45 protein-coding genes (2 of these 45 cut by a window edge) are annotated in these 57671 nt (G+C 72.9%); 20 read left to right on the forward strand and 25 right to left on the reverse strand.

Annotation, left to right across the window (positions count from 1 at the left end; genetic code table 11):
* The 7 genes from AB0G15_RS13235 to AB0G15_RS13265 all read left to right on the forward strand — a co-directional run.
* Positions 1-690: the end of a tetratricopeptide repeat protein gene (locus AB0G15_RS13235; RefSeq protein WP_362838404.1), read on the forward strand. 1353 nt of this gene lie to the left of the window's left edge; only the last 690 of its 2043 coding nucleotides appear in the window; its start codon lies beyond the left edge, outside the window; its stop codon occupies positions 688-690.
* A gap of 379 nt (positions 691-1069) precedes the next feature.
* Positions 1070-3436, forward strand: coding sequence for an AAA family ATPase (locus AB0G15_RS13240; protein ID WP_362838407.1), 2367 nt, complete (start codon positions 1070-1072; stop codon positions 3434-3436).
* 247 nt (positions 3437-3683) lie between these two features.
* A complete protein-coding gene (locus tag AB0G15_RS13245) occupies positions 3684-4667 on the forward strand; it encodes an ABC transporter permease (RefSeq protein ID WP_362682028.1) in 984 nt (327 codons plus the stop codon).
* 7 nt (positions 4668-4674) lie between these two features.
* On the forward strand, positions 4675-5583 hold the full coding sequence (locus AB0G15_RS13250) for an ABC transporter permease (protein ID WP_362838409.1): 909 nt from the start codon (positions 4675-4677) through the stop codon (positions 5581-5583).
* 39 nt (positions 5584-5622) lie between these two features.
* A complete protein-coding gene (locus tag AB0G15_RS13255; RefSeq protein WP_362838520.1) occupies positions 5623-7791 on the forward strand; it encodes an ABC transporter ATP-binding protein in 2169 nt (722 codons plus the stop codon).
* A gap of 164 nt (positions 7792-7955) precedes the next feature.
* Complete coding sequence (locus tag AB0G15_RS13260) at positions 7956-9671, forward strand: ABC transporter family substrate-binding protein (RefSeq protein WP_362838412.1); 1716 nt, start codon at positions 7956-7958, stop codon at positions 9669-9671.
* A 55-nt stretch (positions 9672-9726) separates the two neighbouring features.
* The gene (locus tag AB0G15_RS13265) at positions 9727-10815 is read left to right on the forward strand and encodes a crosslink repair DNA glycosylase YcaQ family protein (RefSeq protein ID WP_362838415.1); all 1089 of its coding nucleotides are present in this window, start codon (positions 9727-9729) and stop codon (positions 10813-10815) included.
* A 119-nt stretch (positions 10816-10934) separates the two neighbouring features.
* Here AB0G15_RS13265 and AB0G15_RS13270 read toward each other — a convergent pair whose 3' ends face one another.
* The 5 genes from AB0G15_RS13270 to AB0G15_RS13290 form a co-directional block, all read right to left on the reverse strand.
* Positions 10935-11954 (reverse strand): biotin-dependent carboxyltransferase family protein, encoded by a 1020-nt coding sequence (locus AB0G15_RS13270; protein WP_362838417.1) that lies wholly within the window; start codon positions 11952-11954, stop codon positions 10935-10937.
* On the reverse strand, positions 11951-12577 hold the full coding sequence (locus AB0G15_RS13275; protein WP_362838419.1) for an allophanate hydrolase subunit 1: 627 nt from the start codon (positions 12575-12577) through the stop codon (positions 11951-11953). The genes AB0G15_RS13270 and AB0G15_RS13275 overlap by 4 nt, the downstream gene beginning before the upstream one ends.
* Complete coding sequence (locus tag AB0G15_RS13280; protein ID WP_362838422.1) at positions 12574-13329, reverse strand: 5-oxoprolinase subunit PxpA; 756 nt, start codon at positions 13327-13329, stop codon at positions 12574-12576. The genes AB0G15_RS13275 and AB0G15_RS13280 overlap by 4 nt, the downstream gene beginning before the upstream one ends.
* Positions 13330-13336: 7 nt before the next feature.
* Entirely contained in the window at positions 13337-14848 is a 1512-nt protein-coding gene (locus AB0G15_RS13285; RefSeq protein ID WP_362838523.1) for a hypothetical protein, read from the reverse strand.
* A 203-nt stretch (positions 14849-15051) separates the two neighbouring features.
* Positions 15052-15240: a hypothetical protein gene (locus AB0G15_RS13290; protein WP_362838526.1), complete on the reverse strand. Its 189-nt coding sequence runs from the start codon at positions 15238-15240 to the stop codon at positions 15052-15054.
* Between the two features lie 656 nt (positions 15241-15896).
* On the opposite strand from AB0G15_RS13290, the gene AB0G15_RS13295 reads away from it, so the two are divergent.
* The 3 genes from AB0G15_RS13295 (at position 15897) to AB0G15_RS13305 (ending at position 20953) form a co-directional block, all read left to right on the forward strand.
* Positions 15897-17990 (forward strand): SpoIIE family protein phosphatase, encoded by a 2094-nt coding sequence (locus AB0G15_RS13295; RefSeq protein WP_362838424.1) that lies wholly within the window; start codon positions 15897-15899, stop codon positions 17988-17990.
* Between the two features lie 244 nt (positions 17991-18234).
* Entirely contained in the window at positions 18235-19878 is a 1644-nt protein-coding gene (locus AB0G15_RS13300; RefSeq protein ID WP_362838427.1) for an RNA polymerase sigma factor, read from the forward strand.
* 109 nt (positions 19879-19987) lie between these two features.
* Complete coding sequence (locus AB0G15_RS13305) at positions 19988-20953, forward strand: hypothetical protein (RefSeq protein ID WP_362838430.1); 966 nt, start codon at positions 19988-19990, stop codon at positions 20951-20953.
* 113 nt (positions 20954-21066) lie between these two features.
* Here the strand turns inward: AB0G15_RS13305 and AB0G15_RS13310 are convergent, their stop codons facing one another.
* Positions 21067-21807 carry a peroxide stress protein YaaA gene (locus tag AB0G15_RS13310; protein ID WP_362838432.1) on the reverse strand — a complete coding sequence of 247 codons (741 nt, stop codon included), beginning with the start codon at positions 21805-21807 and terminating at the stop codon, positions 21067-21069.
* 46 nt (positions 21808-21853) lie between these two features.
* Between AB0G15_RS13310 and AB0G15_RS13315 the strand changes: the two genes are divergently transcribed.
* Positions 21854-22612: a GNAT family N-acetyltransferase gene (locus AB0G15_RS13315; RefSeq protein WP_362838435.1), complete on the forward strand. Its 759-nt coding sequence runs from the start codon at positions 21854-21856 to the stop codon at positions 22610-22612.
* Between the two features lie 17 nt (positions 22613-22629).
* Here the strand turns inward: AB0G15_RS13315 and AB0G15_RS13320 are convergent, their stop codons facing one another.
* Positions 22630-22860: a hypothetical protein gene (locus AB0G15_RS13320; RefSeq protein WP_030920243.1), complete on the reverse strand. Its 231-nt coding sequence runs from the start codon at positions 22858-22860 to the stop codon at positions 22630-22632.
* 240 nt (positions 22861-23100) lie between these two features.
* Between AB0G15_RS13320 and AB0G15_RS13325 the strand changes: the two genes are divergently transcribed.
* Positions 23101-25173: a DNA topoisomerase IV subunit B gene (locus tag AB0G15_RS13325; protein ID WP_362681992.1), complete on the forward strand. Its 2073-nt coding sequence runs from the start codon at positions 23101-23103 to the stop codon at positions 25171-25173.
* 233 nt (positions 25174-25406) lie between these two features.
* On the opposite strand, the gene AB0G15_RS13330 is transcribed toward AB0G15_RS13325, so the two are convergent.
* Entirely contained in the window at positions 25407-25901 is a 495-nt protein-coding gene (locus tag AB0G15_RS13330; protein ID WP_362838437.1) for a carbonic anhydrase, read from the reverse strand.
* Positions 25902-26067: 166 nt separating this feature from the next.
* Between AB0G15_RS13330 and AB0G15_RS13335 the strand changes: the two genes are divergently transcribed.
* Together AB0G15_RS13335 and AB0G15_RS13340 are read left to right on the forward strand one after the other, a co-directional pair.
* Positions 26068-26385: a hypothetical protein gene (locus AB0G15_RS13335; RefSeq protein WP_362681985.1), complete on the forward strand. Its 318-nt coding sequence runs from the start codon at positions 26068-26070 to the stop codon at positions 26383-26385.
* Positions 26386-26544: 159 nt separating this feature from the next.
* A complete protein-coding gene (locus AB0G15_RS13340; protein WP_362838440.1) occupies positions 26545-26910 on the forward strand; it encodes a VOC family protein in 366 nt (121 codons plus the stop codon).
* Positions 26911-27208: 298 nt separating this feature from the next.
* Here AB0G15_RS13340 and AB0G15_RS13345 read toward each other — a convergent pair whose 3' ends face one another.
* Both AB0G15_RS13345 and AB0G15_RS13350 read right to left on the reverse strand, forming a co-directional pair.
* Complete coding sequence (locus AB0G15_RS13345) at positions 27209-29704, reverse strand: DNA topoisomerase IV subunit A (RefSeq protein ID WP_362681979.1); 2496 nt, start codon at positions 29702-29704, stop codon at positions 27209-27211.
* Between the two features lie 227 nt (positions 29705-29931).
* The gene (locus tag AB0G15_RS13350) at positions 29932-30546 is read right to left on the reverse strand and encodes a GNAT family N-acetyltransferase (protein ID WP_362838443.1); all 615 of its coding nucleotides are present in this window, start codon (positions 30544-30546) and stop codon (positions 29932-29934) included.
* Positions 30547-30901: 355 nt separating this feature from the next.
* On the opposite strand from AB0G15_RS13350, the gene AB0G15_RS13355 reads away from it, so the two are divergent.
* Positions 30902-32971 carry a RecQ family ATP-dependent DNA helicase gene (locus tag AB0G15_RS13355; RefSeq protein ID WP_362838528.1) on the forward strand — a complete coding sequence of 690 codons (2070 nt, stop codon included), beginning with the start codon at positions 30902-30904 and terminating at the stop codon, positions 32969-32971.
* 38 nt (positions 32972-33009) lie between these two features.
* Here AB0G15_RS13355 and AB0G15_RS13360 read toward each other — a convergent pair whose 3' ends face one another.
* Positions 33010-35835 (reverse strand): ABC transporter substrate-binding protein, encoded by a 2826-nt coding sequence (locus tag AB0G15_RS13360; RefSeq protein ID WP_362838445.1) that lies wholly within the window; start codon positions 35833-35835, stop codon positions 33010-33012.
* A 96-nt stretch (positions 35836-35931) separates the two neighbouring features.
* On the reverse strand, positions 35932-36825 hold the full coding sequence (locus tag AB0G15_RS13365) for a sugar kinase (protein ID WP_362838447.1): 894 nt from the start codon (positions 36823-36825) through the stop codon (positions 35932-35934).
* Positions 36826-37009: 184 nt separating this feature from the next.
* Here AB0G15_RS13365 and AB0G15_RS13370 point away from each other — a divergent pair, with 184 nt between their 5' ends.
* On the forward strand, positions 37010-39655 hold the full coding sequence (locus tag AB0G15_RS13370; protein WP_362838449.1) for a bifunctional GNAT family N-acetyltransferase/acetate--CoA ligase family protein: 2646 nt from the start codon (positions 37010-37012) through the stop codon (positions 39653-39655).
* A 113-nt stretch (positions 39656-39768) separates the two neighbouring features.
* On the opposite strand, the gene AB0G15_RS13375 is transcribed toward AB0G15_RS13370, so the two are convergent.
* Positions 39769-40302, reverse strand: a complete 534-nt coding sequence (locus tag AB0G15_RS13375; RefSeq protein ID WP_362838451.1) for a hypothetical protein — start codon at positions 40300-40302, stop codon at positions 39769-39771.
* Positions 40303-40789: 487 nt separating this feature from the next.
* Between AB0G15_RS13375 and AB0G15_RS13380 the strand changes: the two genes are divergently transcribed.
* Genes AB0G15_RS13380 through AB0G15_RS13390 form a run of 3 tightly spaced genes read left to right on the forward strand, consistent with a single transcriptional unit; the run spans position 40790 to position 43349 of the window.
* A complete protein-coding gene (locus AB0G15_RS13380; protein WP_344918415.1) occupies positions 40790-41380 on the forward strand; it encodes a DUF5998 family protein in 591 nt (196 codons plus the stop codon).
* Between the two features lie 8 nt (positions 41381-41388).
* Positions 41389-42516, forward strand: coding sequence for a nucleotide pyrophosphatase/phosphodiesterase family protein (locus AB0G15_RS13385; RefSeq protein WP_362838454.1), 1128 nt, complete (start codon positions 41389-41391; stop codon positions 42514-42516).
* Complete coding sequence (locus tag AB0G15_RS13390) at positions 42513-43349, forward strand: sulfurtransferase (RefSeq protein ID WP_362838457.1); 837 nt, start codon at positions 42513-42515, stop codon at positions 43347-43349. The genes AB0G15_RS13385 and AB0G15_RS13390 overlap by 4 nt, the downstream gene beginning before the upstream one ends.
* On the opposite strand, the gene AB0G15_RS13395 is transcribed toward AB0G15_RS13390, so the two are convergent.
* The 4 genes from AB0G15_RS13395 to AB0G15_RS13410 all read right to left on the reverse strand — a co-directional run bounded on the left by AB0G15_RS13395 (position 43289) and on the right by AB0G15_RS13410 (position 48103).
* A complete protein-coding gene (locus AB0G15_RS13395) occupies positions 43289-45940 on the reverse strand; it encodes a CHAT domain-containing tetratricopeptide repeat protein (RefSeq protein ID WP_362838460.1) in 2652 nt (883 codons plus the stop codon). The two genes, AB0G15_RS13390 and AB0G15_RS13395, sit on opposite strands and share 61 nt — an antisense overlap.
* On the reverse strand, positions 45941-46405 hold the full coding sequence (locus AB0G15_RS13400; RefSeq protein WP_362838463.1) for a hypothetical protein: 465 nt from the start codon (positions 46403-46405) through the stop codon (positions 45941-45943). It abuts the gene before it with no gap.
* Entirely contained in the window at positions 46402-46974 is a 573-nt protein-coding gene (locus tag AB0G15_RS13405; protein ID WP_362838465.1) for a sigma-70 family RNA polymerase sigma factor, read from the reverse strand. Before AB0G15_RS13405 ends, AB0G15_RS13400 begins: the two co-directional genes overlap by 4 nt.
* Before the next feature lie 61 nt (positions 46975-47035).
* Entirely contained in the window at positions 47036-48103 is a 1068-nt protein-coding gene (locus AB0G15_RS13410) for a S8/S53 family peptidase (RefSeq protein ID WP_362838467.1), read from the reverse strand.
* A 208-nt stretch (positions 48104-48311) separates the two neighbouring features.
* Between AB0G15_RS13410 and AB0G15_RS13415 the strand changes: the two genes are divergently transcribed.
* Positions 48312-48806: a DUF3145 domain-containing protein gene (locus tag AB0G15_RS13415; protein WP_344747901.1), complete on the forward strand. Its 495-nt coding sequence runs from the start codon at positions 48312-48314 to the stop codon at positions 48804-48806.
* A 362-nt stretch (positions 48807-49168) separates the two neighbouring features.
* Here AB0G15_RS13415 and AB0G15_RS13420 read toward each other — a convergent pair whose 3' ends face one another.
* The 8 genes from AB0G15_RS13420 to AB0G15_RS13455 form a co-directional block, all read right to left on the reverse strand.
* Complete coding sequence (locus AB0G15_RS13420) at positions 49169-50590, reverse strand: carboxyl transferase domain-containing protein (protein WP_362838470.1); 1422 nt, start codon at positions 50588-50590, stop codon at positions 49169-49171.
* Positions 50591-50947: 357 nt separating this feature from the next.
* Entirely contained in the window at positions 50948-52180 is a 1233-nt protein-coding gene (gene fabF / locus AB0G15_RS13425) for a beta-ketoacyl-ACP synthase II (protein ID WP_362838474.1), read from the reverse strand.
* Between the two features lie 57 nt (positions 52181-52237).
* Positions 52238-52477 carry an acyl carrier protein gene (locus AB0G15_RS13430; RefSeq protein ID WP_350945978.1) on the reverse strand — a complete coding sequence of 80 codons (240 nt, stop codon included), beginning with the start codon at positions 52475-52477 and terminating at the stop codon, positions 52238-52240.
* 79 nt (positions 52478-52556) lie between these two features.
* Positions 52557-53513 carry a beta-ketoacyl-ACP synthase III gene (locus AB0G15_RS13435; RefSeq protein ID WP_362681935.1) on the reverse strand — a complete coding sequence of 319 codons (957 nt, stop codon included), beginning with the start codon at positions 53511-53513 and terminating at the stop codon, positions 52557-52559.
* A gap of 7 nt (positions 53514-53520) precedes the next feature.
* Complete coding sequence (locus AB0G15_RS13440) at positions 53521-54432, reverse strand: ACP S-malonyltransferase (protein WP_362838477.1); 912 nt, start codon at positions 54430-54432, stop codon at positions 53521-53523.
* A 117-nt stretch (positions 54433-54549) separates the two neighbouring features.
* Complete coding sequence (locus AB0G15_RS13445) at positions 54550-55659, reverse strand: helix-turn-helix domain-containing protein (RefSeq protein WP_362838531.1); 1110 nt, start codon at positions 55657-55659, stop codon at positions 54550-54552.
* 421 nt (positions 55660-56080) lie between these two features.
* Positions 56081-56563 carry a DUF350 domain-containing protein gene (locus AB0G15_RS13450; RefSeq protein WP_362681929.1) on the reverse strand — a complete coding sequence of 161 codons (483 nt, stop codon included), beginning with the start codon at positions 56561-56563 and terminating at the stop codon, positions 56081-56083.
* A gap of 22 nt (positions 56564-56585) precedes the next feature.
* Positions 56586-57671, reverse strand: the 3' portion of a protein-coding gene (locus tag AB0G15_RS13455) for a glutathionylspermidine synthase family protein (RefSeq protein ID WP_362838479.1). Its footprint extends 75 nt past the window's final position; 1086 of the gene's 1161 nt are visible here — the last part of the coding sequence; its start codon lies off the right edge, out of view — the gene reads right to left on this strand; it ends in the stop codon at positions 56586-56588.

Genomic DNA, 57671 nt, shown 5'->3' on the forward strand with positions numbered 1-57671 from the left:
GCGCTCGTCGTGCCGCTCGCGCTCGGCTGGGCCCGCGGCCGGGCCGGCACGGCCCCCGGCCTCGCCCGCGCGCTGGCCTCGGACCGCGGGCTGGCGGCGGCGCTGGCCCTGCCCGCCTCGGCGTCGTTCCTGCTCGGCCTGGCCGGAGCGGCACCGGCCCTCGGCCTCGCCACGGTGGGGGAGTGGGCCTGGCGGGCCGGGATCGCGCTGCTGATCGTGCCGATGGCGATATTCGCCGCGAGGTCGGTACGGGCGTGGTGGCGGGGCGCGCCGGGGCCGTGGCGGGCCTCGCTGGTCATGTGCGACGGCTGCGGGAGCCGCCTTCCCGGCGACGCCGGGCCGCCGGTGGGGCTCAGCGGGGAGGTGCGCGCGGCCTTCACCTACGCGCGGGGAGTGGTGCTCGCCTACGCCGACCCCAGCGGCCCGCGCGCGCTCGCCGTCGGCGCGGTCAGCTCGGTCGGCCCGAGCGGCGAGCTGCGCCTGATCGCCGCCTCCGACGCCTGGGAGGCCGCCGAGCGCGACCCCAGGGTGGCGGTCTTCGTCGCCGATCCGCTGGACCGCCGCTTCTGGGCCGAGGTACGCGGCATCGCCATCGGTGACACCGAGGCCGACCTGCTGAGGATCACTCCCAAGGAGGTCGTGGTCGGCGAGTATCCCGGCCGCCACCAGGGCCGGGCCCACCGCGGCTGAACCGCCTCCCGGAGCGCCGGGTCCACCGCGGCCGAACCGCCCTCCCGGAGAGTCAGGCCGCCTTGCCGGGCGGTGACATTTCCCTGCCCGTCTTCCGGCGCGTCCCCCGGCGCGGACGGGCGACGGCCGGCGGCCGGGACCGGCCCGCACCACCCGCCGGGAACGCGGGCGCGGGCCGCCGCGCGCGGGGCGCGGCGGCGGCACAGGGAAGCGTGAGGCCGGAGGGGCGGCGCGGGGCGAGCTTGCTGCCTCGGACGTTGGTTTCATCCGTTCTCATCCGGATATCTGATCGTGCCCGCACGACGGCGTGGCGTGACCCTCAGGCACGCGCAAACGTCCCCTTGTTGCGGTATAACCGGGGGCGGACCGGGGAGGCGTGATGCGGGAATCCAGCAGGGCCCGTCCGGCGGGGCGCGCGGCGGCACGGGATCTGTTCGAGCAGGTGCGGCTGGGCTACTTCCGGCTCTCGCCGCCCCTGCGCAGGCTGATCTACGTCGCGGTGCTGGCCGGGGCGGTCGGGCTGGCGCTGGGACTCGGCTGGCCGATCCTCAACACGATCTTCGTCACGCTGACGCTGCTCGGCTTCGCGGCGCTGACCCTGAGCTTCCCCCGCGCGGCCGCCACCCTGCTCGTGGTGCTCGGCTGGCTGGCGGGAAACCTGATCTTCCAGACCGTCGTCTTCGGCCTGAACTCGCCGATCCCGACGGCGCTGATGCTTCTCGGCCCCCTGGTCGCCGGAGCCGCCCACCTCATCCGCTGGGTCCCCCCGTGGATGACCACGGTCATGGCGCTGGTGCCCGCCGGGCTGACGGCCGTCCTGCTCGGCGCGGTCGTCCCCGGGGTCGGGGCGTATCCGGCCATCTGGGCCGCGTACGCCGTGGCGGCCGGGGTGCTGGTCCACCGGTTCCTGCAGGCCCGCCGGGCGCGGGTCGGGCTGGAGGCGGGGGAGCGGCACCAGGCCGGGCTCCGGGTCCGCGAGGGCGGCCACCTCCCCCCCGCCCAGGGGACCGGCGAGCGGGACGCGCCGCCGCCCATCTCGGTGGAGGAGGCACTCGGCGAGCTGGACGCCATGATCGGTCTCGCCCCGGTGAAGGAGCAGGTCCGTTCGATCGCCGCCTCGATCGAGGCGGCCAGGCTGCGCAAGGAGGCCGGATACTCCACCGAGCCGCCGATGCGGCACTTCGTGTTCGTCGGCCCGCCGGGCACCGGCAAGACCAGCGTGGCCAGGACCGTCGCGAAGATCTTCTATGCCTTCGGCCTGCTGGAGACCCCCTACGTGGTGGAGGCCCAGCGGGCCGACCTGGTGGGGGAGTTTCTCGGGGCCACCGCGATCAAGACGAACGAGCTGGTCGACCGGGCGCTCGGCGGGGTGCTCTTCGTCGACGAGGCCTACAGCCTGATCAACTCCGGTGACGGCCAGCCCGACAGGTTCGGCGCGGAGGCCGTGCAGACGCTTCTCAAGCGGGCCGAGGACGATCGCGACCGGCTGATCGTGATCCTGGCCGGATACGAGAAGGAGATGGCCACCTTCCTGGCGTCCAACCCCGGCCTGTCCAGCCGGTTCTCCAGCAGGGTCCGCTTCCCCAGCTACGCCCCCGAGGAGCTGCTCCAGATCACCGAGCTGCTGCAGCGGCGCCGGGGCGACCGGATGGCGCCCGAGGCCGCGCCCGCCCTGCTCGCCCGTTTCGAGGACATCCACCGGCGCGCGATCGTCGACGACCTGGGCAACGCCCGGTTCGTCCGCAGCCTCGTGGAGGCCGTCGCGCAGGCCAGGGACGTGCGCGTGGTGGGGGCGGGCGGCGCGCCCACCACAGAGGACCTGGTCACGACGGTCGAGAGCGACGTCGTCAAGGCCTTCGGCGAGCTCACCGCCCGCTACCGGGGCTACCAGGTCGCCCCCTCCCTTGAGGAGGCGCTGGCCGACCTCGACCGCATGGCGGGCCTGGAGCCGGTCAAGCGGCAGGTGCACGCGATCACCGCGCAGCTCAGGGTGGCGAAGATGCGCCAGGAGCGAGGGCTGCCGACACCGTCGCAGATGCGGCACTTCGTCTTCGCCGGGCCGCCCGGCACCGGCAAGACCACCGTGGCCCGGATCCTGGGCCGCATCTTCGCCGCGCTGGGCCTGCTCGCCCAGCCCGACGTGGTGGAGGCCCAGCGGGCCGACCTGGTCGGCCAGCACCTCGGCGCCACCGCGATCAAGACGAACGAGCTGGTCGACCGGGCGCTCGGCGGGGTGCTCTTCGTCGACGAGGCGTACGGCCTGGTCAACTCCGGCTACAGCGGGGGCGACGCCTTCGGCGCGGAGGCCGTGCAGACGCTGCTCAAGCGGGCCGAGGACGACCGCGACCGGCTGGTGATCATCCTGGCCGGGTACGAGCGGGAGATGAACGCCTTCCTGTCGTCCAACCCGGGCCTGGGCAGCAGGTTCAACCAGCGGGTGCAGTTTCCCTCGTACTCCCCGGGGGAGCTCACCGAGATCGCCGTGCTGCTCGCCGACGAGTCGGGCGACAGGTTCGACGACGCCGCCCGCCGCGACCTGGCCGAGGTCTTCACCTGGGTCTGCGACGAGGGCCTGATCGACGGGCTCGGCAACGGCAGGTTCGCGCGCTCGCTCTTCGAGCGCGCCGCGATGCGCAGGGACGTCCGCCTGGCCGCCCTCGGCGGCGCCACCGCCAGCGCCGCCGACCTGACCACCATCACCAGCGCCGACCTGCGCGCCGCCGTGGACGAACTCGCCGGGAAGTGACCCGGTCCTCCGGGAGGTGACTCCGGCTCCTCGGGGGGTGACTCCGGCTCTCCGGGAGGTGGCCCCGGATCCGCCTGGCTGCGCTCCCGACCCGCCCGGCCTCTCCACGGTTCCGGCCGGCTGACCCGAGGGCCCGGCGACGCCATCTCTCACCGAGATCCCTCCGATTCGGTACGCTATGCAGCCCACCGGTCGCCGAGTGTAGCAAGATGGTCACCGACAGCGGCGGGGCTCCGGAGGAGGAAAGATGGCGGGATTCCTTGCCCGCAGGCTGCTCAACTACCTGGTGCTGATCGTCGTGGCCACCAGCCTGGCCTACATGCTGGCCGCCTCCGCCCTCAACCCGCGCTCCAACTACGAGGGCCGCAACCCCCCGATCCCCCCGGCCGTCGTCGACGCGCGCCTCACCGACCTCAACCTGAACGACCGCACCCCGCTGTTCGAGCGCTACCTGACCTGGGCGGGCGGCCTCGCGCGCGGCGACTTCGGCAAGACGGTGGCCGGAGGCTCGGTCGGCGACGACCTCGGGCGCCGGATCGGCGTCACGCTGCGCCTGATCACGATCGGGCTGATCCTCGGCAGCGTCACCGGCGTGCTCATCGGCGCCTACGCCGCGGTCCGGCAGTACGGCCTCTTCGACCGGTTGTCGACCGGCCTGTCCTTCGTCGTCCTCGCGGTCCCCACGGTGGTGCTGGCCAACATGCTGATCATCGCCGCGATCCGGCTCAACGAGGCGGCCGGCACCCAGATCCTCCTCGTCAGCGGCGAGGCGACCCCCGGCCTGGAGGGAGGGTTCGGCGCCGCCGCGCTCGACCGGATCCGGCACCTGGTCCTGCCCACGCTGTCGCTGTCGCTCGGGCTGGTCGCCGTCTACAGCCGCTACCAGCGCAACATGATGCTCGACGTGCTCGGCGCCGACTTCATCCGCACGGCGATGGCCAAGGGGCTGAGCCGCCGGGCCGCGCTGACCCGGCACGCGCTGCGCACCGCGCTGATCCCGGCGGTCACCTACTTCGCCTTCACCTTCGGGTCGCTGCTGGTCGGCACCACCTTCACCGAGAAGATCTTCGGCTGGCACGGCATGGGGGAGCGGCTGGTCGACTCGATCTCCACCAACGACGTCAACACCGTCGCGGCGATCAGCTGCTTCGCCGCGCTGGCGGTGCTGCTGGCCTCGCTCGCCTCCGACGTGCTGCACGCCGTCCTCGATCCGCGCGTCCGGGTGGGGTGAGCCGGAGATGACCATCGCCGACGAGGAGCTCGCCGAACAGCGGGCGTCCGTCGACAGGATCAAGGCGCCCTCGCGGCTGCGGGTGGTCATGGGCCGCCTCCTGCGCTCGGGCCGGGGCAGGACCGGCTTCGCGCTGCTCGCGCTGATCTTCCTGCTCGCCTTCGCCGGGCCCCACCTCACCCCCTGGACGTACGCCTCGAAGGACTACACGGCCTTCCTCTCGCCGCCCTCCGCCGAGCACTGGTGGGGAACCCTGCAGACCGGCGCCGACGTGTACGCGGTCACGCTGCGCGGCATGCAGAGGTCCCTGATAGTCGGCCTGCTCGCCGCGGTGGTCGGCACCGCGCTCGCGGCCGTGGTGGGCGCCTTCGCCGGATACTTCGGAGGCTGGACCGACCGCGCGCTGACCTGGCTGACCGACCTGCTGCTGGTGCTCCCGGCCTTCCTGATCCTGGCGATCATGTCCCCGCTCTTCACCGGGGGACAGTGGCCGGTGTTCGTGCTGGTGCTGGCGCTCTTCCTCTGGATGGTCACCTCGAAGATCGTCCGGAGCATGACCATCTCGCTCAGGGAGCGGGAGTTCATCCACGCGGCCCGGTTCATGGGCGTGCCCCCGACGAGGATCGTCTTCCGGCACGTGATCCCGAACATGTCCTCGCTGCTGGTCGTCGACGCCACGCTCAACGTCAGTGCCGCGATCCTCACCGAGACGTCCCTGTCCTACTTCGGGTTCGGCATCCAGCCGCCCGACGTCTCGCTGGGCAGCCTCATCGCCGACGGCGCGCAGACGGCTCTCTACGCCCCCTGGACGTTCTGGTTCTGCGCGGGCCTGCTGATCGTCACCGTGCTCGCGGTGAACCTGGTCGGCGACTCGCTGCGCGACGCCTTCGACCCCACGTCCCACCGGGGCGGGTGACCGGTGACGAGCGAGCGGCCCTCGGGCGCGACATCCCGGATCCACGGGGCCGGCGGGCGTGCGGCCGCGCCGGACCCGGTCGCCCCCGTGCTCGAGGTGCGCGACCTCGACGTCACCTTCGGCTCGGGTCCCGGCGCGGTCCGCGCGGTCAGGGGCATGGGGTACGCGGTCCGCCCCGGCGAGGTGCTCGGCGTCGTCGGGGAGTCCGGCTCCGGCAAGTCGGTCACCTCGCTGGCCGTGATGGGCCTGCTTCCGGCGCACGCCCGCGTCACCGGCTCGGTGCGGCTGCTCGGGCAGGAGATCCTGGGCGCCCCGGAGCGGACGCTCACCGCGTTCCGTGGCAAGACCGTCTCGATGGTCTTCCAGGATCCGCTCTCCGCGCTCACCCCCGTCTACCGGGTCGGCGACCAGATCGCCGAGGCGATCCGCGTGCACCAGCGGGTGAGCGCCGGCCAGGCCGCCAGGCGTGCCGTCGAGCTGCTCGACCTGGTCGGCATCCCCAACGCCGCGCAGCGGGCCAGGGCGTTCCCGCACGAGTTCTCCGGCGGCATGCGCCAGCGCGCGGTGATCGCGATGGCGATCGCCAACGACCCCGACGTGATCCTCTGCGACGAGCCGACCACCGCGCTCGACGTGACCATCCAGGCGCAGGTGCTGGAGGTGCTGAAGACGGCGCAGCGCGAGACCGGCGCGGCGATCGTCATCATCACCCACGACCTGGGGGTGGTGGCCGGGTTCGCCGACAGGGTCCTCGTCATGTACGCCGGGCGTCCCGTCGAGGTCGGCTCGGTGGACGAGGTCTACTACCGCAGCCGCATGCCGTACACCATGGGACTGCTCGCCTCGATCCCGCGCCTCGACCGCGGCCGGGAGCAGCCGCTGGTGCCCATCGAGGGCAGCCCGCCGTCACCGGCGGCGCTGCCGCCGGGCTGCCCGTTCGAGCCGCGCTGCCCGATCTCCGTCCCGGAGTGCGCCGAGGCCGAGCCGGAACCGGAGCCGGTGGGCTCGCCCGGTCACCTGGCGGCGTGCCTGCGCTCCGGAGAGATCGAGGCGGCGGGCTGGTCACCCGCCCAGGTCTACGGCGTACGCGCTCCCGCGGCAGGTCTCACCCGGCGCCCCGCCGGCCCGGCCACCCCGGTCACCGCGGCCATCCCGGCGGGCTCGGTCGCTCCCGCCGTCGAGGAGCCGCCACGCCCGCGTGACGAGCGCGACGTGGTCCTGGCGGTCGAGGACCTGGTCAAGCACTACCCGCTGGTCAAGGGGGCGCTCCTGCGGCGGCGGGTCGGCACGGTCCGCGCGGTGGACGGCGTCGGCTTCGACGTCCGCGAGGGCGAGACGCTCGGCCTGGTGGGCGAGTCGGGCTGCGGCAAGACGACCACCCTGATGGAGATCCTGGAGCTGGCCGCGCCGCAGCGCGGCAGGATCGTGGTGCTGGGCCGCGACACCTCGCGGATGGGCGCCCGCGACCGGATGGCCGTGCGGCGCGACATGCAGGTCGTCTTCCAGGATCCGCTGGCCTCGCTCGATCCGAGGATGACCGTCTACGACATCCTCGCCGAGCCGCTGCGCGCGCACGGCCGCCGGGACCCGGGACCGAGGATCGGCGAGCTGCTCGGCCTGGTCGGGCTGGAGCCCGGCCACGCCGCCCGCTATCCACAGGACTTCTCCGGGGGCCAGCGCCAGCGCGTCGGCATCGCCCGCGCCCTCGCCCTGGAGCCCCGGCTGGTCGTGCTGGACGAGCCGGTCTCGGCACTCGACGTGTCCATCCAGGCGGGGGTGCTCAACCTGCTGGAGGAGCTGCGGGCCCGCCTGGGCCTGTCGTACCTGTTCGTGGCGCACGACCTGGCCGTGGTCCGGCACATCGCCGACCGGGTCGCGGTCATGTATCTGGGGAGGATCGCCGAGATCGGCCGGGCCGGCGGGGTCTACGACACCCCGATGCACCCCTACACGCGGGCCCTGCTGTCGGCGATCCCGCTGCCGGACCCGGTGCTGGAACGCTCCAGGAGGCGCGTCCTGCTAGAAGGGGACCTGCCCAGCCCGGCCGACCCCCCCTCGGGGTGCCGCTTCCGCACGCGCTGCCCCCTGTTCAGGGCGCTCGACGAGACCGTCAGGCTGCGCTGCGTGGACGAGGAGCCCCAGGTGCGGCAGCTGGGGGACGACCACGGCGTCGCGTGTCACTTCGCCGAGAGGATCGACGCCGTATGACCCGGTCGCGCGCCCGTTCACGCACCCGTCCACCAACCGGTCGCGCGCCCGGTCACACCCTGCCGGATGCCCGTCCGCACGCCGGGACCGGGCAGGTCGCCCGTCATTCGCACGCGCACCCGCGCCCGTCCGCACGCCCGTTCGTATGCCCCGGGAGGAACACCGTGATAGCAATCCGGCGCGTGGGCGCGCTCGCCGTCGCGCTGGCCGTGGCCCTGGCCGTCGTGCCGGGTCTCGCCGGATGCGGGAGCGGGGCAGGGGGCGGGGGGACGCCGGGCGGTCCCGCCTCGGAGGTCAAGGCCTACGACATCAACCCGGTCGCCCGCGACCGGGTCGCGGACGGGGGCGTGCTCCGCTGGGGACTCAACGAGTATCCGTCCAACTGGAACCTCAACCACATCGACGGCAACCTGGCGACGGTCAAGAGGGTCATGGACGCCCTCATGCCCTCCCCCTTCCGCTCCGACGCCAAGGGGAAGATCTCCCCGAACACCGACTACCTGTCCGAGGGCAGGGTCACCGCGCGCGAGCCCGAACAGGTCGTCACGCTGACCCTCAACCCGCGCGCCAGATGGTCCGACGGCACCCCGATCACCTGGGAGGACTACCGCGCCCAGTGGCAGGCGCTGAACGGCCGCGACGCCGGCTACCGGGTGGCGAGCACCACCGGTTACCGGGACATCGAGAAGGTCGTCAGGGGCAGGGACGACCACCAGGTCGTGGTGACCTTCGCCAAGCCCTTCGGCGACTGGCAGTCGCTGTTCGCGCCGCTGTACCCCCGGAGCACCAACGCCACCCCGGAGGCGTTCAACAACGCCTGGCTGAACCGCGTCCCGGTCACCGCGGGCCCGTTCGCGTTCGCCGCGTTCGACCCCACCGCCAAGACCGTCACCCTCGCGAGGGACGACCGCTGGTGGGGCGACCGGGCCAAGCTGGACCGGATCATCTACCGGTCCCTGGAGAGCGACGCGCTGGTCGGCGCCTTCAGCAACGGCGAGCTCGACACCTTCGACGTCGGCCCGTCCGCGCCCGACTACGCGCGGGCCAGGAGCACCCCGGACGCGATCGTGCGGCAGGCGGCCGGACCCGACTTCCGGCACATCACGATGAACGGCGAGAGCGCCGTCCTGTCCGACCCGAAGGTCCGCCGGGCCGTCGCGATGGGCATCAACCGCCAGGCCATCGCGCAGTCGGACCTCCAGGGCCTCGACTGGCCGATCGTCCTGCTCAACAACCACTTCTTCATGAACACCCAGGAGGGCTACCAGGACAACGCCGGTGAGATCGGGACGTACGACCCCGTCAGGGCCGGGCAGGAGCTGGACGCTGCGGGCTGGAAACTGCAAGGGCAGACCCGCAGGAAGGACGGCAGGGAGTTGAACCTGCGCTTCGTCCTGCCGGCCGGCCTGCAGGTCGCCAAATCCGAGGCCGAGCTCGTCCAGGACATGCTCGGCCGGATCGGTGTCGGGGTCACCCTGCAGTCGGTGCCCGGGGACGACTACTTCACTAAATACGTAATCCCTGGCAATTACGACATCACCGCGTTCGCGTACGTGGGCACGCCGTTTCCCGTCTCCAGCTCCTACGGCCAGTACGCCGACGCCGTCAGGCGTCCCGACGGCACCAGGCAGTGGAACGCCAACCTCGGCCGTATCGGCTCCCCGCGGATCGACGCCGCGATGAACAAGGCGACCGCCGACCTCGACGACGGCAGGGCCATCGCCGACACCAACGCGGCGGACAAGCTCATCTGGCAGGCGGTCAACGTGGTGACGCTCTACCAGCGGCCGCAGAACGTCGCGGTCAAGAGCAACCTCGCCAACTTCGGCGCCCGCGGCTTCCACGACCTGCGCTACCAGGACATCGGCTTCGTCCGATAGGTCCCCGATCCCCGGTGGGCCGCGTTCTGTCGGGGACGCGGTGTAGAAGTCGGTCATGGCTATCTCGGTGACCTGGCCCCAGGTGCTCGCCTGGCGGCTGAGGCGGCAGTTCGTCGACCCGGCCGACGGACCCGACGCGGTGTCCGTGGTGCGGAGACTCAGCGGGGTGCAGGCGCAGGTGGCCTCCTCCGCCGCCCTGGCGGTGGCCGTGCGGAGCGCGCGGCCGGATCCCGGGGAGATCGACCGTGCGCTGTGGCGAGACCGCAGCCTGGTCAAGACCTGGATGGCGCGCGGCACGCTGCACCTCGTCCCGGCCGACGAGCTGGCCTCCTACGCGGCCGTCCTCGGCTCGTTCCGCACCTGGGACAAGGGCTCCTGGCAGCGCGGCCACGGCGTCACCGCCGCCGAGGTCGCCGCAATCCTCGACGCCGCGCCCAAGGCGCTCGCGGGCCGCGTCCTCACCCGCGAGGAGCTGGTCGACGGGGTCATCGAGGTCACCGGCGACACCCACCTGCGGGAGGCGCTCACCTCCGGCTGGGGCGCCCTGCTCAAGCCGCTGAGCTTCCTCGGCGAGCTCTGCTACGGCCCTCCGCGCGAGGGCCGGGTGACCTTCGCCAGTCCCCGCGACCAGGTGCCCGGCTGGCCGGCGGAGCTTCCTACGGCAGAGGAGGGCGGGGTGCGCCTGCTCCGTTCCTTCCTCGGCGCCCACGGCCCCGGCGCCCCCGAGACGTTCGACGGCTGGCTCTACCGGGGGGCCGTCCGCAAGGCGACGCTGCGCGGCTGGTTCCGCGACCTCACCCCCGAGCTGGCCGAGATCGAGGTGGACGGCCGGCCGATGGTCGTGCTCGCCGAGCACCTCGACGACCTGGCCGCGACCCGGCCCGCCACCGGGGTCCACCTCCTGCCCGGTTTCGACCAGTACATCCTGGCCGCCCCGCGCGACCTGGAGCCCCTCCTGCCCGCCGAGGCGAGGGCGAAGGTCAGCCGGGCCGCCGGCTGGATCTCCCCGGTCGTGATCCACCGTGGCCGGGTGGCCGGTGTCTGGGAGGCGAGGGACGGGAGGATCGCGGTCGATCTCCTGGAGGAGGTCCCCGCCGCCGCCCTCGCCGCCGAGATCGAACGGGTCTCGGCCCTCCTGCGCTGACCCGGGCCGCTGAGCGAGGCCCGTGACACCGGACGCCGGGGCGAGCCGCACCACCGTGACTCGTCGGCGGCTCATCGGAGCCGGACGGCCGCGCGCCCGGCGGAGGCCGTGCGCCGGGCTCAGGCGAGGCGGAAGCGCACCCGGTCACCGGGGCGGAGCTGGGCGGCGCCGGCGAGGCTCGCCGAGGTCAGGACGGCGATGACCGGGTAGCCGCCGGTCGGCGGGTGGTCGGCGAGAAACACGATCGGCTGGCCGCTGGGCGGCACCTGCACCGCCCCGGCCACCATGCCCTCGCTGGGCAGCTCCCCCTCCCGGGCACGCTCCAGGCGGGCGCCGCGCACCCGCACGCCCACCCGGTTGCTGTCCTGGCTGACCTCGTACGGCCCCGCGCACAGGGTGGCCAGGGCTCCGGGGGCGAACCAGTCGTCCCGGGGACCCGGCAGGACCCGCAGGACACCCGCCCCGGGCCCCGGCCGCGGCGCCGCGTCCACGGTGATCGGCGGCAGGCCGCCGGTCGGTCCCACCGGCAGGACCGTCCCGGCGGCGAGCGGGGCGGGGCCGAGCCCGGAGAGCGAGTCGGTCGAGCGGCTGCCCATCGTGACGGGCGCCTCGACACCGCCCCGGACGGCGACGTAGGTGCGCAGGCCGGCCCCGGGCATGCCCAGACGCAGCTCGCCGCCCGCCGGGACCCAGAAGGGCGCGCACATCCCCTGGGGGACCGTCACGCGCCGGATCGCCTCGCCCGGGGAGGCGTCGCCCGTGGACGTCCCGCCGGGCGAGGCCCCGCCGGTGAACGCCCCGCCCGCGGACAGCCCGCCCGCGGACACCTCGGCCGTGGACGCCCGGCCCGCGGCGCTCAGGGCCGTCCCGCCCGGGACCGCCGCGCGCGGTCGTACGAGGTCCACGGGGCAGGCCGCGCCGGTGACGGCGACCCAGGCCCCGGCGGTGAGGCGCAGCCGGGCGCCGCCGAGGGTGAGCTCGATCCCCGCGGCCCCCTCCGGGTTGCCGACCAGGCGGTTGGCCAGCCGCAGACTCGGTTCGTCCGCCGCACCCGAGCGGGGCACCCCGAGATGGGCGTACCCCGGCCGGCCGAGATCCTGCACGGTGGCGTACGGCCCCGGAGCGATCACCTCGATCATGGCTCGCCGACCGCCGTGAACCGCACCCGCGTCCCCGGGGTGAGCAGGGCGGGCGGTTCGGCGGCCACGTCCCACACCGCCGTCGCGGAGCGGCCGAGCAGCCGCCAGCCACCGGGGGAGGCCGAGGGGTAGACCGCCGAGTAGGGGCCGGCGACCGCCACCGCCCCGGCGGGCACCGAGGTCCGCGGGGTGTCCAGCCGGGGGACGTGCAGCGCCGGGTCCAGCCCCGTGAGGTAGGCGAACCCGGGGGCGAAGCCCAGCCAGCCCACCACCAGCTCCCGCCCGGTGTGCCGCTCGACCACCTCCCCGGGGGAGAGCCCGCTCAGCGCGGCGACGTCGTCGAGGTCGGCGCCGTCGTACACGACGGGAAGGACCACCTCGGGCGCGTCCGCGGCCACCGTGGCGTCCGCGGCGGACGCCGTGTCCAGCAGGCGGGAGAGCTCCTCCCGCAGGCGCGCCGGGTCGGCTCCCGGCGCGGTGACGAGGACCGTGACGGGGCCGGGCACGATCTCGACCACCCCGGGGGGCCGGTCGGCCCGCAGCAGGGCGTCCAGCCGGTGGGAGACCTCCAGCGAGCCGGTCTCCACCAGCAGCGCGTGCTCCCCGGCCGACCGGACGCTCACGTGAAGGACCTCAGCGTCACTCCGGCCTCCACCAGGCCGTCGCGGACGGCGCGGGCCATCAGCACGGCGCCGGGGGTGTCGCCGTGCACGCAGATCGAGCGCGCCTCGACGGGGACCCGCGAGCCGTCCACCGCCTCGACCACCCGCTCGGTCGCCATCCGCACGGCCCGGTCCGCGACCGTGCCGGGGTCGTGCAGCACCGCGCCGGGGGAGCGGCGGGAGACCAGCGTTCCCGCGCCGGTGTACGCGCGGTCGGCGAAGGCCTCGACGACGGTGGCGACCCCCTCCCCGGCGGCGATCTCGTGGACGACCGAACCGGGCAGGGTCAGCAGCGGCAGGCTCCGGTCGTAGTCGGCGACCGCCGCCACGACGGCCCCGGCCTGCTCGGGGTCGCGGCAGATCCGGTTGTACAGCGCGCCGTGCGGCTTGACGTAGGAGACCCGGCCGCCCATCGCCCTGGCGATGCCGTCCACCGCCCCCAGCTGGTAGAGAACCTCGGCGCAGAGCTCCTCGGGGTCGACGTCCATCTCGCGGCGGCCGAACCCGGCCAGGTCCCGGTAGGACACCTGGGCGCCGATCGCCACCCCCCGGTCGACCGCCGCCGCGCACGTGCGGCGGATGGTCAGCGGGTCGCCCGCGTGGAATCCGCAGGCGACGTTGGCGCTGGTCACGATGTCGAGCAGGGCCTCGTCGTCGCCCAGCCGCCAGATCCCGAAGCCCTCGCCCAGATCGGCGTTGAGATCGATCACCATGGCTCACCTACACCGGGGGTTCGTCGGGGATGTCCGCGATGTCGTCGAGGGCGATGGCCAGCTCCTCGGGATCGTCCCCGATGCGCTCGGCGATCTCGATCAGCACGTGCAGCACGTCGTGCCGGTCGTGGCCCAGGTCCAGCAGCCGCTGCGCCGCCTCCCAGAGCTGCGGCGGGTCGCCCTCCCAGAGCCGGGCGGCGATCTCCTCGTGCCAGGCGAGGTGCTCGTCGTAGTCGCGCCGGTCGAGCTCACCGGCGTGGTCGATGCCCAGCAGGATCCGCCGGTCGGTGTCGTCGGCCGGGTTGAGCAGGCTGAGCTTGATCTCGCCGTGCGTGCCCTGCAGGAAAGGGAAGGCGAACACCCGCCTGGCCAGTGCCGACAGGTCGCCGTCCGGCAGCAGCCGGTCGAGCAGGTCGCGGTCGAGCCCGAAGGTCGTCGGGTCGCGGTAGGACTCCGCGAACTTGCCGGTCGCCTCCCAGACCGCGTCGAGAGTGGCCCGCAGCCCCTCGTCGGGCAGCCCGGTCCGGCCGGCGGCGAACCGCGCCCACGCGCCCAGCACGTGCGGTACCGCCTCCTGCTCGGCGGTGTTGAGCATCACCTTGCGCGGCAGCCAGTCGAGGAGGAACGTCTCGCACTTGGTCGGGCTCACCCGGAGCGGGCGGCCGAAGTCCTGGTCGCAGCCGTAGTCGATGATGTGGTCGGCGCACCGGGAGGCCGCCGAGGGGTCGGACAGGTGCTCGGCCGCGTCCGAGGAGAGGAACTCGGCCGCCAGCATCGCCCGGCGGTCGCGGCTGTAGGGGGCCTCGCTGTGCAGCGGGGCCGGCCGCTTCCTGCCGGGCGGCAGCGCCTTGATCCGGGACCTGGCGAAGGCGTGGTAGGCGCTGTAGCTGTCGCTGACCGGCGCGGACGTCCTGCGCTGGCCGTACTCGGCGGTGGCCTTCATGGCCGATTCGAGCAGTGCCCTGGCCTGCTGCGGCTCGATCTCCCCGAACCTGAGCATCGGGTTGCCCTCGGCCTCGGCCCTGGCCTGCTCCAGCAGCTTGTCGACGTGCGAGGAGACCCAGGCGTCGCGGGCGATGCCGCGCATGTTGTAGTCGACGATCACCACCAGCGCGTGCCGGTCCTCGACGCTGTCGGCACCCCGGTAGCCGAAGGTGCACACGACGGTGTCCTGGTCGCCGTACGCGTCGCGGGAGACGAAGCAGCCGTTCGTCTTGACCACGCCCAGCCGGTCGGCCCAGCGGGGCCTGGCCACGCCGCGCTCCATGAGCGCCAGCGCGGCGCCCTCCGCCTTGGCGGCCTGGCGGGCGGTGCCGAGGTAGGCCAGCGCGATCAGCAGGGTGAGCGCGGCGGGCGAGCCGGCCTTGGCCGCGTAGTCGACCAGGCCCTCGCCGAGGACCTGCTCGGCGTCCCCGCGTCGCAACCGGCGCCCCCACCAGGCTCCGACCATGTCGGAGACCATGAGCTCGGCGTCCAGCGGGCTGCGTACGGCCAGCAGCTCGCGAGCGGCGAGCAACATCTCGGAGAAGACCGCCTCGGGGGACTGGCTCTCCCTAAGGTCTCGACGATGTCGCCGGCTCAAGCAGCCTCCCCCGTCGGGCGCGCGAGCCCATCGCGGACGCCGCCGCGTCGATTGGCCCGCTCGCTTCCCTCGCTCACGTCCCAACCTTCTCGCATTCCCGGGCCAAACGGTGCGTAGAAGACGGCCGGGTGCTCCCGATGCTACCGGGGACCGCGGGGCGGCGGCGCGGAGTTGACGAGGGCGAGCAAATGCTCGCGGGCGACGCGCTCGACGACCTCGGCCGTCACCTCGATGCCGAGATGCTCGGCGCAGGCGCAGACGTCGGCCACGCACCTGTCGACGGTGTCGACGGGAACCGTCAGGAACTCGGCGGCCAGGTGAGAGGTCACCGGCTCGTGGAGGACCGCCGGTGGCGCCGAGGGCCCCAAGGGCGCCGAGGGCGTCGAGGGCGCGGCGAGGGTCGGTGAAGGCCCGGCGAAGCGGGTGGTGAGAACGGGCATGGATGTCGCATTCCTCCGGAGTTTCCCGGGGGTATCCCCCGGATGTGTCGGCGAGGACGTGCGTTTTCATTCCACAACTTATCTCGGGAGTGTCAACCCTCGGCGCCGTGATATGGAAAGCTGGCCCCGTGTCTTGACTGAATCCTGCAACAGGGGAGTAAGCGAGTGTCCCCGAACAGGGAGCCGAATTGACGGCGAGTCAGTAGCCTGATCTCGCCTGCAAGCCCGACGGAGATGAGGTGGGCAGTTGCCGGGACGGTCCGGCCCGATCCTGCTATGGTCCTGGCCGCAAACGTTCGGAGACACAACGCCGGCCGGTCGGCGCTCGTGCGCGAGCCCCCTCGCGCCGTTGCGAGGGTTCCGGTGATCGGAGCGGCGGTGTCCCCGGGGTGCGCGGACCGCATCCTGGGCGGGGCTTCCGTCCGCACCTGCCCATCGCCGATGATGTACTCCAGGATCCGGTCCCCCGGAGCCGCGCTACGCCAATTCGCAAGTTTGGAGATGTGCCTCGTGGGAGACCCTGGCACGCGACGGAGGTGCCGACCATGAGCGCCGAAACCTCCGTGCCCCGTCCCCGGGAGTCGGGTGTGGACATCTCAGACTCCGGCCTGCTGCAGGGCCTGCTGTCACAGTCGCCGTTCGCCTTCGCGTTCTTCGACCCCGGTGGCCGCTTCGAGCGCGTCGACGAGGTCTTCGCCGACGTGGTCGGCCTGCCCGCCGAGCGCCTGGTCGGCCGGGCCCCCGGCGAGCTGCTCTCCGCCGACCTGACCGCCCTGATCGAGGGTTCGGTGCGCGGCATCGTCGCGGGGGCCGAGGTCGAGGGCGACCAGCGGATCCGCGTGCGCACCGCCGACGGGCAGACCCACCACTGGTCGCTGACCTTCTCCCCGATCCACGACGACAAGGGCGCGCTCCGCGCGATCTGCCTGGTCGGCGTCGACATCACCGACAGCAGGCAGGTCGAGGAGGACCTCAGGCGCAGCGAGGAGCGCTACCGCTCGCTGGTCGAGGCCCAGTCCCAGCTCGTGTGGATCACCGCGCCCAACGGCGTCGTGGAGGAGGACGCGCCGCAGTGGCGGGCCATCACCGGCCAGGGGCTCGAGGAATACCTCACCCACGGCTGGCTGGAGGCCGTCCACCCCGACGACCGCCCGCACACCGAGGAGGCGTGGCGCGAGGCGCTGCGCGGCCGGACCATGTTCGAGTGGAGCTACCGGGTCCGCACCCGGGCCAGCGGCTACCGGCACTTCGAGGTGCGCGCCGTCCCGATCATCCGGCACAACCGGGTCGTCGAGTGGGTGGGCGCCAACACCGACGTCACCCCGCAGCGCGAGGCCGAGGAGATGCGCGGCCGCCTGACCGACCAGCTCGGCGCCGCGGCCCTGCGGACCGCGCGCCTGCAGGGCGCCACGGCGATGCTCGCCGAGGCGCTCACCGTCGAGCAGGTGGTCCAGGTCATCATCGACGTGGGCCGCACCGCGCTGGCGGCCGACCGCTCGGCCGTGGCGCTGCTCGACGTCGACCGGGCCGCGCTGAAGCTGGTCAACAGCGGCGGCATCCCCGACGTCCCCGGCGCGCCCGGGGAGGAGATCCCGCTGTCGCACTCCAGCGTGATGACCATGGCGGTCAACAGCCGGCGCCCGGTCTTCGCCGAGTCGCCGGAGAGTCTGCGCTCCCAGCTGGTCGACGCGGGCGGCGACGACGAGGCCATCACCGGATTCATCGCCCACAGCGACGAGCGGGCCTGGGTGGGCCTGCCGCTGCTGGCCGCGGGCCGCGCGCTCGGCGCGCTGAGGTTCTCCTTCACCCGCCCGCAGAAGATCTCCCAGGAGGACGGGGTGTTCCTGGAGGCTCTCGCGGGGCAGTGCGCCCTCGCGGTGGAGCGGGCCACCCTGTTCGAGCGCGAGCACCGCACGGCCGAGACGCTCCAGCGCAGCCTGCTGCCCGACCGCCTGCCGGTGGTCCGGGGCCTGGTCCTCGCCCAGCGGTTCCGCTCGGGAAGCCGCCACGTGCAGGTCGGCGGCGACTGGTACGACGCGTTCGTGCTCCAGGACGGCCGGGTCGCGGCGGTGGTCGGCGACGTCATGGGCAAGGGCGTCAAGGCCGCGGCCGGGATGGGCCGTATCCGCAACGCCATGCGGGCCCTGGCGCTGACCAACCCGCCGCCCGCGGCGGTGCTCACCGGCCTCGACAGGGTCTTCGAGGCCACCGAGGAGGAGGAGCAGGTCACGACCCTCGCCTACATGGTCGTCGAGCCGGGCACCGGAGAGGGCACGCTGGCGCTCGCCGGGCACCCGCCGCCCCTGCTGGTCTCCCCGCAGGGCGTGCCGCTGCTGTGCGACGGCGAGCCCGGCACCCCGCTGGGCTGGCCCACGAGCCGCCGGCAGTTCAGGTTCTGCGTCCCGCCGGGCCACACCGCTGTCCTGTATTCGGACGGTCTGGTGGAGAACCGGAAGCGTGGGCTCGATGCCGGGCTTGCCGATCTTTGCTCTGTTGTGACCGAAGCGCCGGCCGAAGTGGTGGGAAGCCCCCACATGTTGCTAGATTTTCTTGTTGATCGCATGCTGTCCGGGTATGAGCAGGATGACGACGTCACAGTGCTCGCGATCCATGTTCCCCTCGCCACGAAGAGTGACTGAATGAAACAGTCATAACGGTTGCTTTCGGGTATCGGTGCCTCGCTTCCGTACGCACTACTCTCTTGGTCGGCCTAGGGTGGAGGGCAACCGCCAGGAGGCGGCCGTATGGATCACGGTGTCATGCCACAATGCTGGACAGGTACGTCGCGGTTCGCGCGGCCTCGTTAATCACAACTAGAGGTAAAAGTGCCCCTAGTTGGGCATCTGGGTCCATTCTCGTCACGCTTTCCTTCGAGAGGTGTTCGTGTCGCCTGCAAGTTCGACTCGCTCGAAGCCATCCGAGCTGAACGAGCCCGTCATTCAGCAGCTGATGGAGCGGGGGCGCTCGCAGGGGTTCCTCGAGTCCGAGGATGTCCGCAAGGCCGTCGAGGAAGCGGACATTCCGATGGCGCAGGTCGCTGGAATCCTGCGAAGCCTCAGCAAAGAGGGCATCACAGTACGGCTGACCGCCGAGGACTCCGCGGCTCCCAAGAAGCCCCGCACTCCCGCCAAGCGCCGCACTGCCCCGGCCGCGCCCGCCGCCGTCAAGAAGACCAAGACCGCGGCGGCGGCCAAGGAGCAGCCGGAGACCGTCACCGCGGTCGTCAGCGGCTCCGAGCCCGCCGCGACCGCGGCCAAGAAGCCGGCGGCCCCCGCCAAGGCGGCCCCGGCCAAGAAGGTCGCCCCGGCCGCCAAGAAGCCGGTTCCCGCCCCGCCGCCGAAGAAGGCCGCTTCCGAGGCCGGGGGCCCGGCTCCGGCGTCCGCCCCGAAGCCGGTCACCGGTGACGACGACGAGGTCATCGACCTCGAGGACGTCGAGATCGAGGACTTCGACCTGGAGGTCGTGGCCGAGGTCGAGGTGGAGGTCGAAGCCGAGGTCGAGGTGGAGGCCGAGGAGGAGCCCAAGGTCGAGGCCGTCGAGGTGAACGAGGACGAGGTCCTCATCCTCACCGACGACGACGACGACGCCCCGGTTCCCCAGGTCGCCGCCGCCGGTGCCACCGCGGACCCGGTCAAGGACTACCTCAAGCAGATCGGCAAGGTTCCGCTGCTCAACGCCGAGCAGGAGGTCGAGCTCGCCAAGCGCATCGAGGCCGGCCTGTTCGCCGAGGAGCAACTCGGCACCGACGGCGAGAAGCTCCCGGTCGACGTCCGCGCCGAGCTGGAGTGGATCGCCGAGGACGGCCGCCGGGCCAAGAACCACCTGCTGGAGGCCAACCTCCGCCTCGTGGTCTCGCTGGCCAAGCGCTACACGGGGCGCGGCATGCTCTTCCTGGACCTGATCCAGGAGGGCAACCTGGGCCTGATCCGCGCGGTGGAGAAGTTCGACTACACCAAGGGCTACAAGTTCTCCACCTACGCCACGTGGTGGATCCGGCAGGCGATCACCCGTGCCATGGCCGACCAGGCGCGGACCATCCGCATCCCGGTCCACATGGTCGAAGTGATCAACAAGCTGGCCCGCGTCCAGCGGCAGATGCTCCAGGACCTGGGCCGCGAGCCCACCCCGGAGGAGCTGGCGCGAGAGCTCGACATGACCCCCGAGAAGGTCGTCGAGGTCCAGAAGTACGGTCGCGAGCCGATCTCCCTGCACACCCCGCTGGGTGAGGAGGGGGACAGCGAGTTCGGTGACCTCATCGAGGACTCCGAGGCCATCGTTCCCGCGGACGCGGTCAGTTTCACGCTTCTGCAGGAGCAGCTCCACTCCGTTCTGGACACGCTGTCCGAGCGCGAGGCGGGCGTGGTCTCGATGCGTTTCGGCCTGACCGACGGTCAGCCGAAGACGCTGGACGAGATCGGCAAGGTCTACGGGGTGACGCGCGAGCGCATCCGGCAGATCGAGTCCAAGACGATGTCCAAGCTCCGCCACCCGTCCCGGTCGCAGGTGCTGCGCGACTATCTCGACTGAGCCTTAACGACAAAGGGTCCGCACCGTACGGTGCGGACCCTTTGTCGTTAACGCCGGTGTAACGGGTCGGTAGCACGTCGGGTGGAACGGGCTTCTAGGCTGCCGCCTCATGGGTGTGGCCGAGGCTGACAGCATTCGCGCCCGGGGACTGCGGGTGATCGTCGATCGTCCGTGGGCGGACGCGATGCTCGACGACGCGGTCGCCGCGGTCCGCCGGAAGGTGTTCGAGGCCGGTCCGATCACGCTCGGCGCGGCCCGCGGCGATCTGGAGAGGCGCGCGCTCAGGGTCGAGGCGCTGGCCAGGGCGGCCGTCGGCCACAGCCGTGCCGTGGAGGCGTTGGCGGCCCGCGACCGGGCCAATCCCGACCTCTGGCTCTGGCTCGGGCGCACCCGCATCGAGGAAGCCTGGACGATCAAGCCTGATGTCAGGGCGCGAGCCGTGCAGGCGCAGCGCGTGCAGGCGTTCCAGGAGGCGATGGAGTCGGCCAGGGGACCGCTTTTCACCGCGGCGTCGCTCGAGCCGTCCGATCCGGTGCCCTGGGAGTCGATCATGTGGCTCTATCTCGGTCTCGACCGGCCGCGCCGGGAGAAGGACGCTGTCTGGTACGAGGCCGTTCGCCGTTATCCGACGCTGTTCCCGGCCAACGTGGCCCGGCTCATGACGTTGTCCCCCGCCTGGGGCGGCAGCGCCCAGGAGATGCTGGAGTTCGCCAGGCAGGCCGTCTCGCGGGCGCCGGACGGGGATCCGATGGCGTCCCTGATGCCGTTGGCACACTTCGAGCGGGTGGCCGCCGAGCGGTCGCCGATGTCGCGCGGCGGCTGGTTCTCCGACGAGGCGCTTCGCGAGGTCGTCTCGCACTCGGGTCGCTGGCCGGGCCGGGACGGCCATCCCCGGTCGGTCGAGGCGCACAACCTGTTCGGGGCCGCCTTCTACCTCGCCGACCTGCGGCGGCCCGCGCGCGGGCACCTGATGCGGACGGGAGGCAGGGTCAGCCGGTTCCCGTGGTCCTACCTCGGAGATCCCGCCCAGCAGTTCCAGCGGGCCTGCGGGCGGCTCCACCTCGTCGCGGCGTGAACCGGGCCGGGATTCCTCCGGCGCGGCGGGACACGCCGTGTCACGTGCCCGCCGTGCCCCCGGTGCCACGCCGGCGGTTCCGCGGGATCCGCAGGAGGGGAACACACGGAAGATCACACCATGACGTCGAGTGTCCACGACCGTTTCCCCGTGGGCGGCGCGCCGAGGGTGATGGAGTGGCCCAGGTGATCCAGAACCTTGGCGAGCTCCTCGGGGCTCCCCGGGTCGACGCCCCCCTCCAGCAGGGAGCGGGCGATCACACCGCGGGTGGCCTTGGCCATGTGGCTGACCACTTTCCCGTCCTTGAGCACCCGTACCGCCACCGCCCGCCCGCCCGGCTGCCACGCCGCCGCGTACGTGCTGGAGCGCAGGTCCACGACCAGGCCGGGCTCGGCGTCGAGCAGCGGCGTGACCGACCGGCGCCAGAATGCGCCCAGGCCGCCGAGCGGCGGCAGCCGCACCCCCATCGACAGCCGGTACGGCGGCACGCGGTCGCCGATCCGCAGCAGGCCCCAGAGGCCGGAGAAGATCAGCAGGCTCTCCGAGGCCCGCGCCGCCGCCTCGGGGGACAGCGAGGCCAGGCCGAGGTTGTCGTAGAGCACGCCGGTGTACAGGTCGGCCGCGGCCAGCGTCGGCGCGGTCCGCAGGAGCAAATTCCTGCCGACCTCCTCGGCCTGCCCCGGCGACAGGCCGAGCACGTCCCGCGCGGCCGGTTTCCGGCACAGCGCGGTGAGCGCGTCCAGAACCTTCTTCCTGGGCGAGCGGAGGGCGGGAAAGCTCAGCCGGGGCAGGTCGAGGGCGGGGCCGTCGCCCCGCGCGGCCTTCCCCTCGGACGGAGGCAGCAGAATCAGCACAGTGGCCGAGCGTAGTGGGACGATCGGGGGGTTAGGATCCTTCAGCATGATCGATGAGGTCTTCGACCGGCTGGTCGACCAGGCCTGGCCGGCGATCCAGCGGGTGGACGCCGGAGGCTGGACGCTGCGCGCCGCGGGCGGTGTGACCAAGCGGGCCAACTCCGTGCTGCCGCTGGGCGAGCCGGAGGATCTTCAAACGGGCATCGAGAGAGCCGAGAAGTTCTACGCCGACCGGGGTCTGCCCTGCGTCTTCTCGGTGGGGGGCGGTGCCACGCCCGGCCTGGACGCGTCGCTGCGGGCGCGCGGCTACCGGGTGGTGGACCCCACACTGATCATGGCGGCGCGACTCGCGCCCGGGGACGGGCCGTCTGAGGAGCCCGGAGGCCCGGGGGAGGCCGGAGAGCCGGAAGAGACCGGGGAGAAGGTCGAGCTCGCTGAGGCGCCCTCGCAGGCGTGGCTGGACGCCTGGTGGAGCGTGGACGGGAGGTTCGGCGGCGACGGTCTGGCGACGGCCGCGCGGATCCTCACCGGCGTGCCCGCCGTATACGCCTCGCTCGGCCGGGAGGCCGTGGGGCGGGGCGTGGTCCAGGGGGAGTGGTTCGGGATCTACTCCATGGCCGTACTGCCGCACGCGCGGCGCCGAGGCCATGGACGGAAGATGTTGCGTGCCCTGCTCTCGCATGCGCGGGCGCAGGGCACACATCGGGCATATTTAGTCGTAGTGGAGTCGAACACCGCTGCCAGGGCGCTCTACGAGCGGCAAGGCTTCACGGTGGCGGGCCGATATCACTATCGGGTCCGATGATGGCTCCATTCGTCTGGTTATCGTTCGTCGTTGCCTGCCGTTGCCGGGGCGTCGCTGAGACGAGCGGACTCGTCCTGGATGTTGGCGCCCTTGTCTCTCAGCACGGCCACGTGCTGCCGCCCGTGGTGGGCGCAGAACAGCAGCTCCCCACCTACGGGCAGGGTCGCGCGGATGTAAGCCTGGGCGCCGCACCGGTCACAGCGGTCAGCAGCTGTGAGCTGCTTGGCGGGGGCGAGGGTTCCAGTCACGTATCGCCTTTCAGGTCATCCCCTGAGGTGGAGGATCTGGCGTCAGTCACTTGAGAGAACATCTAACCCGATACGAACGTTCCCAACCGACCCCCTGCTACGCCCAGAGCGGAAAGTGTCCGAAAGTAACGATGATCACGCCGGATGTAACACCTGTCCCCACCGGATGGCAAGCTTGTACGCGTCGTGGTGGGAAGAACGGTAAGCTGCGCACACGTGTTCGACAGAGTGGGAGTGGGCGTGACCGCAGTTAGCGCGGAGACGGGTTATACGGCCCGCCACCTGTCGGTGCTGGAGGGTCTGGAAGCCGTCCGCAAGCGTCCAGGCATGTACATCGGGTCGACCGACAGCCGCGGTCTCATGCACTGCCTGTGGGAGATCGTGGACAACGGGGTCGACGAGGCCCTGGCCGGCTATTGCAGCCGCATCGAGGTCGAGCTTCACCCCGACGGCTCCATCGAGGTCCGCGACGACGGCCGGGGCATCCCCGTCGACGTCGAGCCCAAGAGCGGCCTGGCGGGCGTGGAGCTCGTCTACACCAAGCTCCACGCGGGCGGGAAGTTCGGCGGCGGCTCCTACGGCGCCTCGGGCGGCCTGCACGGCGTCGGCGCCTCCGTCGTCAACGCCCTGTCCTCGCGGCTGGACGTCGAGGTCGACCGCGACGGGCGGATCCACGAGATCAGCTTCCGCAGGGGCGTTCCCGGCGTCTTCGACGGCGACGGCCCCAAGGCCAAGTTCAAGAAGAAGTCCGGGCTGCGCGACGGCGGCCCCGTGGCGAAGAACGTCACCGGCACCCGCGTGCGCTTCTGGGTCGACCACCAGATCTTCCTCCCCGAGGCCGAGGTCTCCCTCGACGAGATCCACGTCCGCCTCCGCCAGACCGCGTTCCTGGTCCCCGGCCTGACCCTGGCCGTGCGCGACAGCCGCGGCGAGGAGGTCGCCGAGGAGGAGTTCCACTTCGACGGCGGCATCTCGGAGTTCACCGAGTTCCTCGCCCGCGACGAGGCCGTCTGCGAGGTGCTGCGCCTGCAGGGCGTCGGCCACTTCCACGAGACCGTCCCGGTCCTCGACGACCTGGGACACATGACCCCGACCGAGGTCCAGCGGGAGCTCACCGTCGACGTGGCGGTGCGCTGGGGCAAGGGCTACGACAGCACCGTCCGCTCCTTCGTCAACGTGATCGCCACCCCCAAGGGCGGCACCCACGTCAACGGCTTCGAGCGTGCCCTCGTCCGCACCCTGAACGAGCAGTTGCGCGAGACCCGCCTGCTCAAGAACGGCGACGCCCCGGTGACCCGCGAGGACATCATGGAGGGCCTCACCGCCGTGGTGACCGTCCGGGTGCCCGAGCCGCAGTTCGAGGGCCAGACCAAGGAGGTCCTGGGCACCTCGGCGGCCTCCAGGATCGTCGCCCACGTCGTCTCGCGAGAGCTCAAGGAGCTGCTCGCCAACCCGCCGCGCAACGCCAAGGCGCAGCTCCGCGCGGTCCTGGAGAAGATCGTCGCGGCGGCCAAGGCCCGCATCGCCGCCCGGGAGCACCGCGACAACCAGCGTCGCAAGACCGCCCTGGAGAACTCGGCGCTCCCCGCCAAGCTGGTCGACTGCCGCAGCGACGAGGTCGACCGCAGCGAGCTGTTCATCGTCGAGGGCGACTCGGCGCTGGGCACCGCCCGCGCGGCCCGCAACTCGGAGTTCCAGGCGCTGCTGCCGATCCGGGGCAAGATCCTGAACGTGCAGAAGGCGTCCGTCGCCGACATGCTCAAGAACGCCGAGTGCGCCGCGATCATCCAGGTCATCGGCGCGGGTTCCGGCCGCTCGTTCGACATCGAGGCCGCCCGCTACGGCAAGGTCATCCTGATGGCCGACGCAGACGTCGACGGGGCGCACATCCGCTGCCTCCTGCTGACCCTGTTCCACCGCTACATGAAGCCGATGGTCGAGGCCGGGCGGGTCTTCGCCGCCGTGCCGCCGCTGCACCGCATCGAGGTCATCAACCCCACGCGCGGTCACGGAAAGTACGTCTACTGCTACTCCGACGCCGAGCTGCAGCGGGTGCTGCGGGACCTGGAGCGCCGGGGCAAGCGCTGGAAGGACCCGATCCAGCGCTACAAGGGCCTGGGCGAGATGGACGCCGACCAGCTGGCCGAGACGACCATGGAGCCTCGGCACCGCACCCTGCGCCGGGTCCGCATCGAGGACATCGAGGAGGCCGAGCGCATCTTCGCCCTCCTGATGGGCAGCGACGTGGCCCCGCGCCGGGAGTTCATCGTGAGCAGCGCGGCCGAGATCGACCGCGACCACATCGACGCGTGACCGCGACCGTCCCCGCCGGGTGATTCCCGGCGGGGACGGCCGACGGCGAACTCCGCGGCACCGATCGGCCGATCGGGCCGTCGCCGGCCGGGTGCGCCCGCGAGTCGTTCGCCGTGCCCAGGGCCTTCGAACGCCGCCGAACACGCCCGATCGTGAAACCACGGCCGATCGTGACGGGATCCGGCCCCGGCCGGGACCGGATCACGCGGATCACGAGGACCGGATCACGAGGTTCAGATCTCGACCGGCATCAGCTTGCCGGTGCGCACGTCGTAGATGGCCCCGCCGACCGGCATGCCGACGGGCAGGAACGGGCTCGTCCTGATCCGTACGAGATCATGCCGGAGCGCCGCGTCCTGGTCGGGGACGGTGTGGAAGTCCAGGCTGCGGGTGTCGACGCCGCGCCGGGCGGCGATCGCGTGCACCTCGTCGTCGGTGACCTTGGTCATGCCGCAGTCGGTGTGCGGCATGACCAGCACCCGCTCCACGCCCAGCAGGTCGACCGCCAGGACGAGCGTGCGCAGGACGTCGTCGGTGACCCGGGCCCCGGCGTTCCGGAGGATCTTGGCGTCGCCCGGCTTCAGGCCGAAGAGCCCCAGCGGATCGATTCGCGAGTCCATGCAGGTGACCAGGGCGAGGCCGCGGGCGGCCCTGCCGGTCAGTCCGGCGCTGGTGAACGTGGCGGAGAACTCCTCGTTGGCGGTCAGCAGGTCGTCAAAAGCACTCACGTGCGCACCCTTCGGTCGGCGCAATCAACGGACTAATGATGCTTCATGCCCGTTTCCGGAACGTTGCCGGGGGCGCACCTGGTGACGACTTCACCAAGATCCAGCCGCCGCCTCTCACTCTAGGTCATGATGTCGTCACTCAACGTCCGGAAGTGTGGAGAGGCTGATGAGCAGGACCGAATCGCTGGCCGACTATCTTCGTGACCAGGGCAGGCGAAAGCTGGACCGGGTCGAGGTCAGGGACGGGGGCCGCAACGCGCGCTCGGCGCTGGCCCTGCTCGACGCGGCGGTCTACACGCGGTCGCTCAAGGACGACGACCCGTTCGTGGCCGTGCTCGCGGAGGCGGGGTGTTTCGGCCCTCAGGGGACCGGTGAGTTCGAGCCGACGGACCGGGTCGCCCGGGTCGTCCGCTTCTGGGAGTCGGGTGAGCCCTGGCAGCTGCTGATGGCGATCCGGTTCGCGCTCCAGGGCGCGCTCACCTGAGAACGCGGGTTTCAGCCCGTCCGCCGGGGAAAGGCGGACCGCGGCCGTGACGCCGGGCCGGGGCGCCCCGCGTGCCCCCGGCCGATCGGTACGGCAGCCGTTGAGGCTCCCGGTGACACCGCCATAAGATCTTCGTCGGTGCCGAGTGCGGGAGGAAGCATGGGAATCGCGCAACTGAGGTCGATCGTTCTCGATTGTCCGGACCCCAGGCAACTGGCCGACTTCTACAGCGCGCTCCTGGGCTGGAAGATCGCCAGCGTCGAGGACGACTGGGTGGTGGTCACCGGGGGCAGGCCCGGACGCCTCTGCTTCCAGCTGGTCCACGACTACCGGCCGCCGGAGTGGCCCACCGCCGAGCGGCCCCAGCAGTTCCACCTCGATCTGACGGTCGAGAACCTCGACGAGGCCGAGAAGGAGGCGCTGGCGCTGGGCGCGTCCAAACACCCGTACCAGCCGGGCGAGAACGAGGGTTTCCGGGTCTTTCTCGACCCCGCCGGGCACCCGTTCTGCCTGTGCGTCGACTGACCCTCCTGAGTGATCTCAGGGCCTCCGGGCCGATCCGGGCGTCCGGCTGAGTGATCTCCGGGCCTCCAGGTCGATCCGGGCGTCCGGCGCGCTCCCGGCGTCGCGGGCGGGCGGCCGGCCGTTCCCGTGTGTGCCGCTCCGCGGGCACCGGGGCCTCACGGCCGGAAGCCCCGCGAAGGCCCCCGCGGCCCGCCGGCCGCCTTCCGTGATCTCGGAGCCCACGAGGGTTCGCCGCGCAGGGCCCCGGGAGCCTTCGCCGTCCTGGCGGGGCCTCCGGAGCCCTGTCGCGGTCGGGTGGTCACTCCTCGGGGGCGGGAGCCGCCGCTGAGCCCTCCTCGCCGCCTCCGGCGCCGAGGGCGCCGCCCACGGCCGACACGGTGTGGGTGAGCCGTACGCCGGAGCCGTCGCGGCGGCCCAGCTCCTCGGGCAGAGGCACGGGCTTGCCGACGGCCGAGACCGCGCGGGCCGGTCCGGGACCCGCCCAGGCGAGCAGCAGGACGTCCTCGCCCTTGAGGAACCGCTGGACGCGGACCCCGCCGGTGCCCCGGCCCTTCGGCGGGTATTCGGCGAAGTCGGAGATCTTGGCGCCGCCGATCTGGGTGCCTGGCAGTGCCGTCGAGGAACCGGCGATGGTCACGACCTGCGACTCGCGGGCCGGATCGACCGCGCCGAACCAGATCACCACGGCGTCGCCGTCCAGCCGTACACCGGCCATGCCGCCCGCGGGACGGCCCTGCGGGCGGACGACGGAGGCGGAGTAGCGCAGCAGCTGGGCCTCGGAGGTGATGAAGACGAGATCGTGGTCCTCGCTCTCCAGCTCCACCGCGCCCACCACCGTGTCGCCGTCCTTGAGGGTGATCACCTCGAAGTCGTCGCGGTTGGCCGGGTAGTCGGGAACGACCCGCTTGACCACCCCCTGCGCCGTGCCCAGCGCCAGGCCGGGCCCGTCGGGATCGAGCGAGCCGATGCCGACGACCGTCTCGCCCGGGTTGAAGGTGACGTACTCCGCGACCGGGTGGCCGCCGGACAGCGACGGCGGGTTGGCCGAGCGGGGCAGCGTGGGCAGGTCGACCACCTGGACCCGGATCATCCGCCCCTGGTTGGTGACCACGCCCACCTCGCCCCTGACCGTGCTCCGCACGGCGGAGACCAGCACGTCGTGGGACGAGCGGTCACCGTCGCCGGCCAGCGGCGAGGCGTCGAAGGTGCGGGCCAGCAGGCCGGTGGAGGAGAACAGCACCAGGCAGGGGTCGTCGGCCACCTCCAGGGGGACCGAGACGTTCCTCGTGACCCCCGAGGACTCCAGCAGCACCGTGCGGCGCGGGGTGCCGAAGGTCTTGGAGACCTGGGCGAGCTCGTCGGAGACGACCTTGCGGAGCCTGTCGTCGGAGGACAGGATCGCGGTCAGCTCGGCGATCTCGTCGCGCAGGGTCTGGCTCTCGCGGTCGAGCTCCAGCTTGTCGTAGCGGGTCAGGCGGCGCAGCGGGGTGTCGAGGATGTAGTTGGCCTGGGTCTCCGACAGCTCGAAGACCTCCGTCAGGCGCTCGCGGGCCTGGGCGGAGTTGTCGGAGGAGCGGATGACCTGGATGACCTCGTCGATGTTGAGCAGGGCGACGATGAGGCCCTCGACGAGGTGCAGCCGCTCCTCGCGCCTGCGCCTGCGGTACAGGGAGCGGCGGCGGACCACGTCGATGCGGTGGTCGACGTAGACCTGGAGCAGCTCGCGCAGGCCCAGCGTGCGCGGCTCGCCGTCGACCAGGGCGACGTTGTTGATGCCGAAGGTCTCCTCCATCGGCGTGAGCCGGTAGAGCTCCTCCAGCACGGCCTCGGGGATGAAGCCGTTCTTGATCTCGATGACCAGGCTCAGGCCCTTGTGCCGGTCGCTGAGGTCCTTGAGGTCGGAGATGCCCTGGAGCTTCTTGGCGGTGACCAGCTCCCTGATCTTGGTGACCACGCGCTCGGGGCCGACGTTGAAGGGCAGCTCGGTGACGACGATGCCCTTGCGGCGGGGGCTGACCTGCTCGACGGCGCACTTGGCGCGCATCCGGAAGGTGCCCCGGCCCTTGGCGTACGCGTCGCGGATGCCGTCGAGGCCGATGATCGTGCCGCCGGTGGGCAGGTCGGGGCCGGGGACGAACCGCATCAGGTCGTCGAGCGTCGCGTCGGGCTTCTTGATCAGATGGCGGGCCGCGGCGACGACCTCGACGAGGTTGTGCGGCGCCATGTTGGTGGCCATCCCGACCGCGATGCCGGTCGCCCCGTTGACCAGCAGGTTGGGGAAGGCCGACGGCATGACCGTGGGCTCGGTCTCCTGGCCGTCGTAGTTGGGCTTGAAGTCGACCGTGTCCTCGTCGATCGACTGGACCACGGCCATCGCCGCCGAGGCCAGCCGGGCCTCGGTGTAGCGCATCGCGGCGGGCAGGTCGTCGGGGGAGCCGAAGTTGCCGTGCCCGTCGATGAGCGGCAGGCGCATCGAGAACGGCTGGGCCATGCGGACCAGCGCGTCGTAGATGGCGGTGTCGCCGTGCGGGTGGAGCTTGCCCATCACGTCGCCGACGACGCGCGACGACTTGACGTGGCCCCGGTCGGGCCGCAGGCCCATCTCGCTCATCGAGTAGAGGATGCGGCGCTGGACCGGCTTGAGGCCGTCCCTGGCGTCCGGCAGCGCACGCTGATAGATCACCGAATATGCGTATTCGAGGAAGCTGGTGCGCATCTCGGTGGAAACGTCGATGTCGACGATCCGCTCCTCGAAGCCCTCGTCGGTCGGGGGTGTGGTCGTCCGTCGAGCCATCTGATTTCCTGCGCGCGCGCCCCGGCCGTCAGGCCGGGGGGAGGCGCATCCTCCTTCTGTCTTCGTGGTCCAACCGTTGGCGCCGGCTCCCCGGGGAGCCTTGGCCGGGATGTCCGGTGGGAGGCCGGTGACGGGGGCGACCGGGCATCATACCGAGACTCGATACCATACCCAGCCCATCCGACACTTCCGGGTCTTCCCCGGCCTGCCCGCGGGTGCTGCCGCCGTTACGGCGTCGTGCCGGGGGCGGCCGATGTGCCGGGGAGGCCCCGGGTCCTGGGGCCCGCTCCCGGCCAGGGGCCGGGGGTCTCACCCTCGTACTCGTCGCCGGGCACGTTCACCCTGGTGTCGTAGACCCTGAAGCCGCGCGCCTTGTAGTTGGCGAGCGCCACCGGGCTGTCGAGGGAGCAGGTGTGCAGCCACACCCGCCGGGTCACCTCCCGCTCCGGCTGCCGGTCGGCCAGGTCCCAGGCCCTGGCAGCGCCGATCTCCAGGAGGTGACCGCCGATGCCCTTGCCGATCGCCCACGCCAGGAGACCGAAGGAGGCGATCTCGACGGTCCCGCCGTCCTGGGGGACGAGCTCGACGTAGCCCGCGGGGGTGCCGCGGTGGTAGGCCACCCAGGTCTCCACGCCGCCGGCCAGCCAGTCCGCCCACTCGTTCCAGGTCCACGGCAGCTTGTTGGTCCAGTGCCAGTCTCCGCCGACGGCCGTGAGGAGGAACCGGTTGAACTCGGGCGAGGGCAGCTCGGCGCGCACGACGTCGACCTCGACCGACGGCGGCTTGGCGGGCAACAGGTCCGAGCGTGAGGTCTGTTCGAGGTACCAGGTGGTGACGTCCATAGTGGATGCATCAAATCACGGCTCGGAGCCCGTCAGGTCCCCAGCTCCCGGCACCGTGGGTCCGGTGGCGCCGGTGGAACGGGCCGCGGCCCCCCGGCGGCGCCTCACGGAGTCCCGCCGCGCACCCCCGGGCACCCCTCGCGCACCTTCCGTGCCCCCGCCCGCCCCCGCCCGTCCCCCGGGCGCCCTCCTGGCGCCCGGAGGCCCGCCGATCACTCCTCCCGGCTCCCGCCCGGTACGGCCCTCGCCGGGTCCCGTTCCCCTCTCGGGTACGGCATGTGCCGCCCGTGTGTGCCGTACCGGGGGAAAACAGTCGGCGAGACCTGGTACCAATGACCGGGTGAGCGAAGAGCTGATGCTGCGCGAAGAGGCCGAGAAGCGGCTGCGGGCGCTCGCCGGGGAGCACGCCCGGCTGCGCGAGGACCAGTGGGCGGCGATCAAGGCGCTGGTCATGGACCGGCGCCGGGTGCTCGTGGTGCAGCGCACCGGCTGGGGCAAGTCGGCGGTCTACTTCATCGCCACCGCGCTCCTGCGCGAGCTGGGCGAGGGGCCGACCGTCATCGTGTCGCCGCTGCTGGCCCTGATGCGCAACCAGATCGCCGCCGCCGAGCGCGCCGGGATCACCGCGGTCACGGTCAACTCGGCCAACCCCGAGGAGTGGGAGCAGGTCTACAACCAGGTCGCCGAGGGCGAGGTCGACGTGCTGCTCGTCAGCCCCGAGCGGCTCAACAACCCCGACTTCCGCGACCACGTGCTGCCCGAGCTGGCCGAGAGCGCGGGCCTGATCGTGGTCGACGAGGCGCACTGCATCTCCGACTGGGGCCACGACTTCCGCCCCGACTACCGGCGGCTGCGCACGCTGTTCGAGGAGCTCACCGAGGGCGTGCCGATCCTCGCGACCACCGCCACGGCCAACGCCAGGGTCACCCGCGACGTCGCGGAGCAGATGGGCGAGGAGACGCTCGTGCTGCGCGGCGCGCTGGAGCGCGACAGCCTCCACCTCGGGGTCGTGCGCCTGCGCGGCGCCGAGCAGCGCCTGGCCTGGCTCGCCCGCACGCTGCACGAGCTCCCCGGCTCCGGCATCGTCTACACGCTCACCGTGGCCGCCGCCCAGGAGATCGCCGCCTACCTGCGCGAGCAGGGCCACGAGGTGATCGCCTACTCCGGGCAGACCGAGCAGGCCGAGCGGCTCGCCGCCGAGCAGGCACTGCTCGACAACAAGATCAAGGCACTGGTCGCGACCTCCGCCCTCGGCATGGGCTACGACAAGCCCGACCTCGGCTTCGTGGTGCACGTCGGCGCGCCCCAGTCCCCGGTGGCCTACTACCAGCAGGTCGGCCGCGCGGGCCGAGGGGTGGAGCGGGCCGAGGTGATCCTGCTGCCCGGCGCGGAGGACCGCGACATCTGGGCCTACTTCGCCTCGCTCGCCTTTCCTCCCGAGCCCGTCGTGCGCTCCGTGCTGGCCGCGCTGGAGGAGGGCGGCGTGATGTCCACGGCAGCCCTGGAGAACCGGGTGGACCTCAGCCGCAGCCGCCTGGAGACCATGCTGAAGGTCCTCGACGTCGACGGCGCGGTGCGCCGGGTCAAGGGCGGCTGGGAGTCCACCGGCGAGCCCTGGGGCTACGACGCCCCGCGCTACGCCAGGGTCGCCGCCGAGCGCGAGGCCGAGCAGCGGGCCATGCTCGAATACCTCGACACCACCGGCTGCCGAGAGGAGTTCCTGCGCCGCCGCCTCGACGACGACACCGCCTCGCCCTGCGGCCGCTGTGACAACTGCACCGGCGTCCACCGCTCGCCCGAGGTGGACGAGCAGGCCGTACGCTCGGCCGCCGACCGGCTCCAGCGGCCCGGCGTGGACGTCGAGGCGCGCAAGCAGTGGCCGACCGGGCTGGCCGACCTCAAGGGCCGGATCAGGCCGGAGCTGGGCGCCGAGCCCGGCCGGGCGCTGGGCAGGCTCACCGACATCGGCTGGGGCAACCGCCTGCGCGGCCTGCTCGCCGACGGCGCCGCCGACGGGCCGGTCCCCGACGACGTCTTCGCCGCCGTGATCAAGGTGTTGTCGTCCTGGGAGTGGGCCCAGCGTCCGGTGGGCGTCGTCGCGGTGCCCTCGGGCAGCCGCCCCCAGCTCGTCCGCAGCCTCGCCGAGCGGCTGGCCCAGGTGGGGCGCCTGTCCTACCTGGGCGACCTCGGTTACCGGTCGGGCCCGCCCGGACGGCAGTTCAACAGCGCGCAGCGGGTCCAGGCGATCAGGGGCACCCTCGCCATGCCCGCCGCCCTGGGCCCGGCCGTCGCCGGGGCCGGGGGCCCGGTCCTGCTCGTCGACGACCTGGTCGACACCGGCTGGACGATGACGCTGGGAGCCGCCATGCTCCGCCACGCCGGCGCCCCCGCGGTGTTGCCCCTCGCCCTCGCGGTCACCAGTTAGTGCTTTGACCGGAAACGATCACCGGGTGGGCGCGGCTCTCAGGAAAGGCCGAGGTCGACGTAGTCGTAGTCGGAGAAGGCATGGCTGACGTGCACGTTCGTCAGGCGCTTGCCGCGGAGCAGGACCCGGGTGTCCCACTGGACGGGCAGCACGAGGGCCTGTTCCATGACCGTGCGGTCGACCCGCGCCCACAGCTCCTCGCGCCGGCCGGCGTCGAGCTCGGCGCCGGCCTGGTCGATGAGGTGGTCGGCCTCGGGCAGGCGCACGCTCACGTTGAACGACAGGCCGTCCTCCAGGATCTCCCGGCTGTCGGCCAGGTACGGCAGGTAGCTGGCGCCCTCCGGCCAGTCGGCGGTCCAGGCCCGGATGGACAGGCCGATCTTCTCCTTCCTCAGATAGGAGGGGCTGCCGCCGTGCTGGGCCGTGTGCTCGGCCTGGGACATGCCCCTGAGCGTGAGCCGGATCCCGACACGTCCCAGGGCGGCCTTCAGGGCCTCGGCGGCCTTCCGCTCGGCGGGCTGCCCGGCCCGGAAGACGATCGTGGCCGCGAAGCCGCCGGGCCGCCCGCACGCGGCCAGCTGCCCGCGAGCCGCGGCCACGTCACCCTTGCCGGTCTGGTACAGGTTCAGCGGGCGGTGCCCGGAGATGGTCGGGGGGAGCAGCCCGGTGGCGATCGTGCCCGCGCGCAGGCCGCGGCCGTAGGCGTCGCGCAGGGCCTCCCGGTCCGCCGCGGCGAACACGGCCCTGCGGCAGGCCACGTTGTCGAAGGGCAGCACCTGCGGGTTGATCGCGACGTACCGCAGCCAGCCGATCGTGGGCGCGTCGGCCCGCGCCCTGAGCGCGGGATCGGCCGCGATCCGCTCGGGCAGGCTCGCGCTCGCGCCCGAGTCGAGGTCCAGGTCGAGGTCGCCGGAGACGAGGCCCTTGTCGACGGCGCCCTGGTCCATGTCGAAGGTGATCTCGTAGCGGTCGGGGAGCGCCCGGCGGTTCGGGTCGGTCGCCGGCGACCAGTGCGGGTTGCGGACCAGGACGAGCCGCTTGCCCCGCTCCGCGCTCTCGAACATGTAGGGGCCCGAGGAGAGCACGTGCTTCTCGTACGCCGCGCCGGTGTCCTTCGCCTCGGGGACCGGCATGGTCTGGGGGACCTGGGCGACGTGGTCGAACGCCCCGTGGGGCTTTCTGAGGTGGAACACGACGGTCCGGTCGTCCGGTGTCCGGATCGCCCCGTCGGTGTCGGCCTTCGGCGACGCGAAGTAGCCCCGGTAGCCCGAGGGCAGGTTCAGCAGCTCCTCGAAGTGGTACGGGCCCCGGCTGAGCGTGTCCTTGCCGATCGCGCGCAGCACGGCGTGCTTGACGTCCGCGGCGACGATCGGCGTGCCGTTCTCGTACTTCAGGCCCTCCCTGAGCCGGTACGTCCACGTCCTGCCCCCGTCGCTGGGCACGCCGGGGCCCTCCGCCAGGTCGCCCACGAGTTCCCGGCTCCCTGCGCCGGGAGCGGGCCGGTACATCGTCAGCGAGCGTCCGTAGAGCCGCGCGACGTTCCACAGCGAGGGGTAGTAGGTGTTGCCCGGGTCGAAGGAGTCGGCGACGAACCCGGCGCCGAACCGCATCGTCCCGCCCCTGCGTGCCGAGGGGTTGACGACCGAGGCCGAGGCCGCGTCGAAGCCGGTCGGGGCCGGCTTCGGCGTCACCCGCGAGACGGCGTCGGGCTCACCGGACGGCAGGACCAGCCAGGTGACGACGCCCAGCACGCAGGCGGCCGCCAGGGCCGAGGCGGCGAGCAGGATCCTACGGTGTCCCGCCGCGCCGGCGAGCCGGGCGAGCGGGGCGAGCGGGCCGGGTGACGGCGAGGAGAACCCGGTGGAAGGCGTCGCGGGAGACGGCGCCCCTGACGGCGCCCCTGACGGGACGGAGGGCCGGGCCGGGACCGGCGCGCGGCCTGGCGGGGGAGGATCCGGCGCCGGGAACGCGGCGGAGGGCCGGGCCGTTTCCGGCGCGCGGGGCGGCGGGGGAGACGCGGGGGGCGGGAACGTTCCGGAGACCGGCGCGGGACCGCCGGCCGCGTTCAGCAGCATGTCCAGCACGTCGGCAGAGCCGGGCCGGGAGCGGGGATCCTTGGTGAGGGCCGCGCCCAGCAGCGGGCGCAGCGACTCCGGCACGCCGGACAGGTCCGGTTCCGCGATGAGGATGCGGCGCATCACCACGGCCAGGTTGCCCAGCCCGAACGGCGGCTGCCCGGTCGCCGCGAACACCATGGTCCCGGCCCAGGCGAACACGTCGCCCGCCGGTCCGACCTCCTGCTCGTGGAACTGCTCGGGCGCCATGTAGGCGGGCGTGCCGACCAGGTCCGTGGTCAGGCTGTACGCGGCGTCCAGGGCTCTGGCGATGCCGAAGTCGATGACGCGGGGGCCGTCGGGGCCGAGCAGGACGTTGCTGGGCTTGAGGTCGCGGTGCACGATCCCGGCACGGTGGATCGCGGCCAGCGCGGTGGCGGTGGCGACGGCCAGCCTGACCAGCGCGTACTCATCGCGCGGACCATCCCTGGACACCACCTGCTGCAGCGACTCGCCGTCGACGTACTCGCTCAGGATGTACGGCCGGTCGCCGGTGGCGTCGGCCTGCAGCACCCGGGCGGTGCAGAACGGGGCGACCCGCCGGGCGGCGTCGGCCTCCCGCTGGAAGCGCCGCTTGGCGTGCGCGTCGTCGGAGAGCCTGGCGTGCAGCACCTTGAGCGCGACGCGTTCTCCCTCGGGGGTGCGCGCCAGGTAGACCACGCCCTGGCCGCCCTCGCCGAGGAATCCGACCAGCCGGTGCGGGCCGATCAGCTCCGGGTCACCCGGCCGCAGGGGGCGGGGCTCCGGCATGCGTCACTCCAGGGGGTCGCCGCGAACGTGGTCCGGCCACAGTATTGGATCTCCGGCTGGAGCGGAAAATCCTGGAACGCGCCTCGTGCGGACGAGTCAGAGGCGGGGGCGGGCGCCCAGGTGCGAGATGGCCCGGGAGGCCAGGTGGCAGCCGGAGGCGAGGGCCTCGGCCGGGGGCTTGCCGCCGAGCCAGGCGGGCAGGAAGCCGGCGGTGAAGGCGTCACCGGCACCGGTGCCGTCGACCACGCGCTCCACGGACTCGGCGGGAACCTTGATCGGGTCGGGGCGGTTGTTGGCGTACCAGAGCGCGCCCTCGTCGCGGAGCTTCACGACGACCTGGGGGAACCAGGCGGTGAGGACCTTGGCGGCGGCGGCGGGGTCGTCGCGGCCGGTGAGGACCTTGGCCTGGTCGGCGTTGGCGAACAGCAGCTTGGCGCTCTGCGTCCACTCCAGGAACGGCTCGGCGCCGGTGCGCTCCAGGGGGGCGGAGGAGGAGCAGTCGACCGAGACGGACATCCCCGCGCGGCGGGCCATCTCCAGGGCGGCCATGCCGGCGTCGCGGGAGCCCTCGTTGATCAGGGTGTAGCCGGACAGGTGCAGGTGCCCGCCCTGGGAGAACAGGTCGCGGGGCAGGTCCTCGGGGGACAGGGCCGCGTTCGCGCCGGGGTCGGACAGCATGGTGCGCTCGCCCTTGTGGGTGACGAGCACCACGCAGGTGCCGGTCGGGCGCTCGGGATCCATGACGAGGCGGGCGTCGACGCCGTAGCCCATCAGCTCCATGTCGCGGTTACGGCCCGTGATGTCGGCGCCGCGCCGGCCGATGAAGGCGACCTCGGTGCCCTCGACGGCGAGCCAGGAGGCGATGTTGGCACCCGAACCACCGCCGTGCATGGTGACGATCGCCGGTGTGTCGCTGGCCCTGGCCAGCGGGTAGCGAGCCCGCGCGACCGCGTCGGTCATGAGATCGCCCACCACGACCACCCGCGTCATGATGTCACCACCTTGCTGCCTTCGATGCCGACGTGCCTCTAGACATGCTTCAAGCCATACCTCTGGTCGTGCCTCTAACCGCGAAAAACTTAACAGCTTCCGGCCAGCGTATGGGGTCTTGACCGGACACCGGACCACAGTCGATGCACAAGCGTTGCGTGAATCCGTCCGGGTGGTCTGCCATATGAGATTCGCGTCTACTCTCGGGACTGTGGAGGCTGCTCAGTATCCCGCTCACTGGGAGGCGGACGTCGTCCTGTCGGACGGCGGCACCGCTCACGTACGCCCGATTCGGCCCGCCGACGCCGACCGGTTGCGTTCCTTCTACGGCCGGCTGTCCGACGAGTCGATCTACTTCCGCTTCTTCGGTCCCCGGCCGCGGCTGTCGGAGCGGGAGATCACCTGGTTCACCAACGTCGACTACGAGAGCCGGGTGGCGTTGATCGCCACGATCGGCACCGAGATGGTGGCGGTCATCCGCTACGACCGGATCGAGCCCGGCGAGGCCGAGGTCGCCTTCCTCGTCGAGGACGCCCACCAGGGCCGGGGGGTCGCCTCGGTGCTCCTCGAGCACCTGGCCGCCACCGCCAGGGAGCAGGGGATCGCGCGTTTCGTCGCCGACGTCCTGCCCGCCAACCAGAAGATGATGGCGGTGCTCAAGCAGGTCGGCTACACCGCGCAGAGCCGCTTCGCCGACGGCGTGGTCAGGATGACCCTCGACCTCACCCCGACCGAGACCGCCCAGGAGGTGACCACCGCCCGCGAGCACCGCGCCGAGTCCCGTTCCATCGAACGGCTGCTCTCCCCGGGTTCGGTGGCGGTCGTGGGAGCGGGCCGCGAGCCGGGCGGCGTCGGCCAGACCGTGCTGCGCAACCTGCTCGGCGCCGACTTCGCCGGCCCTGTCTACCCCGTGCACCGCGAGGCGCGCTCCCTCGCGGGGGTGCGGGCCTACCCGAGCGTGACGGCCATCGACGGCGAGGTGGACCTCGCCGTGCTCGCCGTACCCGCCGACGGGGTGATCGAGGTGGTCAAGGAGTGCGCGGAGAAGGGCGTGCGCGGACTGATCGTGGTCTCCTCCGGGTTCGGCGAGACCGGCCCCGAGGGCCGGGCCAGGCAGGACGAGCTGGCGCGCATCGCCCGCGCGTACGGTCTGCGGGTCGTCGGCCCCAACTGCCTCGGCATCGCCAACACCGACCCCGCGGTACGGCTGAACGCCACCCTCGCCGCGACCCTCCCGGGGCTCGGCCGGGTCGGCTTCTTCAGCCAGTCGGGCGCCCTGGGCACCGCGCTGCTGCAGCGGGTGGCCCAGCGCGGCATGGGCATCTCCTCGTTCGTCTCGGCGGGCAACCGCGCCGACGTGTCGGGCAACGACCTGCTCCAGTACTGGGAGGAGGACCCGCGGACCGACGTGATCCTGCTCTACCTGGAGTCGCTGGGAAACCCCCGCAAGTTCGCCCGTCTCGCGCGGCGCATCTCGCGCCGCAAGCCGATCGTGGTCGTCAAGAGCGGCGGCACCACCCAGGACGTGCCCACCGGCCACGCCGCGCCCGTGCTCGGCCTGCCCGACACCGCGCTCAGCGCGCTGTTCGAGCAGGCGGGGGTGATCAGGGTCGACGACCTGATCCAGCAGTTCGACGTGGCGCAGCTGCTGGCCTACCAGCCGCTGCCGGCCGGGTCCAGGGTCGGGCTGGTCAGCAACTCCGACGCGATGGCGCTCCTCGCGGCCGACGCCTGCGTGCGGGTGGGCCTGGAGCCGAGCCCGCCGGTCAACCTCGGCGCGCGGGCCTGCGCGCAGGAGTTCGGCGCGGCCCTGACCTCGGTGATCCCGGACGTGGACGCCGTGGTCGCGATCTACATGCCGCCCCTTCCCGGCGACGGCGCGGAGGTCGCCGCCGAGCTGCTGCGCGCCTCCCGCGACTGCGGCAAGCCGGTGCTGGCCTCCTTCGAGGGCAGGATCGGCATGCTCGACGAGCTGCGGGTCGGCGCCGTACCCGGGCGGGGCTCCATCCCCTCGTACGCGGCGCCCGAGGAGGCGGTCCGCGCGCTCGCCCACGTCGTGCGGCACGCGCGCTGGCTGGAGCGGCCCGCGGGACTGCCCGAGGAGATCGAGGGCGTCGACACCGGCGCCGCGCGCGACCTTGTGCTCGCGACGCTCGGGGACGCCCCGGCCGAGATCGACGCCTCGCAGCTGCTCGCCCATTACGGGGTGGAGGTCTGGCCGTCGGAGACGGTGGGGTCGCCGGAGGAGGCCGTCGAGGCGGCGTCGAGGCTCGGCTGGCCGGTCGTGCTGAAGGCGGCGGGCCCCGAGGCGGCCATGCGCGCCGGGACCGTGCGGCTGGGGCTGTCCGGGCCCGACGGGGTGCGCGACGCCTACGCCGACCTGACGCGCCAGCTCGAACCGGAGGCCGTGCTCGCGGTGCAGCGCATGGCCCCCCAGCCCGCGGTGCCGACGGTGGCCGGGGTGATGGACGACCCGGCCTTCGGCGCGGTGGTCTCCTTCGGGCTCGGCGAGATCACCGCGAGGCTGCTGCGCGACGAGGCGTACCGGCTGGCCCCGCTGACCCGCGAGGACGCCGCGGCGCTGGTGAGGTCGCCGCGTGCCGCGCCCCTCCTCCTCGGCGAGTACGGCTACCCGCCGGTCGCCGTCGAGGCCCTGGAGGAGCTGCTGATCCGGCTCGGGCGGCTGGCGGACGACCTCCCCGAGGTGGCGCGGCTTACCCTCGACCCGGTGCTGGTGGGGGAGTCCGGGGTGATCGTGCTGGGCGCCCGAGCCGTGCTCCGCAGCCACGAGGGCCCGCGCCCCGACGGCGGTCCCCGGCGCCTCGGCTAGGCGGTCCCGTGCGGATCGCCGGTCCGGGTGTGCCGTTGATCCGGTTCCGGCCCGCCCGATGGTCCGAGCGATGGTCCGCCCGATGGTGCGAGCGATGGTCCGAGCGAGACCTCCTATCCCGTCCGCCGGGGCGCGGGGACGACCTGGACCGTGCTGGCGACGGTGGCGGGCGCGGGACCGGTCTCCATCGCGGTTTCCGTGCTCGTGCCTGTCGCCGCGCTGGGATCGACCACGTCCATGCCGGCCCGGACGGCGTGGACGGCTCTGCCGGACGCGGTCAGCGTCCCCGAGGCGTTCCGCGACACGGCCACGCCGACCGTGATCCGGGGAAGCTGGAACCCAGGGGCGACCAGGCCGCGCGTGCCGCAGCCGACGATCCCGGCCGTGATCCGGCACCTCCAGCCCGTGCCCGAGGCGCTCACCGGGGTCAGGCCGGAGGGGAAGTGGTAGGCGACCTCGGTCGGACGGGTGATCCCGGCGGAGCCGGGGGCCGCGGTGACGTCGATGGAGAACGTGCCCGTGCCGCCCGCCTCGAACGGGCCGTCGTGAACCGTGGTGAGGATCAGGTCGCCGGGGAGGTCCGCCGAGGTGGGCGGGCCCACGGCGGTCGCCGCCGCGGCCGTCATGGCGGCCGTCACGACGGTCACCGGGACGGCCGCCACGAGGCGGGAGAGGCCGGTCCGCCACGCGGGCCGGGCCCGTTGTGGCGAATCCGGCCGTGTCCCTCCGGCCCCTCCGGCCCCTCCGGCCCGCCTCGCTGAATCCGGACCTTCACCGGACATATTCTCTCGCCCCCGATTCCGGTAGGAATTCACCGTTTCCGATTTCGGTGCGGTGAAAAGCATTCCCAGATATGTAGAACAAGGCGGAGAATGCGGAGAATCGCCCGTTACCGCTCCCCGGACGTACGCGCACGCCACCGCTATCGCTCCCGATAACCCCGACGGGATCGCGCCAAACCGATCGGAGGGTAAAGCCGCGGGCGGGAACGGGCTCCCGGCGGTTCCCGGATCGCTCCGGCGACGCTTTTCCGGCCGGAGAAGCCGGCGGCGGGCCGCATCACGATTTGCACCGCGGGCCGAAGCTCGCGCGCTCCCGGTGAAAGCGCTGCCCCGGACAGGGCAGGATGGACCCATGAGGGAAACCCGACTCTCGTCCGCCGGCCTGCGCGACGCCATCGACCGCAGTGGCTACTATCCCGACCTGGTCGCCGACGCGGTCGAGTCCGCGCTCGGCAAGGAGCAGGTCGACGCCTACGTCGTGCACCACGAGGCCACCTTCGACCCGGCCATGGAGGTGCGCAGGCACGTCACCGTGCTGGTGCTCTCCCCCACCCGGCTGCTCGTCTGCCACACCGACGAGCACCCGCCGGTGGAGGGGGTGTCGGCGTCCCACGCCTCCACGACCACCGAGGCCGTGCGCCTCAGCCGGATCCAGTCGGTCGCGGTCACCCGGGTCGTCCCCGACCCCGCCTCCTACGTACCGGGAGTGCCGCCCACGGAGGTCACGCTCACCATCGGCTGGGGGGCCATCTCCCACGTCGACCTGGAGCCGGCCACCTGCGGCGACGAGAACTGCGAGGCCGACCACGGATACACCGGCGCCATCACGGCCGACGACCTCTCCCTGCGGGTGAGCGAGGCGGCCGACGGGCCGGAGGCCGTCTCCCACGTGCTGGCCTTCGCCAAGGCACTGTCGGAGGCCACCGCCCGCACCGCCTCGTGAGCCGCCCCGTGAACCCCCTGGTCCCCGCGTACGGGACGGCCTCGCTCGCGGACCTGTCCTCCTCGCTGCTCGCCGCGGTCGGGGTGGGCGGCGACAACCCGCTGGACCTCGCCCCGGCCGGGCGGGTCCTGCTGTTCCTCGTCGACGGCATGGGCGCCGAGCTGCTCCGCGCCCACCCCGAGGTCGCGCCGTTCCTGTCCTCCCTGTCCGACGGGGTGTCCGGCAGGGTGCTCACCGCGGGCTTCCCCGCCACGACCGTGACCAGCCTGGGCACCCTCGGCACGGGCATGCCGCCGGGCGGGCACGGCATGCTCGGCTACCAGCTCGCCGTGCCCGGCACCGGATACATGCTCAACTGCCTGCGCTGGACCGCCCCGGGCCCCTCTGTCGAGCCAGGGGAGTGGCAGCCGGCCCCGACCGTCTACGAGCGCGCGGCGGCGGCCGGCGTCCCGGTCAGCTACGTCGGCCCGGCCAAGTTCGAGACCACCGGTTTCAACAAGGCCGTCTACCGGGGCGTGCGCTTCGTCGGGGCCGACGAGGTCGACGACCGGATCGCCGGGGTCCGCCACGCGCTGGCCGAGCCCCGGGCCCACGTCTCCGTCTACTACGGCGACCTCGACTCCACCGGCCACATCACCGGCTGGGGCTCCCCGGCCTGGCTCGACCAGCTCGCCCTGGTCGACCGGATGGCCGAGCGGCTGGCGGAGACGCTCCCGCCGAACTCGGCGATGTACGTCACCGCCGACCACGGCATGATCAACGTCACCGACCGCGTCGACGTCGACGCCCTCCCCGAGCTGCGCGAGGGCGTCACCCTGCTCGGCGGGGAGGCCAGGGCCCGCCACCTCTACACCGCCCCCGGCGCCTCGGCGGCGGTCCTCGGCACCTGGCGCGACGTCCTCGCCGGAAAGGCGTGGGTGGTGTCCCGGGAGGAGGCGGTCGAATCCGGCTGGTTCGGGCCGGAGATCCGTCCGGAATGGCTGCCCAGGATCGGCGACGTCCTCGCGGTGCCGTACACCGACTGCGCCGTCGTCGCCTCGGTCGCCGAGCCGCACGAGGCGGGGTTCCTCGGCTGCCACGGCTCGCTGACACCCGCCGAGCAGTACGTTCCCCTTCTGGAGGTAAGCACCCGATGAGCCCGCTGATCACCCCCGCCGAGCTGGAGGGCATGACCGGGGTCAGCGTCCTCGACGTGCGCTGGAAGCTCGCCGTCCTGCCCACGGGACCGGCCGGGATCGACTCCTACCGCGAGGGGCACATCCCCGGCGCGGTCTTCTGCGACCTGGAGACCGACCTCGCGGCCCACCCCGGGCAGGGAGGCGAGGGCGGCCGCCACCCGCTGCCCTCGGCCGAGGCGTTCCAGGAGGCGATGCGCCGGCTCGGCGTGTCCGGTTCCCGGACCGTCGTCGTCTACGACGGCGCCGACTCCACCGCGGCCGCCGCCCGCGCCTGGTGGCTCCTGCGCTACTTCGGCCACCCCGACGTGCGGGTCCTCGACGGCGGCCTGCGCGCCTGGGTCTCCGAGGGACTGCCGGTCTCCGCCGAGGAGCGCAGCCCCGAGCCCGGCGACTTCGAGGCGCGGCCGGGCGGGATGCCGGTGCTCGAGGCCACAGGGGCCGGCGAGCTCGCCGCCGACGGGGTGCTGCTCGACGCCCGCGCGGCCGAGCGCTACCGGGGCGAGGTCGAGCCGATCGACCCGGTCGCCGGGCACATCCCGGGCGCGGTCAGCGCCCCCACCGGCGAGAACGTCGACCCCTCCGGCCGCTTCCACCTGCCCGACTTCCTGCGCGAACGCTTCAACACCCTGGGCGTCGTCCCCGGAGTGGAGGTCGGCGCCTACTGCGGATCCGGCGTGACGGCCGCGCACGAGGTGCTGGCCCTGGAGGTGGCGGGCATCCCGGCCGCGCTCTACGTCGGGTCGTGGTCGGACTGGGTGACCGACTCCTCCCGGCCGGTCGCCACCGGCTGACCGCCCCGGGCGATCGGCCCCTTCCGATCGGCCGCCACCGGCTGACCGCCCCGGGTGACCGGATCCCGCGGGCCGGTCGCCACCGGCCGGTCCCCGCACCCGAAGCAGACGAAGCCCGCCACGCCGGTCTTCCCGCTCGCGACGGCCAGCGCCCGCGCGGGCGGGTCACCGGCGGCCAGCGCCCGGTGGAAGGCGGTCATCAGCGTCAGCGTCTCCTCGTCGCGCACCGGCACCAGGCTGGCCACCACGCAGCGCGTCCCCAGCGACAGGAACGTGCCCGCCAGCCCCAGGGGCGCCCCGTCCGCGGGGGCGTGCGCCATCCCCGCGTCGCAGGCGGACAGCACCACCAGCGCGGGCGGGGTGCGCAGCCGCAGCAGGTCGTACGCCATCAGCGGGCCGTCGTCGAGATCGATGCTCGACAGCAGCGGGCTGCGCGGGGAGAACATCCCGTGCGCGGCCAGGTGGGCCACGTCGGCCCGCTCCAGCGCCGCCATCACCTCCGCCCGCCGGGCCGACACCCGCTCGGTCCCCGGATGGCACTCGCCGACCATGCGGGCCTCGGCCTCCGCGTACCGCAGCCCCGGTCCCGCCACCACCACCGGCACCGCCGCCCCCCGCCCGTCCCGTACGGCCGGCACCCGCGACCCGGCCAGCCAGGCGGCGGCACTGGCCGCCACGGTCACCGGCCGGTGGGCGTTCATCGGCAGCAGCGGCCAGGGCAGGGTGTGCAGCGTCCCCGTCGGCACGATCACCAGCGGCCGGCCGCCCAGCCGGTCACGCAGCGAGCCGAAGAGGAGCCGCTCCAGCTCCGCGGCCTCCGCGCCGGGCTCGGGGGCGCTCCCGTCGAGCAGGTGAGTCCTGCGCAGCCCGTACCGGAGGCGGACGGTGGCCTCGGCGACGGCGGCGAGCGGTCCGAGGCGGCGTAGCGTCACGCGGTCCCGGGCGACCACGACAGCCACCAGATCACCCTCGTGGCGGACGAACTCCACCAGGACCGACTCCCCGAGCGCCGCCCGCAGCGCGGCCAGGCCGGGCGCGAGCGGCCGGCCGGCACCCCCGGTGACCGCCCGCCACCGCTCGGCCCAGGCCAGGACCGCGCGGCCCCGCCCGGTCCGCATCGCCAGGGCCAGCCCGAACCCGGCCAGCGGCTCACCGGCCCTGGCGGCGTGCGCGCGTACCGCCGGATCCTCGAACGTCCTCGTCCCGGCGCCCACCTCCGCCAGCCCGGCCAGCACCGCGGCGAACGCCCCTCTCCGGTCTCCCGCCAGGGACCGTCGCAGCGCCGTCGCCTGGAGGGCGACCACCCCGCGGCCCGAGCGGGCCAGGAGGGCCAGCTGGTCCTCGGCGAACGGCCGGTCGCCCAGCCCCAGTGACACCTCGGCGGCGGTGAGCCTGAGCGCCGCCGAGGTGTCCCCGTGCCCGGCGGCGTCGAGGGCGTCGGCGCACGAGAGCATCGCCGCGGGCAGCTCCGCCGAGGGCGGGTCCAGCGCGAGCCGGGCCCGCAGGACGATCTCGTCGGCGACCGGAACCAGCACCGTCCGCCCCTGCGCGGCCAGCTCGCGGGCGGCCAGCTCGGCGCTCTCCCGGGCGCGGCGCGGATCACCTGTGCGCAGCTCGACCCTGGCGAGCAGGAGGAGGGCCTCGGCCAGCGCCGTCCCGGCGCCCGCCGCCGCCAGCTCGGGAACCGCCATCTCCAGCAGCACCCGCGCCTCGCCGGGCAGGTGGGCGCCGACCAGGGCCTCGGCCAGGTCGCAGCGCACCGTCGCCAGCCGTTCCGGGAAACCGACGAGGACGCTTTCCGCGCGCCGGTAGGCGCCGAACGCGGCGGGCAGGTCACCGCGCCGCGCGGCCAGGAACGGCAGGTTCCCCTCGGCGAGCGCGAGAACGTGTTCCAGGCCCGCGTCCCTCGCCAGCTCCGCGCACCGGCTCAGATCGGCCTCCGCCGCCCCGAACTCCCCGAGGAACACCCGGGCGAGCCCGCGGTTCAGCATCGCCCCGGCCAGGAACCTGACGTCGCCGCCGAGGACGGGCACGGCCCGGTCGCAGTGGTCGACGGCCTCGCGGTAGCGGCCGAGCCGCGCCAGGGCCACGGCCCGGTGCACGCCGAGCTTGCCCACCTCGGCCGGGGTCAGGCCGGGCTCGGCGTCCGCGGCGACGGCCAGCGCCTGCTCCGGGTGCCCCAGCTCCGTACGGACGTGGACCAGCGACAGCCGTGCCTGGGCCGCCCGGTGCGGCAGCCCCGCCGAGAGCGCGATCCGCACCGCCCGGCCCAGCCGCTCCTCGGCGAACGGCAGGTCGCCCAGCTCGCGCGCCGCCACCGCCAGCGCCCGGTGCGCCACCGCCTCGGCCTCGCAGTGCCCGCACCCCGCGACCCGGCCCGCGACCGCGCCGCCGTCAGGACCGCTCTCCGAGCCGCGTTCCGGGGCGCCGCCGCCCGGAGAACCACCCGGGCCGGGCCGATCGGCCGCCTCCCGGCAGGACGCGGGAAGCGCGGCGAGCACGGTGCGCGCGAGGGCGAGGGCGCGGGCCGGGTCGCTGCCCGAGAGGTCGACCGCGTGTTCGGCGGCGGCGAGCGCCTCGTCGGAGGTCACCTACGGGCGGATCCGGGTCCAGCTGGTGACCACGGGGCGGCAATCGGGCCGGTGGCACACCACGCTGAACCAGCCCGGCGGCAGGCCGGTGACGGCGAACTGGCCCGTCGCGGACAGCGCGCGTGACTCGGTGAGGTGCAGGGTGCGGATCTCGACCAGCGTGCCCGCCTCGGGGCAGGGGGAGATCTGGCCCGCCAGGTCGACCAGGCCGTCCACGGAGGTGATCTCCAGCTCCACCGTGAGCTCGCCGGCGGTGAACCTCAGCAGCCGGGGTTCCTCGGCGGACCGGACGCCTCGCGGCACGGGCGTGGCCGCGGGGCGGGCCGTGGTGGCGTCGGGCAGCCGCAGGCCGAAGGTCGCGCGGGCGGCGGCCGTCACCCGCGCGGGCACCGGGTCGTTCCCCGAGGCCAGGCGCAGCGCGGCTATCAGGGACTCGTCGTCGATCGCCGCCGGATGTCGCTTCACGGTGTCGCCTCCCGGGCGGTGAGCAGGGTGCGGAGCCGGTTCAGGCAACGGCCCCGGGTGGGGCCGTAACTGCCTCTGGGCATGCCCAGACGCCCGGCCAGCTGGTGGACGCCCGCGTCGGGGGCCGTGGCCATCAGCCGGAACAGCGAGCGGCACGGCTCCTGCATCTCGTCGACGGCCTGCCACAGGCGGCGGCCCTCGTCGGCGCTCAGCACGGCCAGCGCGGGATCGGCGTGGGCGTGCCCGGCGCCGGCCGGGGCGAGGTGCGCGTGCTCGGCGTCGGCGGGGTCGGCGACCAGCCGCTCGCCCCGGTGCCGCCGGCTCAGCAGGGACGCCTCGCGCTTGGCCGTGGTGAACAGCCAGGGGCCGATCCTGTCCGGGTCGCGGATGGTGTGCAGGCTCTCCAGCAGCCGCAGCCAGGTGCCCTGCACCGCGTCGGCGGCGTCGGCCGCGCTCAGGTCGTAGGCGCGCACGGCCGACCACAACAGCCCTTCGAAGCGGGTGACCAGCTCGTCCCAGGCCGCCTGGTCGTCCACCAGGATGGCGTCGATCGTGTGCTGGTCGCTCACCGGCACCTCCGTGACCGCATAGAACACTCTGGGTGTTCGCGTGAAGACTTTGGGTGAGACTTTAGCCGGGCATGGGCACGACGACTCCCAAATCGGGGATCCGCCTGGTCCTGGACGGGTCGAGAACGTGCTTCACGGCCTCCGGGGAGGGCCGGTCCGCGCACGCCGCGGCGATCGCCCCGCTCACCAGGGCGGTGGCGAAGGAGGTCCCGCTCCAGCGCGCGTAGCCCTGGAAGGCGCCGTGTTCGAGGAAGGTGCTGGACAGCCACTCGCCGCGGGCGCACGCGTCCACCCAGGGGCCGTACGCCGAGAACGGGGCCCTCGCCTTCCCCTCCGCGTCCAGCGCTCCGACGGCGATCACCCCGGGTGACGCGGCGGGCCAGAAGGGGCGGTCGGAGGCGGTGTTGCCCGCGCAGGCCACCGTGACCGTACCGGCCAGCCCTTCCAGGGCGGCCTCCACGAGCGGGGAGGGCCGGTCGTCGAAGGTGTGCCCGCCGAAGGACAGGTTGAGCACCCGCGGCGGTTCGGCCCGCAGCCGTCCCAGGACGTGCAGCAGCCCGGCCTCGTCCCCGATCCCGTGGCCGTCCAGCACCCGGAGCGGCCGCAGCCGTGCCGGCGGGGCCGCTCGCAGGACCAGCCCGGCGACGAACGTGCCGTGCCCCGCCTGGAGGTCCAGCTCGCCGTCGCCGTCCGAGTCGGGTATCTCGGCGGACTCCCGTCCCCGTTCCAGGAACCACGGCCTCTCCCGCCACCAGGGGTGCTCCGCCAGGCCGGTGTCGGCCAGCGCCACCGTCACGGCGCTCGCCGAGGGCCCGGCCGGGGCCGGCTCGGGCGCGGGGAGGGCCGCGCTGGGGAAGGGGCGGGAGGCCGGGCCCCCGAAGTAGAGCGGCTGACCCCTCAGGACGTGGTTGGGGGAGGCCCGGACGCCCCGTGCCCGCACCGACGCCACCAGGTCGCAGACGTCCACGCCCGGTGAGAGCCGCACCCGGTAGATTCCCCCGGTCTCGGTGACGGCGTCGGCCCAGCGGGCGGTGACCGCCAGGCCGGAGGCGTCGGTCAGCATCTGGCCTTTCCTGATCAGGGCGGGCGAACCGGGGATGGGTTCGACCCGTTCGATACCGGTATTCATCTGGTCCTCCGGGGGGGGCGATCACCAGTTCGTGGGGTTTCCTTCATTCCCGAGGATGCCCCGGCCAAGTGCCCGCGCCGCAACATCTCGGTATGACCCCCCTCTGGTGCGACGTCACAACCGACGGTAGTCTCTCCTTCAGTCACTTGTGATCATCCTGGTACGAGGCCGTTGGGGAAGGCGCACCTCGTACGAAACGGGAGGTCCGGTGTCTGCTCGTGGCGTGCTTTACGTCCACTCGGCTCAGCCTGCGCTGTGCCCTCATATTGAATGGGCGGTCGCAGGTGTCCTTGGCGTGCCCGTAGACCTGACCTGGACGCCACAGCCCGCCGCGCCCGGTCATGTGCGCGCGCAGGCCGAGTGGGAGGCCCGTGTCGGTACCGCGGCGGCCATCACCTCGTCACTGATGGGCTGGCAGCGGATCCGCTTCGAGATCACCGAGGACGCCTCACCGGGTGCCGACGGGACCCGGCACGCCTACACCCCCTCCCTCGGCGCCTTCACGGCCGTGGTCGGGGCCACCGGCGACATCCTGATCCCGGAGGACCGGCTGCGCTCCGCCATGCTGATGGCCCGCCAGGGCCGCGTGGTGCTCGAGGAGGAGCTCGACCGCCTGCTGGGCAAGCAGTGGGACGCCGAGCTGGAGTCGTTCCGCTACGCGGGCGAGGGCGCTCCGGTCCGCTGGCTGCACGCCGCGGTCTGATCGGGCATGTCCTGCCGGTGCCTTCCGCTTCCTCGCAGGGGACGGCCGGCGCGGACACGGGTTTGGAACGTGCCCGGCGGCCGTTGCGCCGGGACGGGCGCGGCCCGCGGTGACGCCCTCGCGGCCTCGCCGACGCCGTGACCCCCTGTGACCCCCTGTGACCCCCTGTGATCCTTGTGACCCCTTACGCGGACGGCCTCGCGGGCCGCCCGGCCACGATCGTCCCGCTCCGGGGAACGGCGTCGTCACGCGGAGGTCCCTCCCGCCGCGGGGGAAGGGCGCGGGGGAAGGGCACCGGGAGAACGGGTGAGCCCCCGCAGGCGGGACCGGCGGGGGCTCACCGAACGACCGTCAGAAGAGCGTCAGAGAGGGATGTTGCCGTGGGCGCCCCTGGCGGGGGTCGCCTGGGCCAGGACCCTGGCGATGGCGCCCCGGGTCTCCTCGGGCTTGACGACCTCGTCGATCACGCCGAGCTCGATGGCCCGGTCGAGGCCGCCGGCGAGGATCTCGTGCTCCTCGGCGAGCCTGGTCTCCAGGGCGGCGCGCTCCTCCTCGGGAGCGGCCGCGAGCTCGCGGCGCTTGAGGACGCGGACCGCGGCGACCGCGCCCATGACCGCGATCTGGGTCGTCGGCCAGCCGAACACCCTGGTCGCGCCCAGCGAGCGGGAGTTCATCGCGATGTAGGCGCCGCCGTACGCCTTCCTGGTCACCAGGGTGATCCGCGGCACGGAGGCCTCGGCGAAGGCGTGCAGGAGTTTGGCGCCGCGGCGGACCACGCCGTCGTGCTCCTGGCCGACGCCCGGCAGGTAGCCGGGGACGTCCACCAGGACGACCAACGGCACCCCGAAGGCATCGCACATCCGGACGAACCGTGCGGCCTTCTCCGCCGAGGCGGAGTCGAGGCAGCCGCCCAGACGCATCGGGTTGTTGGCCACCACTCCCACGGTCCGGCCCCCGAGGCGGCCCAGGGTGGTGACGACGTTGGGCGCCCACTTGGCGTGCAGCTCCACACCCGGCTCGTCGAGCAGGCCCGTGACGAGCGGCTTCACGTCGTAGGCGCGGCGCACGTTGTCGGGCAGCAGACCGGAGAAGTCGACCTCCTCGACCTCGGCGCGCGCCCGGCCCTGGTGACCGAGGAGCACCGCCAGGCGGCGGGCCTGCACGTAGGCGTCCGTCTCGGTCTTGGTGACCACGTGGACGACGCCGCTTCGCCTGCTGTGCGGCTCGGGACCGCCCAGGGCGGCCATGTCGATCTGCTCGCCGGTGACGCTGCGGACCACGTCGGGGCCGGTGACGAAGATGCGTCCCTCGTCGGCCAGGATCACGATGTCGGTCAGCGCCGGGCCGTACGCGGCACCGCCGGCGGCGGGACCGACGACCACGGACAGCTGCGGGACCACGCCGGAGGCGCGGGTCATCGCGGCGAAGACGCGGCCGACCGCGTGCAGCGACTCCACGCCCTCGGCGAGGCGGGCGCCGCCGGAGTGCCAGACGCCGATGACGGGAACCCGCTCGCGGACCGCGACGTCGTAGGCGTGCACGATGTGCTCGCACCCCTCGCTGCCCATCGCACCGCCCTGGACGCGGGCGTCGCTGACGAACGCGACGACCGGCACACCCTCCACGCGGCCCGTCGCGGCGAGGATGCCGCTGCGGTCGACCGGCGAGATCAGACGCGGCGAGCCCTCGTCGAGCAGGGCGGAGAGACGCACCTGGGGATCACGGGGATCGAGAGGCTCCTGTCCGGACTCCTCGCTCACCACCCTGTTGCCGAGCACGGTCATCAGCTACCTCCAGCGTGGAGACCCCGGAGCTCAGTCCTGGGCGGGGAACGCGGCGCGTCGCCGCACGGTGTTGGCGGGGTTCCGGCCGTCCGGCGGGAACCCGGGCTGCCGGACCCACCGCCGGGTCGCCGGGCCGACGGAAACCGGGCTGCCGGAACCTACCGGCGGGCAGGCGGGAACCGGGCTGCCGCACCTACCGCAGGGCCGGCGAGATGTGCGGCCGGTGAGGGCCGCCCGCCGGTTTCCCGTCCCCCGCCCCGACCGGAACGGCGACCGCCCGCGAAGCGGGGGCCCGGCCCGTGAGAGCCGGAGTTCCCCGGCTCGCGTCGCGTGAGGGAGGCCGGAACAGGCCTCCGGTCAGAGGCTGGTGAAGGCCACGGCGACGTCGTGCCCGCCGAACCCGAAGGAGTTGTTGATCGCGGCGATCTGGCCGCCGGGCAGGGCACGCGGCTCGTCGCGCACGATGTCGACCTCCACGCCGTCGTCGAGGTCGTCCACGTTGATCGTCGCAGGCGCGCGACGCTCGTGCAGCGCGAGGACGGTGAAGACGGACTCGATGCCGCCGGCGCCGCCGAGCAGGTGACCGGTCATCGACTTGGTGCCGCTGACCAGGGGGTGGTCGCCGAGGACCTCCTTGATCGCCATCGTCTCCACCACGTCACCCGCGGGGGTGGAGGTGGCGTGCGCGTTCACGTGCTTGATGTCCTGGCCAGTGAGGCCGGCGTCCTCCAGGACGCGGCGCATGGCCAGCATGATCCCGGCACCGGAGGGCTCGGGCTGCGCGATGTGGTGGGCGTCGGCCGAGTAGCCGACGCCGGCGGCCACGGCGTAGATCGTGGCGCCGCGCGCGCGGGCGTGCTCCTCGGACTCCAGCACCAGGATGCCCGCGCCCTCGCCGAGGACGAAGCCGTCGCGGCCCTTGTCCCACGGCCTGGAGGCGCGCTGCGGCTCGTCGTTGCGGGTGGACATGGCGCGCATGGCGGCGAAGGACCCGATGTTCAGCGGGTGGATGGCCGCCTCGGTGCCGCCGGCCACGACCACGTCGGCCCGGCCGGAGCGGATCATCTCGATGGCGTACCCGATCGACTCGGCGCCGGTGGCGCAGGCGCTCACCGTGGCGTGGACGCCGGCGCGCGCGCCGATCTCGATGCCGATCCAGCCCGCCGAGCCGTTCGGCATCAGCATGGGGACGGTGAACGGCGAGAGCCGCTGCCACCCCTTCTCCTTGAAGGTGTCGTAGGCGGCGAGGATCGTGGTGATGCCTCCGATGCCGCTGCCCACGACGACGCCGAGCCGCTCGGGGTCGACCTTGTCGATCGCGGCGTGCGCCCACGCCTCTCGGGCCGCGATCAGGGCGAACTGCTCGGCCCGGTCCAGCCGCCGTGACTCCGGCCGGGGCAGGACCTCGGTCGGGTCCACGGCGGAGAGGCCGGCGAACTTCACCGGGACGGAGTCGACCCAGTCGGCCGTGATGTTGCTTATCCCCGACTGACCGGCGAGGAGCGCCGACCAGGTCGAGGCGACGTCCCCACCGAGGGGCGTGGTCGCGCCGAGCCCGGTGACGACGACGCGTACCTGGTCTGTACTCACTGCTGCGCTCCTTGTGAATCGCTGGTCAAATCAATCGGGGGAGAAAGCCGGGACGTCTCAGTTCTGGATGAAGTTGATGACGTCCTTGACGGTCTTGAGGTGCTTGAGCTGGTCGTCCGGGATCTCGACGCCGAACTCGTCCTGAGCGGCGACGGCGATCTCGACCATGGACAGCGAGTCGATGTCGAGGTCGTCGACGAAGCTCTTCTCCGGGGTGACCTCGGTGGCCGGGATCCCGGTGATCTCATTGATGATCTTGCCGATGCCGGCGAGGATCTCCTGCTCGGTCAGAGCCATGTCGCGTGTTCTCCTTGCGATCGGTTTTCTTCTTTGTTTCCCGTGCGGCGGGGCCGCGCGGAAGCTCTAGGGGGATGTTTCAGGGGATCTCGATGACCTGGCCCGCGTAGGTCAGGCCCGCGCCGAAGCCCAGCAGCAGGGCGAGCCCGCCCGACCGCACCTCGCCGCGCTCGATCATCCGGGACAGGGCCAGCGGGATCGAGGCTGCGGAGGTGTTGCCCGCCAGGACGATGTCCTTGGCGACGACGGCGTTGTCCGCGCCGAGCTTGCGGGCGATCGTCTCGATGATGCGGAGATTGGCCTGGTGGGGCACGAAGGCCGCGAGGTCGGCCGGGTCCACCCCGGCGCGGTCGCAGATCTCCTTGGCGATGGGGTGAAGCGCGGTGGTCGCCCAGCGGAACACGGTCTGGCCCTCCTGGTGCAGGAAGGAGTCGCGGTCCTTGATGATGATCGCGTCGAACTTGTCGCCGGCGCTGCCCCACACGACGGGGCCGATCCCCGGCGTGTCGGAGGGGCCGACGACCGCGGCGCCCGCGCCGTCGGCGAAGATCACCGCGGTGGCCCGGTCGGTCCAGTCGATCCACTGGGAGAGCTTCTCGGTGCCGACGACGAGCACGTGGGTGGCCGAACCCGCGCGGATCGCGTCGTTGGCGACCGCGAGCGCGTAGCAGAAGCCCGAGCAGGCGGTGTTGACGTCGAACGCGCCGGGGGCGTCGATGCCGAGCCGCGTGGCCACCCGGCCGGCGGCGTTGGGGATCTGCGTCTCCAGCGTGCAGGTGGCGACGATCACCAGGTCGATGTCGGAGGCCGCCAGGCCGCTCGCGGCGAGGGCCTTGCCTCCCGCCTGCACGGCCAGGTCGATCTCGGACTCGCTGTCCGGGGCGATCCGGCGTTCCTTGATGCCGACGCGGCTCTGGATCCAGGCGTCGTCGGTCTCCATGGTCGCCGACAGGTCGTCGTTGGTGACCACGTTGGAAGGCTGGTAGTGACCGAAGGCCAGGATTCTCGCGCCCGGCGCGCCCTGTGAGATCTTCATTCGTCGATCACCGTTCCTCATGCGACCCGAGGGCGGCTCGCGCGGCCTCGAGGTCGTCGGGGGTCTTCAGGGCGACGGTCGTCACCCCGCGCAGAGCACGCTTGGCCAGGCCGGTGAGCGTGCCGCCGGGGACAAGTTCGATCATCGTCGTGACACCGCGCTCGGCCATCGTGGCCATGCAGGCGTCCCAGCGCACCGGGTTGGCGACCTGGGTGACCAGGCGCTCCATGAACTCGGCGCCGCTCGTGACCGCCGCGCCGTCGCTGTTGGACAGCAGCGTGACGGAGGGGTCGGCCGGCGTGAGACCCGCGGTGGCCTCGCGCAGGCGGCTCGCCGCGGAGGCCATGTGCTCGGTGTGGAAAGCGCCGGCGACCGACAGCGCGATCACCCGGGCCCGCGCGGGCGGCTCGGCCTTGAACGCGGCCAGCTGCTCCAGCGTGCCGCCGATCACGATCTGCCCGGCGCCGTTGATGTTGGCGGGGGTGAGCCCCTTGTCGGCGATGGCCGCGAGGACCTCCTCCTCGACGCCGCCGAGAACGGCGGACATGCCGGTCTCGGTGATCGTCGCGGCCTTGGCCATGGCCTGGCCGCGCTCGCGGACGAGGCCGACGGCCTGCTCGGGGGTGATCACTCCGGCCAGGGCGGCGGCGGTGAACTCGCCCACGCTGTGCCCGGCGACGATGTCGGGGGAGGCCCCGAGAACCTCGGCGACGGCCAGGCCGGCGGCCACGAGCAGTGGCTGCGCGACGGCGGTGTCACGGATCTCGTCCGCGTCGGCGGTGGTCCCGTAGGCGATCAGATCGAGGCCGGCCAGCTCCGACCAAGCGGTCAGCCGATCGGCCACGCCCGGGAGTTCGAGCCATGGACTGAGAAAGCCTGGAGTCTGGGCACCCTGGCCCGGAGCGACGATGACGAGCACAAAATCCAGCCTGCCCTGTAGAGGTTCACTACATGGATAGAGATCCAGACGAAGTTTGTCCCTACTTCTTTGTAGGGAAGCTACAGCGAGAGTTTCGCAAAGGTTAAGTAAAGAGCTCTAAGTCGGCGGCGTTTCGGACAGACGCCCGAGAATCAGCCCCACCTGGAGGGTGAAGGCGGACCGCCCCTCGGTCGGCTGGTAGCCGGTCAACTCCGTGATCTTACGAAGACGGTAGCGCACCGTGTTCGGATGGACGAACAACAGCCGGGCCGTCGCCTCCAGGGAGGTGCCCTGCTCCAGGTAGGTCGCGAGGGTGTCGAGGAGCGGCGTGCCGATCAGCGGCAGGTAGACGTTCTCGATCAGCTGAGCCCTGGCGTCGCCGTCGCCGTCGATGGCCCGCTCGGCCAGCAGGTCCTCGGCGTGGACCGGCCTGGGCGCGTCCGGCCACCCCGCGGCGGCCCGCAGCCCGGCCATCGCCGCCCGCGCCGAGCTGGCGGCCGAGTGCAGGTCGGCCACCTCGGGCCCGATCACGATCGGGCCGGGGCCGAAGCGCGGCACCACGTGCCTGGCCGCCGCGGCGACGCTGTCCGCCCCTCCCACGATCACGATCAGCCGGTCCCCCTGCACCCCGGCCAGCATGTCCAGGCCCGACCTGCGGCCCCGGTCGCGCAGCGCGTCGATCACCGCCTGCGGGTCGTCGTCCGGGGTCTGCCCGGCCAGCACCACGACGGGAGCGGAGGTCCAGCCGAGCGCGGCGGCCCACGAGTGCAGGCCGTCGTCGACCTCGCCTCTGACCAGGGCGTCCACGATCAGCGCCTCCAGCCGCGCGTCCCAGGCCCCGCGGGCCTCGGCCTCCCGCGCGTACACCTGCGCGGCGGCGAACGCGACGTCGCGGGTGTAGCGGAGCATCGCCTGCTGGAGCTGGTCCTCCCCGCCGGGCGCGGCCAGGTCCCCGGTCTGCGCCTCGACCACCTCGACCACGACCCGCACGATGTCGACGGTCTGCTGCAGCGAGATGGACCGCTTCAGCTCCCTGGGCGCGGTGCCGAAGAACTCGATGCTGGGCGTCGGGCGGCCCTCGCCCGCGTGCTGGAACCACTCCACGAACGCGGCGATCCCGGCCTGGGCCACCAGCCCGACCCAGGACCTGTCCTCGGCCGACAGGGCACGGAACCACATGAGCCGGTCGTCCATCCGGGACATGGCGGCCGTGCCCAGCGTGCCCATGGCCCGCTCCAACCGGCGGGTGGTGTCCTCCCGAATCCGGTCCGAGTCGAGATCACTCCCGTCTTCCCCGGTCACGACGTCGCTGTTGCTGAACCCTCGCTCGTTCCGCTCCCTCACGCCACTAAGAGTGCCAGGTCGCGCGAGATGCGCCAGCCGCGGTCACGGACAGCGCGCGCTCCCCGGTCTTGTACGTCCCGCACGAACCGGTCTCGTACGTCCTGCACGAACCGGTCCCGTACGTCCTGCACGTCTTGCACTGACCGGCCTTGTACGTCCCGCAGGAATCGGTCTCGTGCGTTCCGCGAACCGGCCTTGTACGTCCCCGCGGGAGCCGGTTCCGTACGTCCGCCGGGGCGCGGACGTACGGAAGGGAAGGGGGTCGTGCCCGAGCCGGGGCGCGGCCGGACGGCCGTGCGGAGGCTCAGATGACCGCGACGGCGGTGATCAGCCCGATGGCCAGGTGGGTGACCGCGAGCAGCCGGGCGCCCGGCTGGAGCTCCGGCTCCGTGACCAGCTCGCGCACCGAGATGCCGGCCACCTTGTCGAAGGCGAGCATCGCCACGGTCTGCACGGCGATGCCGACCAGGCCGAAGACCAGCGTCGCGAGCAGGCCCTCGTGCAGGGCGCCGCCCGAGGACCAGATGGAGGCCGCCACGATCAGCCCGACGGCTGCCAGCCCCGAGCCGGTGAGCAGGGTCGCGTTGGGGTTGCGCTCCTCCTTGATGAGCTTGCTGAGCTTGCCGGGGGTGACCAGGTCGATCACGTAGAAGCCGACGATCAGCAGGATCACGCCGAGCGCGGCGTAGGAGGCGATCGCGAGCGCGCCGCGCCCGAGGGTCTCGGCGAGCGAGACCGTCACGTCGGACAGCGCGGGCGGCGTGGGCGGCGCGGGGGTGGGACTCATGTGTTGTTTCTCTTTCCGGGACTCAGAGTTCGATGCGGTGCGGGACGAATGACGACGTGTCGTCGGTGATGAACCCCGAGGTCTCGCGGATGCCGACACCCGCCGCCTCGTCGTGGACGACCCAGGCGCCGAGCACGGGGCGCCAGCCCTCGAAGACGGGCAGCGCCTGGAACTCCTGGTAGACGTGTCCCTCGGCGCCGTAGCCGCCGGGGGTCTCGACGTGCTCGCCGGGGGTGACGATCCGCATGCCGGCGCCCTCGCGGCCGAGCAGCGGCTTGACGATGTACGAGGACATGTCGCGGGGACCGTCGAGGTAGGCGGGCAGCAGGTTCGGGTGGTGCGGGTACAGCTCCCAGAGCACCGCGAGCAGCGCCTTGTTGGACAGCAGCATCTTCCACAGCGGCTCGATCCAGGTCGTCGAGACCTGCTGGCGCACCGCCCGCGCCCCGAACGGGTCGGCGACGGCCCACTCCCACGGGTACAGCTTGCAGAGCGAGCGGATCACCCTGCGCTCCATGTCGACGAAGCGGAGGTTGAGGTCGTCCCAGCCGATGTCCTCCATGGCCACCGCGACCGTCTTGAGCCCCGCCTGGTCGGCGGTCTCCTGCAGGTAGGCGAGGGTCATCACCTCCTCGCCCGACTCGTCCATGTTGGTCCAGGCGAAGTGCGTGGGCCCGGTGGGCAGGCCGGTCGAGATCTGCTGCCACCTGGCGATCAGCCGCTCGTGGATGGAGTTCCACTGGTCGTCGTCCGGGTAGCGGTCGCGCAGCCAGAACCACTGCACCACCGAGCTCTCCAGGAGGCTGGTGGGGGTGTCGGCGTTGTACTCCAGCATCTTGGCGGGGCCGGTCCCGTCGTAGCGCAGGTCGAACCGGCCGAACAGGTGCGGGTCGTTCCGCTCCCAGGAGGCGGCGATCTCCGGGGCCAGCCACTCGGGGATCGCGAAGTCGGCGTAGCGGCCCTTGGCGACGACGTGCTCCACGGCGTGCAGGCACATCCGGTGCAGCTCCTCGACCTGGTTCTCCAGGTCGAGGACCTCGTCCATGGAGAAGACGTACTGGACGGCCTCGTCCCAGTACGGGCGGTCGAGGCCCTTGGGGTGGGCCGA

It is taken from the genome of Streptosporangium sp. NPDC023825 (assembly GCF_040639575.1).
GTDB lineage: Bacteria > Actinomycetota > Actinomycetes > Streptosporangiales > Streptosporangiaceae > Streptosporangium.

Bases quoted from the DNA above. Each gene is read 5' to 3' on its own strand.
- AB0G15_RS13240 (WP_362838407.1), top strand. From the start codon at position 1,070: ATGCGGGAATCCAGCAGGGCCCGTCCGGCGGGGCGCGCGGCGGCACGG.
- AB0G15_RS13245 (WP_362682028.1), top strand. From the start codon at position 3,684: ATGGCGGGATTCCTTGCCCGCAGGCTGCTCAACTACCTGGTGCTGATC.
- AB0G15_RS13250 (WP_362838409.1), top strand. From the start codon at position 4,675: ATGACCATCGCCGACGAGGAGCTCGCCGAACAGCGGGCGTCCGTCGAC.
- AB0G15_RS13265 (WP_362838415.1), top strand. From the start codon at position 9,727: ATGGCTATCTCGGTGACCTGGCCCCAGGTGCTCGCCTGGCGGCTGAGG.
- AB0G15_RS13270 (WP_362838417.1), bottom strand. From the start codon at position 11,954: ATGATCGAGGTGATCGCTCCGGGGCCGTACGCCACCGTGCAGGATCTC.
- AB0G15_RS13280 (WP_362838422.1), bottom strand. From the start codon at position 13,329: ATGGTGATCGATCTCAACGCCGATCTGGGCGAGGGCTTCGGGATCTGG.
- AB0G15_RS13285 (WP_362838523.1), bottom strand. From the start codon at position 14,848: ATGTTGCTCGCCGCTCGCGAGCTGCTGGCCGTACGCAGCCCGCTGGAC.
- AB0G15_RS13295 (WP_362838424.1), top strand. From the start codon at position 15,897: ATGAGCGCCGAAACCTCCGTGCCCCGTCCCCGGGAGTCGGGTGTGGAC.
- AB0G15_RS13305 (WP_362838430.1), top strand. From the start codon at position 19,988: ATGGGTGTGGCCGAGGCTGACAGCATTCGCGCCCGGGGACTGCGGGTG.
- AB0G15_RS13315 (WP_362838435.1), top strand. From the start codon at position 21,854: ATGATCGATGAGGTCTTCGACCGGCTGGTCGACCAGGCCTGGCCGGCG.
- AB0G15_RS13335 (WP_362681985.1), top strand. From the start codon at position 26,068: ATGAGCAGGACCGAATCGCTGGCCGACTATCTTCGTGACCAGGGCAGG.
- AB0G15_RS13340 (WP_362838440.1), top strand. From the start codon at position 26,545: ATGGGAATCGCGCAACTGAGGTCGATCGTTCTCGATTGTCCGGACCCC.
- AB0G15_RS13345 (WP_362681979.1), bottom strand. From the start codon at position 29,704: ATGGCTCGACGGACGACCACACCCCCGACCGACGAGGGCTTCGAGGAG.
- AB0G15_RS13350 (WP_362838443.1), bottom strand. From the start codon at position 30,546: ATGGACGTCACCACCTGGTACCTCGAACAGACCTCACGCTCGGACCTG.
- AB0G15_RS13355 (WP_362838528.1), top strand. From the start codon at position 30,902: ATGCTGCGCGAAGAGGCCGAGAAGCGGCTGCGGGCGCTCGCCGGGGAG.
- AB0G15_RS13360 (WP_362838445.1), bottom strand. From the start codon at position 35,835: ATGCCGGAGCCCCGCCCCCTGCGGCCGGGTGACCCGGAGCTGATCGGC.
- AB0G15_RS13365 (WP_362838447.1), bottom strand. From the start codon at position 36,825: ATGACGCGGGTGGTCGTGGTGGGCGATCTCATGACCGACGCGGTCGCG.
- AB0G15_RS13370 (WP_362838449.1), top strand. From the start codon at position 37,010: ATGAGATTCGCGTCTACTCTCGGGACTGTGGAGGCTGCTCAGTATCCC.
- AB0G15_RS13380 (WP_344918415.1), top strand. From the start codon at position 40,790: ATGAGGGAAACCCGACTCTCGTCCGCCGGCCTGCGCGACGCCATCGAC.
- AB0G15_RS13390 (WP_362838457.1), top strand. From the start codon at position 42,513: ATGAGCCCGCTGATCACCCCCGCCGAGCTGGAGGGCATGACCGGGGTC.
- AB0G15_RS13410 (WP_362838467.1), bottom strand. From the start codon at position 48,103: ATGAATACCGGTATCGAACGGGTCGAACCCATCCCCGGTTCGCCCGCC.
- AB0G15_RS13420 (WP_362838470.1), bottom strand. From the start codon at position 50,590: ATGACCGTGCTCGGCAACAGGGTGGTGAGCGAGGAGTCCGGACAGGAG.
- AB0G15_RS13430 (WP_350945978.1), bottom strand. From the start codon at position 52,477: ATGGCTCTGACCGAGCAGGAGATCCTCGCCGGCATCGGCAAGATCATC.
- AB0G15_RS13435 (WP_362681935.1), bottom strand. From the start codon at position 53,513: ATGAAGATCTCACAGGGCGCGCCGGGCGCGAGAATCCTGGCCTTCGGT.
- AB0G15_RS13445 (WP_362838531.1), bottom strand. From the start codon at position 55,659: ATGGGCACGCTGGGCACGGCCGCCATGTCCCGGATGGACGACCGGCTC.
- AB0G15_RS13450 (WP_362681929.1), bottom strand. From the start codon at position 56,563: ATGAGTCCCACCCCCGCGCCGCCCACGCCGCCCGCGCTGTCCGACGTG.